Below are 45,210 nucleotides of genomic sequence, written 5' to 3'. Positions count from 1 at the left end.
AAACGGGACATTCCAAAATCTTAGAAAAAGGTAAAACGACCTGTCGCTTAATTATCGAAAGTGGATTAGGCGATTACTGTGGACACATCAGTATTAAAAATCTAAGCCTTCTTTCACATCTAAAAGAATATCCCGCCCATAGTCTTTTCTACGAGCGGGAACCTCCCTTACCTATTATCAAAACCTACTATTCAATACTAAGTCAAAAAGAACGTACATAAAGACTGTCATAATTGTAGCAATTCCCGAAGCCTTTAAAGGACCTTCTTTTCCTATAAAACAGACAACAATAAACAAAAAGGCAAATACAGCAATTAAATAATTCGTAAAATACAGGATTAAGATAAAACCAACAATACTTATAACAATCACTAACACGGGTAACCATGACTCATTTTCACTATCAGCTGGTTTCTCACCTTTTGTATCGTCTTTGTTCGAAGGGGTAGAAAACATTCCCTGCTGAGTAAGGAACGGAAATCGTTTTCCAAAAGAGGTAACTGTCTCGCCGAAAAATTGAATAAGAAGCATAATCAACGTAACACTACCTACCACTATAGGAAATAATCTAGCTTGTGAATTATAATTAAACCCGACTATAACAAAAACTAACATTGCTACAATCAGAATTAAGCTGAATATACTACGCTCCGTAATTTTCATCGGTTTTCCCCCGCTTTCTCTTAATTATTGGTAATATAAGGATGAAAACGGTAATAATGATAAAGGAGAGTGAGATTGGACGAATGAAAAATCCTGCATATCCAAGCGAGTCAATGGTTTGATGGAAGCTCTGTTGTAAAAGCTCACCAAGTACCACAGCAATAACTAAAGCGACTCTAGAATACTGGTAACGAATCATAGCATATCCAATGAGGCCAAATACCAAAGCTGTAATAACATCTTGAATTCGTCCATCTGCAGCGTACGAACCAATTAATCCGAAAACTAAAATAACGGGCGCAATATATACCGTTTTAATCATCGTCAAACGTGTAAGCGGCGAGGCTAAAAGAATCCCGACAATCCCTACTATAAAATTAGCAAGAACAAGTGTATAAATTAAAGTTAACGCAATTCCTGGATTATCCAACATTAAACGCGGACCTGGTTGAATACCATGAATGGTTAGTGCACCAAGCAGTACTGCCATCTCCAAGCTACCTGGAATTCCAAAGATTAAGGTAGGTACGAGTGCACCACCATCTTTAGCATTATTAGAAGATTCAGGAGCAATGACCCCTCTAACATCACCTTTTCCAAAAGATGCTGGGTTCTTTGATGTAGAGACTGCTTGTCCATAAGCGATGAAGTTAGCAACTGCTCCTCCGACCCCAGGAATGATCCCAATAATAGTACCAATTATCGAGCTTCTCATAAATAATCCAAAATTTTTAAAGACTGAACCGATTCCTTCATAGACACCTTTCATAGAGGTGTTAACCTTCTTTGAAGAGATAGCACCTTTTTTAGTCCATAATGAAATCGCCTCTGCAATAGCAAATAAACCAATTAACATTGTAACAAGTGAGATTCCATCCCATAAATAGTCTGTTCCAAAAGTATAACGAACGGCACCTGTAACTGGGTCATATCCTATAAAAGCAATCATTAGACCAACGCCACCAGCAATAATACCTTTCCATAATGAACCTTGTGAAAGCACAACAATCATCGCAAGCCCCATTACAGCCATCATGAAATATTCTGGATACGAGAACGCAAGAACAAGATACTTTCCTATTGGTAAGATGGCTGTTAGTATAAGTGCCCCGACAACGGCACCGAGGACAGAGGCTGCCGCTGCAGCCCCTAGTGCTTGCCCAGCCCTTCCTTGTTTCGTCATTTCAAATCCGTCGTACACAGTAGCCGCATTTTGGGCAGTTCCTGGTGTATTGATCAATATAGCGGTAATGGAACCACCAAAAGCCGTCGCACCTGCCGCACCAATAAGCAATGTTAATGCAGTCGTAGCGTCCATAGCAAAGGTAATTGGTAGCAGTAGCGCTAATACTTGTGGACCACCAAGTCCTGGCAGCATACCGAATAACAAGCCCAGCAATGCACCAATAAATAAATATAGTATACCTGGCCATGAAACTAGTTCTAGTAGTGCCGGTAGAGCTGACTCTAGCATAACCTACTCTCCTCTCATCCTGAAACTAAAATCTACTCACTTTTTAGTAAGTCTACATACGGTACCAACATTTCCAATGAATCTTCAGCCGTTTGTGCTGCATCTGCATAATCACTTGGGTTATGGAAAGCCCCTGCTTCTAAAACTTGTTCAATATATTCTTCATCATTAACAGCTTTCTCAAAGGCTTCACGTAAAATAGTAAGTGTTTCTTCAGGTGTTCCTGGCGTTGTCGCAATAGCTCGGTACAACGAAACAAGATTAATAAGGTTTTCATGACCTAATTCGGTAATTGTAGGTAAATCAGGATACTGTTCAAGCCTTTCCGTTGTATAAGACCAAAGAGGTACTAAATCACCAGATTCAAAGTAAGTACTTAAACTTTCAACAGGGAGCTGAACGATATCTACATCACCTCTAATAGCTGCTAAAATAGCTTCTGTACTACCTGGATGGTTGATCGTTCTTACATTAATCCCAAGTTCATCCGCTGAAACAACTAGTCCCAATCCATCTGTAGATGAAATATTTGTAATACCAGCTCTTACTTCATCAGCATCTTGAAGCTGTGAAAGTTCAGTGAAATTTGAACTTGGAGAGGCTGCTGCGATGTACTCTGTTTTCGTAATATTACCAATGTACTCGTATTCAGTTAAGTCATAACTTGCTACTTCTAATATTTGTTGTACAAAGTGTCCTGGCAGGTTAACAACACCTAACGTGTGTCCATCTGGCTTAGCACGTGTTAATTCCCCAAGTCCAATATTTCCATTTCCCCCTGAGATATTTTCGACAATAACCGTCGCATCATTAGGCAAATATTTTGCAAGATATGGTGCTAGCATTCTGGCTGCTAAATCAAACCCACCACCTGCACTATACGGAACGATTATTTTAATTTCTTCTTCTGGAAAATTTGCAGTAGCTTGTCCATTTTCGTTGTTACCGCTTTCATTTGTCTCATTGCCTTGAGATCCTGTTTCACTGCTACAGGCTATCAACGATAACAATAATATAGAAACTAAGCCTAATAAAATAATGTTACGTTTTTTAATGTAATGAATGATTTTCATTTTGACCTCCTAATATGTATATGGATTTTTTAATATAATATAGAGATTAATAGAAAAAAGACTATTGAAAAACCTATCTTCCCTTTATACGGAACGAAAATTTCAAATTTTAAGATAATTATTGCAATTAAATAATAATGTTATAGACTTTTAAAATTCTTTGCATTTTTGTCAAGCGTCTAAATTGTTGCTTTTTTTTACGTTTTTTCAAGAGCTATTTCCCTACTCCTACAAACTATTTCTAACGTAATAATAGTGGAAATACTTCATAACAGCCCTCCTTAACTAGAATAATAATTTTATTTTATAAAAAAAAACCCCTAAAAAACATCTGTTTTCCTGTATACAGAACACGAATATACCCGATATATGCTTCTTTAATAAAAATAATGTTTATCCTCTAATATACTGTGAAAATAACAATTAGGAGTTAGAATCAATTTCTTGATTCACAACTCCTATTTTAATTTATTATAACATTGATCAATCAAATTTGTTTGCGTCTCCATCAAACGACTCTTCAGAAACCTTGATAGATTCTGTTGGACAGCCTTCAAGTGCATCTTCCATATCTTCTAGAAATTCTTCTTCTACTGCTACGATCCCTTTGTTATCGTCTAACGTTACATAAGCAATTCCCTCATCATCATAGTCATAAATATCTGGAGCGGCAGCACCACAAGCCCCACATGCAATGCAAGTATTTTTGTCGACAATTGTAAATTTAGCCATTACGATAACCTCCTTAAATATACATATTTTTATTACTAGTATAGAAGTTTGAATTCACCTAAATAAACTTCCACATAATTAATGGCTTTTAAAAAAGTTTATTTTACTTTGACTTTACATCCAAGATGCCGTTCTCTTATAAGAAACATCACCTTCAAATCAACGAACCAGCTTAAAAATTATAAGTAATTTAATTTTTAATGATATGATTAAAATTTAAAATTGTATATTTCTTTAATACTATTTAGAATTATAAGTATCTACTTTTTTCTTCTAAAGGGAGTAAAATAAATTCATATGACTAGAAAAGGGGTGGCAGGAATTGCAAATTTTTCAAATAGTTGATATAGAAAATAAAGTAAAAGAGTACTTAGAGGAAGAAGAAGATTATAACCTTTGCCCCTATGGAATAAAGGCAAATAATAAATTGTACTTTTATGGGCATATTGAAGAAAAAGGGTTCTTCGTGATTGATAAAGAGGGTATATTTATGTCTAGGAATGAAATAATTCCTGTATTCAAGGACTTTGTCCAGTCATGGACTATACTGACTGATAACTATAAACATTTTGAATACTGCGCCACCAAACGTTCTCTTTCCTCTTTTGAAAAGTTAAAATTTAACATGGAGAATTTTCAATATAAATTTAAATGGAAAATAAGAGAGTTAGAAGATGAGATTAGCAATGTTAATCATATGTTATCGGCGATCTTCAATGGACAAAATCAATTAAAAGAAAAGATTAAAGATGTTCAAACCTTTAAGAGTGAAAAGTTTGAAGAAAAACTGTACCTAGAAGAAGAAGAAATTAACCAATTAATTTCTTTAAATAGTGAAATGAACTGGATTCTATATCAACAAGCCCAAAGTATTGATAACGCTTTCGATTCATTGGGACAAATTTATTCTTTCATTACGAAAGAATTTACATTTCGAGAGAAGTACTTAAATTTTACGATCATCGCTTTAACAAAACTAATTGAACACTTCACCTCAGCAAAAACAATCCAACAAAACAAAGAATCTCTAAAAACGTTTGAAGAAAATCATAATGGGAATTATATAGGATTTCCTCAAGGAGAGACTGGTTTTCATATGTTCAATAAGAATATGCAAAATAAATTTAATGCAGATTTTACTTCTATATATATACCTAAGTTGATCAACAAATAATATGAACCAAACCCTATTACTAAAGTGGGGTTTGTTCATATTATTTGTCTTCTCTTTTCTCTACTACTTCTTCCTACTTTAGCCATCCTAACCCTTGTTAAGTGGGACATTTTGTATGATTCAACCGACAATCCGTCCATATATTCCCTCTTAGTTGTTCTACTCTGCTTATTTACTCTAGGATAATTTCAAATTACAAATAGCTGTTGAGAAAACTCCCAACAGCCAAAGGTTTGATATATAGACAATTAAAAAATACCTATTGCTTAAACAAGCTTATTTAGTGTTATGATTAAAGTAATAAAAAGGAGGGATTTTTTTATGAAGTTATTAAAAATTTTAAAGTTTACTTTCGCTATTAACCAAATTAATGAATCAGACTTAAAAGAATTGGGCATCCCTAAAGAACTTTGTAAAGACGTTTGTCAGTTATTATCCTATCGTGAAAATTAGTATAGCTTACTTAAATGATTATCCCATACCTTTTGAATATTTTTAGGCTGCCAAATAAACTCTTTCATATGGTTTATTTCATCGTCTTCTAACGAGTGTGCATACCCAATCTGGCCAGCCATGTACTGACGGTAAGCATTCTCTTCTAAAAATACGCTTCTTGCAAACACTTCTGTCAAGTTTTGACCTACTATTGCTGCACCATGCGCCTTCATAAGCACAACATAATTATCATCTAATGTTTCAGCTAGTTCCTTTGCAATCTCAGTATTGCTAATAGAATATGACTTTGGAAAGATTGGAGCATCACCTATAACTGCACCTTGAATAATAACTGGTCGCAAAGGTACTTTTGCAATGGTAAATAATGTCGACCATTTCGGATGAGTATGTGCGACGGCATCCACATCTTCTCGGGATCGATAAATTTCAGTATGCAGCGGGAATTCATTTGGGGGCTGACCTTCATCAGTAATTACATTTCCATCGAGATCCATCTGTATAATGTCATCAGAGGTTAACGCACTTCTGCTAGCTCTGCGGTCATTTATGAGGATTTGATCAGTCCCAGGAATTCTGGCACTAACATGCCCATTAAAGTCAATATGTTCCGCTCGCTCCAACATTCGGATCGTATTCACAATATCTTGTTTTAATTTTTCAATTCCCATAGTTTTATACACTCCTAACAATCGTTTTCATTTAATCAGCTGCTGTTTTAGGAACAAAAGCTAATACAACATTTCCTAGTAAAATAATTAGTGCTATAAAATAAAAGGTGAACATGATACCAAAAGTATCAGCAATAATACCACCAATTAATGGAATTAATGATGCCAATACCCCTTGTGTTGTAAACAATAAGCTTGTTGTCGTCCCTGACATACTTTCTTTTGTACTGCCCATAATCCAAGCTTGCATAACTGGCCGCAGTGAATATAAGAAGAAACCTAGTAAAGCTAAAGTACTAATAAGCAGCCAATCGATCTTAATAAATACAACAGCTACGATAAGAATAGATGTCACAATCGTACCTGAAAAAATAATTTTTCTTCTACCTACGTTATCTGATAATTTCCCCATTAAAGGGGCTGCGATTAATCCTCCTCCTTGCATAATCGTTATAAACAAACCAACCAAAAATGGAGAATAACCTAACTCAAGTAAAAGGAAAATAGGTAAGAAAGTCATTAAACCAAGTTGGGTCATTGAACGTGTTCCACTAGCAAGAGCTATAAGTAAGACTGCACGATTTTTTATTAAATCTTTAAATCCAGCTATATATTCTGTAAATGTTAATTTCTCGTTGTTTTCCTTTTTCAGCCCTTTATTTGATGTAACATTCGTTTTCCTCAACATAAATGCAATAACAAGCCCAACGACAACTGCGGGGATGATATTAAAATGAATGACCTCCTGCCAGCTCACAACTGCCAAGATACTCCCAATAACTAATGGGGCCAATAAATCACCTAAATTTGCCGACATTCCATGCACACCAAAGACATAGCCACGTTGCTTTGGATACAAGCTTGATAATGTAGAAAAGGAAGCAGGATGCCACATTTCATTACCTATCCCCATAATAATGACCAATATAACAATCATCCAGTAAGCGTTTGCAAATCCAAGGAACAAAAATGGCAGTCCAGCAAGTGTTAATGACATTAGCATAAGTAAATTTTTCTTATTTGTCATATCTGTAATGGCTCCAATCAGAATTCCTGCAATTGCTTTTACTACGTACATAATTGTGACTAATAACCCAGCCTGACTGACACTTAACCCATACTGTAACGTGATAAAAGGTAACAAGATATAAAAAGTTGCTGGATACCAATGTGTAAAGGTATGCCCTAAACAAATCCCCCAAAATGAAGCTTCCTTGTTTGGATTTCTATCTACGACAGTGCTTTGTTCAACGGCCTCTGCTTTCAAAATATATTCCCCCTTGCTTCTAATACTATCCTACTGCAAGAACCATTGCGCCAGCCATCCCCAAAAGAGCAGCAAAAATGACAACACGGCTATGTTTTTCAACCTTTCTTAGCAAAACCATTGACAATAAAATCGTAAAGATTACTTCTGTGGAAGCGATAAGAGCTACCCTGGAAACTTCAATTTTACTTAGAGCTAAAAAATAACAAATTTGACCTAATGAAGAAAATAACCCAGCTAGAATCAAGAAAATCTCAAACTTTGTAAAAGTCGTTATAACTGAAACACGATATCTTTCTCTGAATAGCGCTGTTATTACAAATAAAATAGCTCCAACACCAGCCCCTAACATTGCACCAAAAAAAGGTTCCGGAATCTCAGCCAACCCTATTTTTCTAGCAACATATCCAAACGCATAACACACAGCAGACAAGATCCCATACATATAACTTAGACTTATTAGTTTTTTTAAGTTAAATCTTCTCCAGCCTTTATTTACAACTGTACTATTTCCCGCATCTAAGCTAGCTGCCGTTTCCTTTTTAGATAAATTTGAATTGCTCGCTTTGTAGTTATCGTAAATTAATATTCCAAAACTACTAAAAATGAGAGACATCCCTATAAATAATGTCAGAGTAAATGGCTCATTAAGTAGTAGTACACCCAAAATAACTGCGAAAAAGGGGTTTAATCGTTTGATTGCTGTTGCTTTAACTGATCCTAAATATTGGATTGAATTATATAGAAGGGTTCTTCCAAGAAAGGTCGTTAATACACCTGCAATAATAAACCAGATTACCCCTTTGGTATTGAGGTTCGGAAAACCATTTGATAGGCCAACAAAAATAAAGATAATTCCAGAGAGCAAAGCCGTTATTAATATAGAAACAAATGCTCCATTATTTTTAGATGCTTTTGTCGTGCCTTTTTTTATCATCACATTTGATAAGGAAAATCCCAATGCTGCCATTAACGCAAACAAACTACCCATATTCGTTTTCCTCTCAATCTCACCATTTCTGGTTAACATTTTAAAAGATATTATTACACTAGTTTAGGAGGTATACTAAAAAGTACCCTCCAGAAAAGATGCTAGTTAAGTTACCTACCATACTTGAATAATCTCGCTTATTTCAACAGCCTCTTCTAATGTTTTTACAACAAATCCATCCTCTTCAACTTTACTCCATTGGTCATCTACTCTACGGAGTCCAACAACTACTTCTACACCATTATCTAATAAAAAATCAATTTCTTCTCGAGCAGCCTCATCATAGCCTAAAATAGCCACTTTCTTGCCTTTTAAATAACTGTAATAGTCTGACTTTCTTTCTAAATTCTCAATCACTGTTAATCACTCCCATTAGATCATCATTTCAGTTATACAGAATTTTCAGTCTTAGGATAGTATGGTAGTAGGATGAATTTATTTGTCATAGTCCCTTCTGTTATTACCATAAATGAAATAAAAATACTTTACGTAAGACCGTTCCCTCATATGAAACCCTTTTTAAAGATTTTTATCGATTGCCAACTGAATTGTGTTACCATCTTGAAATATGGGAGCCGATTAGTACATTAAATCATTACATTTCAAATATTAATGATTTAATTGTGACAGGTATAGTTCCTGATGGATAGAGAACCTTACCGATATCGATAAATTCAAAATCTTTAAGTGTTATTCCATCAACCACAATTACGTCACTTTCAATAAACTCTAACTCTTCCTTAAGGATATAACCAAGAGTATTTGCAATATCACCATCTAATACAATATAGATTGGCTTTTCTGTTTTAATTGTTTCAGAAAGTCCAAGTTTTATCCCTTCTGCCAATTGACGAACTCTTTGATATTCTGGATTTCCGTTCCATGAAAACGCAAGAACTACTTCTTTCTCACCCTCTTCTATATCAAAGCGTTTAAAATGATCTTTTATGGACTTGGCCAGCTTTTGGGGATTAATTATTTCTCCAATGAAATAATCAGGACGCAACACTTGAAGGTTCCGTTTTGGAAGAAGATCCATATCTGTAACAAATATCGTGTTGCCGCTCACTTGAACACTATGTTCAGAGGCACCAATAACTGTAGCACGGATGCATTCTTTTGCAGTGTATACTGGATATGGGAACTTGTTTTGGTTAAAAATAGCTCTAATTTCCTGTCCTAACCTTCTGCCTAAGTCCCCAAAATCTCTCGTTTCATTATTGTAAATATACTCGCCTACGCCTCCAGAAAAGATCACTCCATCAATATTCCTAAGTTGTGACAGCTTCAGAGTTAAATAAAGTGTTTCAAGCTCTTTAGGAAGTTGCTCCCCACTTACTACCTTAACGATTGCACCGGCCATCCAATTCGTCATTTTCTGTAACTCTTTTTCCGTTACAGAATCCCCAACTTTTAAATTTAAGCCAACTCTTTTAGCAATCTCAGCCCCACCTGGATCTAACCTTGATACTTTTTGGTTATCATCTATTACGACTAAACGGCCCCCTATATAAATTGCACCCGTTTCTAACACTTTCCCATTTTCAACGATGGCAAGCTTTGTTGTTCCACCACCTATGTCTATATTTAATAAACGGCTTTTATCATTATAAGATTGTTTGGCAGCACCCGAGCCGAAAGCTGCAAGAAGAGCCTCCATATTATGACCTGCCGTTGCACAAACAAAACCTCCTCCTTTATCTGACAAAACATCAGCAATGGCTCTTGAATTTTCCCGTCTCATTGCTTCACCTGTTAAGATAACAGCCCCTGTATCAATATCATTCGGTTCTATCCCTGATTCTTTATAAGCATCTTCAATATATTCACTAATTTTATTCTCATCAATTCGCTTATCATCTATATAGGGAGTCAACCGGACTGGTGACCGATAAAAAGATTCTCTCGAAGTAACAACGTAACGACTTGATAGATCTTCTCCAATTCTCCTTAACAATAGGTCAGAGAAAATAACTTGGGTTCCAGAAGAACCTACATCAATCCCTACAGAGGTTAATTCGATATTATCAACGAGCCAAAGACCATTTTTCCGTGGATTCAATTCAACCCCTTCAAATTCATCATCATGATGATGGTGGTGGTGTTCATGGTTGTGTTCATGGTTATGAGCATGGTCATGAGCGTGGCTATGGTGATTATGGTGATCGTGATCACCATCATGGTCGTGGTCGTCATGATGATGATGATGGTGGTGGTGTCCATCATAATAATTAATTTTCTGAAAATCTTTTTCCTTAACTTGAATGACCCTCTGTGAATTTCCTTCTTTCCCCATATATTCAACCCCCTTAGCAAATTAAAAAGTTAGAGCCGGATACAAATATGTAATATATTTGTACTCCGGCATACTAGGCTATTAAAGTTTTACTTTTTTTCTGGCAATGGTGGTAAATCTTCTAACTCTTTTTCATAAGCATCATCCATTCGTGGCTGCAAACCATTCCTAGCCAATTCATTAACAAACGTATCACGAACAATTTGTGACTCATCTGCATAATCAATTTGGTCTCCACCAAGTCTTTGACTGATCCACGCTTTAGGAACACCTTGCTCATTTCTAAATGCAACACCTTCGTATTTTAGAGCTAAGTAACGCGCTGGTGTTTTCCCTGTATTAAAATGTTGGTGATACCACATATTTGGTGGAACAACCATACTTCCTTCTTTCCAATCATACTTCTTAGGGTCAGAACCTTCTGGCCACATCAAGCTGTATCCTTCCCCACTTAAAATAATGACGTGTGCTCCAGGTCCGTGACGGTGACCCTTCTTGTAAGTTGCTACTGGGAACTCAGAGATGTGGCTATTCATTGAACCTTTAGCTAAGTTAAAGCGAATGTGTCCGCCCCCTGCTCCACGTTCTTTCGCATGAATAAGCTGAAGTTTAATAGCATCTGCAACAAAGTTTGTTTCTAATAATAATCCTTTTTGTTCACCTTCATTACTGAAATAATCAGGCTCTCCATTAAAACGGTCTTTAAAATCATATGGCGTATTGAAAATGAATTCAGGATCATCGAAAGTATTTACAATAATCGGGGCATTTGTAACAGCTAAGAATCTAGCTCTCTCTAAACCTGATCCATTAAAATGTTGGTGCCATGCATTAATTGGAATTGCAAATAATGCTCCTTTTGACCATTCAAATGTAATCTTTTTCCCATCATCATTCCACACCGTTGTTGAACCCTTGCCATTTAATACATAAATCATTTCTTCATATAATTGACGTTGAGGAGCTAACTTTCCTCCTTCAGGAATTTCACAAACATAGCAATCGTTTGATGTTCTAGAGGCTTCATGGTTAATGTAAACACCATACCCTTCACGTCTTGCCCACGGCTTCAACTCTACAGTGTGAAGATTCGGAATATAATGACCAGCAATGATATCTAACCCTTCTCTTTTTACCCACTTTTCATAAGCAGATACTTTTTCGGTTGAGAACTTTTTTGCCAATGATTCAGCTACTTTTGCATTTGCCATATAGAACATACCTCCATTTTTAAAATATTCTTTCTATTGTTATGGTAACTCTATTTTTATTTTAAAAAAACATTACATATTCAATTGTTTGATTAATAATTTCGTACTGAAAATGCTAGATTACGATTCATAACTATTTTTCATTTATTACTTATAACTCATTTTTTCCGTGACTATATCAAGTAGAAATGGCTTTTTCTCTGTTTTTATATAGGTGATCGCTTTTTTTAAAGCTACGTCTATCTCGTAAGGATTCTCAAGAGGCCCGACCGCTTCTACACCCATTGACTTGGCCAGAGTGGCAAAATCAACAAATGGATCCTCTAATTTAGTTCCAGTTACTCCTATTTCAACGTTACGGTTTCTAAATCGGGCAATACTAGCTTGGTGCTCCTCAGAATTATAATAGGACCGATTGTTATTCATTATTATTAATGCTGGTAGTTTATAATGGGCTAGTGTCCAAAGCCCGCCTGGAGTAAACAAAAGGTCTCCATCAGACTGTATATTAACAATTAATTTTTCTTCATTTCGGAAAGCTAGACAAGCACCTATCGTAGCACCAATCCCATAACCTAAGCCCCCTCCACCGCTTCTACCAAGATGTTGCCTTGGTTGATCCAGAGAAAAGATACGATGAGTCCAGCCTTGTAAATGCCCATTGGCAACCACAAAATCTTCATCCTTAATGACCTTCCATAATTTACTGGCTAGTCCGGGGGGGTAATCGGCTTAAGAGTTTCCTCTTTTCGTGCACGTGTCATCCAATTGTCTCTTAATCTTTTATGCCAGTGAGAGACTTCTATATACCTTAATTCAATATATTTGGAGTACGATGGAGATTCGACATTACTATGTCCTAAACGACTTATTAACATTTTTAAAGCACTAGCTGAGTCAGCTAAAATGTTAGCTTCAGTTGGGAACATTTTTTGAAAATCATTTGACCAAGAACGAACAAGATAATCATTTAAAGATATTGAAAACACTCTAGCATTTGACTTGAGAATAGATTCTGTAGTTCTTTGAACACGATTTATCTTTGATGTAACTCCAAACAAGTCCATTACATCTAATGCAATAACAACATCAGCCTGAGCAAGAACCTTTTGTGTATCATAAGAAAGATTCATTGGATGATCAGTTGGTATGTTTAAGCGACTTCCCCGGTCAATCACCGGAATAGCCCACTCTTTAGATAGTTTGGATAACAGTTCAAATGCGTAAGCTGAACGACCAGTTAAATCAGCTATGATAACTGGCCAGCTCGCTGATTTAATTGCTTCAGCAATAAGGTCAATCATTTCTGTTGAAGGGGCTGGTGCCTCAGCTTGTACGAATCCAGCAGTGCTTGTTGGCATACCAAACGATAATATATCCTTATTCTCCTCATTAACTGGAATGGGTTCTTCTTGTAAATCTGCATCGAAACATACATATACCGGACCCGCTGGCTCTGTTTTAGTGAGTTTATAAGCACGATAAATTGAATCTTGTAAACTATGGAGCGAGGCAGGCTGATCATCCCATTTAACAAAGTCTCGAACCAAGTTTCCCTGTACAAAAGCAGTATGGATCCAATCAATCCATGGTCTTCTTTTTTCCACTTTCATTGGACCCGTACCACCAAATAACATGATTGGTGTCCGATCACACCAGGCATTAAAAATCGCCATAGAAGCATGCTGCAATCCGACAATATTATGAATTGCAGCAGCCATCGGCTCACCGGTAGCCTTAGCGTACCCGTGAGCGATACTTACTGATATTTCTTCATGAGTACATTCGATTAACTGAGGCATCTCGACAGATGGATGATTCACCAATGAATCATGAAGTCCCCTAAATGAAGCACCAGGATTTAAGGCAATATAGGGTATATTCAATGATGCAATGTATTCTGCCATTAGGTCAGAACCATACTTCATTTACTTCACCTCTTAACTTATTAGAAAACGTCGTATCCCATAAAGTACCTATAAATTAGCCCACGATACAGTTCAATCGAGAACACCATCTCAAATAAACAATAAAGCACTATCGTTGCAATTATAGATAACAATAGAGACGTTTTAAGTTTCTCTTTTCCATAAAAATATAGAAGGATAAACATGAACAAAGCTGAGCCAATATAGTGGCCTCCCACATAAATCAATCCACATAAAATCAACATCCACCCAACAAATAACAGAATTTTCACCTGTTCTGTGTTTTTCCTTTTTATAATCCCGTCAAAGAAGTCTTTGAAATACGCTTTATCGGTAGCACGAAATAATCTAAATCCGTGTACCGCCATTAATAGTATAAGTGGGGCCATAACAACTAGTGGAGCACGTGCTGAAACTGGGTGATAGCCCAATGCCGAAATAAAAGCAATGAAAACCGCTATTCCTACAATTAATAGAAATACTAATTCGTATACAGGATTTTTTTGTACAAGAGATGGATCAACATCACTTTCATTGGACATATTTTGAGCTACTTCTTTATTATCCGCCAAAGTTATGACCTCCCCCAACTCTATTCTTTTTATCTTTCATGTACTGCCAAATATTATAAGCAAGTACGATCATTGTGATTACTAATAACGTTAAAGGAATTGGCTGTAAGAAAAATGTCGGTCCACCAATATTTAATGCTAAATATAGATTTCTCTCTACAGTAAATCCTAATACAAAGCCAATTAGCAACGCAGCACGGGACCATCCAAATTCTTTCATTGCATATCCTAAAATACCAAATACTAGTGCAACTCCAATATCAAACCAAGAATTATAAGCTGCATAAGCACCGGTGAAAATGACAACAACTAAGACAGGAACAAGCAATGATCCTCTTAAGAATGTGACTCGAGCTAATGGATTGACCATGAACATTCCAAAGATAGTTCCTGTTAAGTTACCAAGGATAATTGTAATAACCATTAAAAATACGATATCTACTGAATTCGTTATCATACTTGGGCCTGTTTGATAGCCTAGTATAAACAAACCGCCTAACAAAATAGCCATTGATGAACTTCCCGGAATCCCAAATGCGAGTGTTGAAGCTAGTGCTCCACCTTCAACTGCATCGTTTGCTGCTTCTGCACCAATGACACCTTCAACATTCCCTTGACCAAATGAATCTGGATCTTTCGATGATTGTTTGGCATGACCGTATGCTACGAATGCTGCTGGTGCACTACCTAAACCAGGAATTAAGCCCATAATCGCACCAATGGAGCCACAACGTAAAACGAGCCACCACCTTTTAAAGGTTTCGCCAATCCCGCTAAAGATCTGTTTCTGCATTTCTTTCGCACCGACCGTCTTTCCACCCGTTTCAGATAGCGAGCCTCCTCGAATCCAAAGATCAATCATTTCTGATACCGCAAATAAACCTAAAATGACCGGAACAAGCTTCAAACCATCAATTAAATCAACACTTCCAAAAGTAAATCTTGCTTGGTTTGTAACGTTGTCCATCCCAACCATCGCTAACAGCAAACCTAAAAATGCCGCTATTAAACTACGTGACATATCTTCCTTACCAAGGATCGCTACAAATGTAAGAGCAAGGAACGCTAACATAAAAATCTCCGCAGGTCCGAAGAAAAGAACAACTTTTTGTAAAACTGGGATCATTAATGCCAACGCAATAGCGCCAAATGTTGCTCCTAAGAAACACGCAGACATAGCAGCACCAACTGCTCGACCCGCTTGCCCTTTCCTTGTCATAGGAGGACCATCTAAAAGCGTCGCGGCATTTTGTCCTGTCCCTGGAGTATTAAACAAAATTGCGGTAAGTCCTCCACCTTGTGCAACAGTAGCATGTGCTGCTAATAGAAAAGCAATTCCTGCTGATGGTTCCATCGTATACAGAAAGGGGATTAACATCGCCATTGCAAAATGGCCACTTAGTCCTGGAATAACCCCAATGATTAAACCAAATATGGCACCTATAATTAGGTAAGGAAGCACGTCAAAACTAATAGCTTGTGAAAAACCACTGGCGATTCCTTCAAGTAAACCCACATTGACTACTCCTTTACAATGGTATTTTAATAAAAAAGCTCCGGACTAGTGTAATTTCTACTAGATTTATTGTCTTCCGGAGCATATTACTTGTTATAGTTCCCCTCTAATAGCTGCTAGTAAAATATCTTTTACCTCATCAGACATCTCTGTTGCATTTTGAAGAATTTCATCCATTTCTTCACCTGACACGTAATTCAAGTCTCTTTGTGCAGATTCAGCTTTTTCAATAAATTCAGGATCATTCATCGCTTTTTCAAACGCATCTCTTAAAAAGGCCAAACGTTCTTCCGGTACTCCTGGTGGAGCAGCAACAGGCCTACCAACTGCTGCTAATGACTCCTGAACTTCAAGTAATTCAATTGATGTTGCAGATGCATTATTTTTTTCTGCCATTTCTAGTATTGTTGGAATATCAGGAAGTACATCAGAACGATCGAACCCACTTTGGAGAATGACCTTTACAACTCCGTCCTCAATTCGGTCAACAGCACTTCCATAGGAGCCCCACATTCCGTCAACATCACCGCGAATAATCGCTGTTTCAACCACACTCGAACTATCATATCCATGTAACACTTCTTGATTTAGTTCAAGTGCTTCCCCAACAACAACTGCATCAACATACGTACTTCCTCCAAGTCCTGTAGCACCTAGTTTAATACTTCTTTCCGTTGTGAAAAGATCATCAGCAGTATCAAAATCTCCATCAGGTTTCACGGATAATACACGCAGGTCGTCAACCACTCTTCCAAGATAACCAAACTCTTCAACTTTGTATTCGGCACCTTCCATACCGGCTAACTGATTTGTGACCATTGCACTTCCATTCATATGCGCAATAGTTAGTCCATCTTTTGGAGAACGCCATAATTCGTTAACCCCTCTCATACCGCCAGCACCTGGTAAATTAGCAATCTCAATTCTAGCCCCAGTATATTTTTCTAGATAAGGAGTCAACATACGCGCATACTCATCATACCCACCGCCCGGATCATAAGGGACGATAAACCTAATTCTTTTCCCTTCATAGAAAGCTGCTACATCTTCTCCTTCTTCAACTTCAACAGCTTCTGATTCTCCTTCCGAAGTATTTGAAGAATTAGAGGATCCCTCATTAGTAGTTTCTGATGTTGAACAGGCTGCTAAAAATAAAGAAATAGACATTACAATGGACATGAGAAGAAACCAATTTTTCCTTATTTTCATCAAAGTCTTTACACCCCTTATAATCGATATTTAAACATCTTAAATAAAACAAAATTATATTACTTCCTTCCTCCTTTCTATCAAGTCGAAAGACATAGCAGGTACAAATGGTCCTATGCTATACCCTGTTTGCCCCTCTCATTAGAGAGGTGAAAAGAAGCACCTATCGAGCAGATTAGTAAGCGCTTCCATTTCTTGTAGCTTATCAACTTGGTTGCTTAATTGAATTTTATATAATGAGTATTTAAAAAACGACCTCATCTATTAAATTGCCTAATTAATATTTTCGAACTATTTCAAATCTTCAGGTTAAAAGAGGCCTTTTTTTCTGTCTAATAATTACTTAAAAACTAAAGCAATCGTTTTATGTTTACTTTTTGATAAACGAATGATTAAAAGAACTGTATATACTAATATCATAGAAATAGAAAAAGAAACTCTGAATTTTACAGAGTTTCTTCTATAAGTCATTTTAATGAGGAGTAAGTAGTTCTACTATTTCTCTAGTTGATCGAACTCGACTCATTCTAGGAAAAATTCTTCTCATAAACTGATCGTGATTATCCTGTTCTTTTGAAGTACAGGCATCACTTGCAATAACTACGTTGTAATCTCTATCTCTTGCTGAATATGCTGTACTTGCAACACCAACATCGGTTGATCCTCCTGCGATAATGATGGTGTCTATTCCTCTTGTTTTTAAAAATAATTCAAGTGATGTTTGATAAAATGCATTCCACCTATATTTAAACACCATATAGTCTTCTGGACCAGGCTTAATTTCTTCTATTACCTCTGCCCCCCAAGTCCCCCCAATAATTGGAGGTTTATCTCTTGTCGCCTTATTCGAATCAATTTGCTGCAAACGGTTATTCGTATCTCTTATCGTACTTGCAGAAGTTGCATAATCAAAGCGGTGATTAGCACAAGCATAGACGACCATCATGTCATTTCCTCTTGCCATTTCTAAAAGATTAATAGCATTTTTAATAACTGGTATATATTGCGATTTCGTATTTTTTTCATCTATTTTCACATGACCATTTAACATATCAAAAAATAATAAAGCTGTACGTTTTGGACTTAGCTTTCCATCTGTCATCCTATCACCTTACCTATTGCTTTAATTTAATCTCCTTCAATCCTTTTATCACTTCATTCACGTTCATTACATCTGCATACTTGTGATGAAGATCAAACAAGTTAATTTTGTGAGACAATTCACTACGGTCAAAACAACATTCCTCAACGACTACCGTATGAAAACCATATGAATAAGCGTCTACCACTGAAGCTCTGACACATCCACTCGTACTCTCTCCCACTACAATTAAAGAGTCAACTCCCATTTTCCTTAAACGCGAAACTAGTGGCGTACCAAAAAAACAGCTAGCTCTTTCTTTAAAAATTATGACATCATCCTCTTTGGGTTTAACTTCTTCCTTAATTTCAAAGGAATCTTCTTTCACATTCCTCATTTTACGAAACGTTGAGTTCACTTTAACTTGAGTTCGAGTCGAATAAATAACAGCTATGCCCTGTTCTCTAACTTCTTGTATTAGCTCTTGAGTTGGTTTTAGTGCATTCCAAGCATGAATACCACAAGAACTTGGATAATCTTCTACTAGCTCGTGAACAGGATAAGCGCCTCCTTCGTAAGCTAAATTATATAGATCAATAACAAGTAACGCTGGATTTTTTCCGACATAGGTTTCTCTATGATAAGCTTTATAAATATTTAAGATTTCATTTGGAATAAGGTCTTTCCAACAATGGTCCTCAAACGCTGAAGTACTCAAATTGATTCCTCCATCTTCATTAGTCATTAATAATTAACCCATGAGTCATATTTACATCCATTTTTCGTATTAGATCATCTGTTCTTTCATGAAGTGGAATAGACAAATTAGCCTCTTTTGCTAGAGTCATTACTGTATCCATATCTTTATGCGGCCAAGTTAATCGATGACTCATCCATCGTTGTAAAGTTCCACTTGAGGACGGGCATTCTAATAAGACCTCCCTCATTTTTGCTGGATGAATTCCATACTCTTTAGATAATTGCAAAGCTTCATAATTAGCAACGATAAAAGACCAATGAAGCATGTTGTTAACGGTTTTGGCTACTTGACCATTTCCAACTTCTCCAATATGAATCACTTTTTCACAATAACATTGTAAAACTGGCTCGATCGTCTGTACAATCGATTGTCCCCCCCCAACTAATGACATCAACGTTCCATCAATGGCGCCAGCAAGACCAAAAACCACAGGTGCGTCGACTACATGAACGTTTTTTTCCTTAGCCAATTTAGAAAGCTCAATGCAAGTGTTAGGATGTACTGTACTAGCAATAACAATAATATGATCTTTATTTGCCCCTTCTATTAAACCTTCAACCACTTCGTTGACTTGTTCATCTGTATTCACCATAATGACAGAGCAATCCGTAACTTCGGCTAATTCTGCTGTACTTTTTGCTTTAGAAGCCCCTATTCTCGAACACTTCTCCATATTTTCTTCTTCAATGTCAAAAACTGTAACATCATATTCATTGTCTAAAAGATGGCGAACCATTTCATGACCCATTCTTCCTACACCAATAAAACCAATTTTTTTCATTATTAAGACTCCTTTTATTAATAATCTTGTTACCGATTAAGACGAATATTTTTTCTTGCAAATGTTATTTTTGGAATTACCATATTTACTAAAGCTTAAATCTCGCCTTGAATGGCTTTTGTAAAGATATCTGCAATATGTTCTTCCATAATTGTTGCATCTTGAATAATCTGCAGTATTTCTTCTCCTGAAGCATAATCTAACAACCTATTCTCACTAGCTGCTTTTTCCAAGAACTCTGGATCTTCCATTGTTTTTCTGAATACATCTTGGAGAAACTCGAGTCGCTCTTGAGGTACTCCAGGTGAAGTAGCAAGCGGTCTTCCTGTATCACTTAAAGCATTTAATACAGTCAAAATCTCATTAGCAAGCTCAGGATCTTCAGCATTATCTAAAAAGTCAAAGTAAGTAGGAACATCCGCTAATTCTGGAATATTGTCATTCTTACGTTGCAAGACAAACTGTCCATACCCACTATCCGCAAAATCTGCCCGACTATCAAATGACCCCCAAGTACCATCTAACTCTCCACGTAACATAGATTGCTCAATTTCTCCCGCTCCTTCAAAACCATGGACAATTTCCCAATTTAAATTCAGTGCTTCACTTACAATGACTGCATCGACATAAGTAGTTCCGCCAAGTCCAGTGGCTCCGATTAATACAGGTCTATCTCCATCTAACGATTCTTCAAATGTTTGGAAGCTATTTTTTGAAAACATTAAGACGCGGGGATCATTCACAATTCTACCAAGATAGCTAAACTGATCCAGTTCATAGTCAGCCCCCTCAACATCGGCAATTTTATTCGTGACCATTGCTCCACCGTTCATAATTCCAATCGTTAACCCATCAGGCGGTGAGATAAATAACTCGTTCACTCCTCTCATTCCACCGGCTCCTGGAAGGTTGTGTACTTCAACTCGTGCTCCTGAATGTTTTTCTAAAAACGGAGCTAATAGTCTTGCGTATTCATCGTACCCTCCCCCAGGAGTATACGGTATGATAAACTTAATCGTCTTACCTTCATAAAATTCTGCTGCGGCTTCGCTTGAAGGTTGTGTTGGCTCTACTTCTGTCCCTTCGACATTAACCTGTTCTTTTGTCTCACTGCTGGACCCGGAACTAGCATCAGAACAACCTACCAACAGCAAACCTACTGATACACAAAAAACCATAAGCATAAATAATACCTTTGAGTTTTTTTTCATAAATTTACCTCCATTTATATTTATTAAATAATCAAACGGTCCCCCTTTCTAATAGATACGTTGTATCTCTAATAAAGTAATAACTAAAAAATGTTGTACCCTTGCCAAATTCGGTAAATAATTCCTCGATATAACTCAATATTGAAAATTTGTTCAAATACCAGATAAATTGCTAATACTGTACAAATAGTTAGTAGAATTGAAGTGCGAAGTTTTTCTTTTGAAATGAAATAGAACAATGTGAATAGGAAGAGGATCATCCCGAAATAGTGGCCAATTGTATAGATTAAGAGCGATAGAATAATCATCCATAAGATGATTGAGAACATCTTTACATTTTTCCAGTTAAATAGTTCCGTAATAGATTTGGAAACATCTTTTAAGCTCACCACTCTAAATATTCGAACAGATTGAATGAGGATCAGGATCATCAATGGTGTTAACACAATGTATGGAGCAAGTGCTGCGGCCATACTATAGCTTAACGCCTGTATGAAAGCGATAAAAATGATAAGCCCAAGTACAGCAACAAACAGAATTTCCTTAGAAGCTATTGCTTTTGTAATAGTATGAAGTGAATTTTCTGTTGTAATTTTGCCCTTGACACTATTAGATGAGCTTTCTTTCTTCATTTTCCTTTTATTACGATATATAGTGAAAAGGGTGTACGCCAAGAAAAGGAAAGTTATGGCTATTAATGCCAATGGTATAGGCTCAAGGTAAAATTGATTACCTTTTAGTCGCAAAGCAAGATATAAATTTTTTTCAACAGCGTGTGCTAATACAAAGCCAATTAATAAAGCTGCCCTTGAATAATTTAGTTCTTTCATAATAAATCCAATTAGACCAAAAACAAGGACTACACCGATATCAAACCAAGAATAGTTTACTGTGAAAGCGCCTGTAAAAATGATCGCAGTTAAGATAGGGACAAGTAATGAACCTCTTAGGAAAGTGACTCTTGCTAAAGGGTTTACCAAAAACATACCAACTATCGTTCCCACAAGATTAGCCAAAATAATAGTTAAGATCATGACGAAAACGATGTTTAAATTTGTGGTCAACATTGGAGTGCCAGTTTCAAGACCCAGTATAAAAAGACCGCCTAAAAAGATTGCCATAGAAGAGCTACCCGGAATTCCAAATGCCACTGTAGATGCTAGAGAACCACCTTCTACCGCATCATTGGCTGCTTCCGATCCGATAACTCCTTCAATGTTCCCCTTTCCAAAACTATCAGGATCATTCGAAGTTTGTTTCGCGTGAGCATAAGCTAGAAACGCAGCAGGAGTACTACCCAATCCAGGTATAATACCTAATATAGACCCGATCCCACTACAACGTATTACAAGCCATTTTCTCTTTAATGTTTCTCCCATTCCTTTAAATATTTGTTTCTGTGTATCTTTTGCAGATAAAGGTTTTCTACCACTCGCTAGAGAACCGCCTTTCATCCATAGTTCAATAATCTCAGATAAAGCAAAAAGTCCTAAAATGACTGGAACTAAACTTAATCCATCTCGGAGAGACATAGAACCAAAAGTAAAACGGGCCACATTCGTAACACCATCTAAACCAACTAATGCAATTAGCAGACCAAGAAAGGCTGCAATAAAACTTCGAACTAAGTCTTCCTTACCTAACACAGCAATAAAAGTTAAAGCTAGAAAAGCCAGTGCAAAGATTTCTGGAGGACCAAATAATAAAACGATATGTTGAAGTAATGGAATCATCCCAGCAAGAACCAATGCTCCGAACACCGCACCTAAAAAGCATGCAAGTAAAGCAGCACCTGACGCTTCACCAGCAAGACCTTTTTTAGTCAACGCAGGTCCATCTAGTAGTGTCGCTGCATTCTGCCCAGTACCGGGAGTACTGAACAAAATAGCTGTAAGCCCTCCTCCTTGAGTAACTGTCGTATGCGCTCCTAACAAAAAAGCAATACCTGCAATAGGATCCATCGAGTACAAAAAAGGAATAAGCATAGCTAAAGCAAAATGTCCATTTAACCCCGGAATTACTCCCATTAGTAAACCTACAGTTGCCCCAATGATTAAATAAAGCAGGACACCTGGTTCAAATATTTGTGAAAATGCAGTTAGTATCGCCTCAAAAAAACCCATATCAACTCTCCCTTACATTTTTTGAGTGATTAATCAAACACCTCATTCTACCTAAATTTTGTTTTTCCCCCTTCCATAATGGAATTGAACGGACAATAGAACTATTTATCAATCTCGCTCGATAAAAACTAAGAATAAACTAAACTACTTACTAGAAATTTATAAAAAATAATTCAAAAAATGATCATGTATATTTAATAGCCAATTAAAAATTCCAAACAATTGTATCCTTCAAATAAGCTAGAATAACAATAGATACTTCTATAAACTGAAAAAAAACAAAAAAAATAGAGTCTATTAATCGACTCTTTTTTTCTCACTATTGTTGAATTAATTTTTATTAATGCTCCGTTCTTTTTTAATTAATATAAGGCTTATGATAGTATATGTAAAAATTATCGTTAACGTCTTTACTCATAAGCCTTACACAAAAATGAAGGTTATAAGCTCAATCTGGCCTCTCTCTTATCTTCCTCTAAGGTACTTTGAACCCAATAATAAAATTCATCAACAATTGAACGATTTTGTCCTCTTTCAAACACACAATAAGCATCTCTTTTAATATGAAAATCCTTTATCTCCTTAAAAGTTACTGTAGCTAAATCCTTCTTACGTATACAATATTCGGGTAGCATAGTCACTCCCAGATTATATTTAACAAACTTTTTAGCAGTTATTTCACTATCCACGACCATTTTTGGTTTAAAGTCCCCTCCTAATTCTAAGACTTTACTTGAAAAAATTGACCAAAACCTTCTTCTATATGTGATAATGTTTTCACTTAAGATATCTTTTATATAAATGTCTTCTTGTTCCGTTAATGGGTGGTTAATAGGGAGTGTTAAATACACTTTTTCACTATACAAAAGCTTACTTTCTATTTGATCAGTCTGTTTGACCGGGCCTCTCATAATCCCAAAGTCTATTGCCCGATCAGAAAGCAACTGAAATATTTTTGCTGATGAGGCACTTTGTACATTGTATTGAGACTGGCCCTGAGAATATCTTGGCTGCAATATTCTTGGAAATACATAAGTGCTAAATGAGGGAATAACTGCAATTGAGTAGCGATCTTTTGAGACAGGAATACTTGATAAATGATCTTTCACTTCTTGTAAAACATAAAGCATCTTACTAGCATACTTCATCACCATTTCACCACTTGGGGTAAGGGTCAATTGATTTCCATGTCGCTTAAGTAGCTCAGAACCAACCATTTGTTCAAGAGCCTTTATCCGCATAGTAACAGTTGGTTGAGAAACATTTAGAACCTTTGCAGCTCTTCTGAAATTTTGTTCACGAACAACCGTTATAAATGTTTTTAATTGCTGGATATCTAAGTTCATGATATCAACCTTCCTCCACGATCTAAAAGAGTCTCTTTCGTTTCTTCCAAGGAAAACTCAATAAATTCACTATAAATAGGTGATAACTTTTCTTTAATATTAGTAATAAAGAATGTATTTCTCTTCCACTGTGGTGAATTAGCTAATTTAACCTCAACTAAGCTGCCATCTTCTAACTCTTTTTCAATACAGCTGCTCGGAATAAAAGAATACCCATATTGGTTTAATAAAATTTCTTTAATTGTCTCAATATGAATTAGTTCCATCCCAATCCACGGATTAACACCTTGCTTTTTAATCCATTTTATTCTATTTTTCCAAATGGCTGTATGTCGTTGAAAAGCTAATAAAGGCTGTGTTATTAGATCTTCTAACTGTATTTGTTTACGTTCAGCCCACGGGTGCTGACCAGATACAACCATAATATCAATATCCGAAAACCAATGTTGATAGTTTATAGACTCATAGAAATCACTGCTTTGAATGATTCCTAAGTCTACTTCATCATTAAGTATGTGTTCTCTAACTTCATAGCCTTTACAAGAATAAATATCCATCTCTAAATCGGGATATTTTTGCGTAAATTTATTAATTAATTTTGGAAGAATAAACGTTGAAATTACTGGTGTCGCAGCTATTCTGAATTTCTTACTAGTGTATTGAGACGTTGAAATTTCATTATCAAGATCCAATCCCATTGTCATAAATTGTTTTGCATAGGTTAAAAAGACTTTTCCTGCTGGAGATAAAGTTAATGTCCTTCCCTTCAAAACAAATAGAGGCTCACCAAGTTCTTTCTCTATTTTTTTGATACGACCAGTTAACGAAGAAGGATTTAAATATAATCGGTTTGCAGCCTCTGTCAAACTTCCTGCTTCTGCCATAACGATAAAAGATTTGATAGAATCTAAATCCAATCGAAACACCCTCCTTCACGTTTGGTTTCCTTATTAATGCCTATTTATTATTAGACCCAGATGCTGAAAATAACAGCTTCGTTCCTTAATTAGAACGAAGCTGTTATACCGGTGATTAATAATTATTTGTTAACGCTTTCTTTTTTAGCAGCTTCAATATATTCTTTTACCTTCTCTGCAGTTAGCTTAACACTTGGGTCATACTCAGGAGCATCTTCTATTTGTTCAAGGTCGTTCAATCCTGAATTCTTGTAAATTCGATTAATGGCTGAGATCATACGTACTGGCTTATCAGGGTTAGCATTAAAATGCTGATGAATTGTGTTTGGTGGAATGTAAATCAAATCTCCTGCTTCCCACTCAAATTTCTTAACTTCATCCTGTGGAACAAATTCATATTGATCGACAATTTTCACATCACAATCTTGATGCAAGTCATATCCTTTCCCTTCTAGCACATACAAACACTCTTCTGCTAAATGACGGTGCTTACCTGATTTGCTGTTAGGCGGAATAATTTGCATATAGGCATCAACGGTTTCCATTCTTGTATTCATTTGCTCATTAAGTAAATGTTTAAGAAGACCTTGACGAGACATTTCCCATGGCATTTCTTCAGATTTAACCACTTTCTTGCGCTGAGCATCTCGTGCAGGCTTAATAGTCGCATCATCTAATAAATCTTGATAATATTTTTCCGATAAGTCACCTTGTCTCCACACATTTGATTCATCAAAAGCCATTAATTATCATCTCCCTATTAATAGATTTATTATTCCTCGTGCTCTCTTGCTTGGAAACCTACTCCTTCAGGTGTTGGCTCTGTCGGTCTTGGTTCAACTTGCTGTTGGAAGAGCATATTCATGAACATATACATAGGTTTCGTTTTAATAACCAATGCTCTAGCTGGTTTCGTTTTGCTAGCATTGAAATGTTGATGTACACAGTTATTGTGAACAATCGCTACATCGCCAGCTACCCAATCATATTTAATTTCATCATGAATTTCGTAACCTTTTCCATCAAGGATATAGAAAGCTGCTTCATTAACATGACCATGCTTTTGTGATTTACCACCTGGTCCATATTCTTCTAAATGAATATGGAATGTCTGTGTCATTTCATCAACAGGTTCCATATAATGTTTACTAAAAGTTTGTGGTCCATCATTAAACTTAATATCCTTGCCCTTTCTTACCCTTGGCACTGAACGTAATCTGTCTAATTCCTCTTGGAGATTATATTTCCCTTGAATACCACGAACGAAAATACGGTCTTTTTTACTATGATAATGCGACTCATTACCCATTAATTACCAATCTCCCTTCTTACATTTACTATATATTTCTAAGGCAATTAAAATTTTGCCGTTAGATCTTCTTTTAATGCTACCCGCCAATCAATGTTTCCAGGAGGTAACAGTTTGTCGCACCCACGAACATTTCCATGAGTTTCAGGGTCTTGACCTCTAAGAGTTTTTTCACCTTTTTCCAGTTCTTTTGCTGCTTCAAGAAGGAGTTGACGAGCAGCAATAATCGCTGAATCAGCAGTTCCTAACTTTTCTAGTGATCTATCTGTAAATGGTAATTCTGAAGTTTCTTGTAAAGCAAAATCTTGGGTATTAATTCCTGTAATACCAGTAAATGTTTTATTACGTTGTAAATCTCGATCTATTAAATAATCATTAGAAGGGTTACGTTTTAATTTATAGCCTGGTAATACGTCTTCTGGACCTCTTCCAAATTGGCTCTCATGTTCCATTACAAATTCCTCAGTGAATGGTACATCTGGAGACCCACTATAAATAAAGTTATAAACCCATGTCTTTTCATCATCAATTGGAACCCAAATATGCCCTGCAATACTTGGAAACTCTTCCATTTCACCCGTTTTCCATTTCACCATTGCCCCTCTCATTTGCTGTGCGGGCATAATGAATTGGTAACCTCTTATATACACACCATCCTCTTTTAAATCACGGATACCTACATAAGTAAATCCAGATGGACCCTTTTCAACTTCTAGTTTTGGATTTTTCACTCTAGTTCTCAGTGCATTTTTATCATGAATGTTTTCATTATGTGCAAAGGATGAATGTGATGTATCAATACCACCCTCGAGACCTTGAACCCAGTTACAGCTTTCAAATGTTTTTGAAACATGAACAAAACTATCAGGTGCTCTTAACCATTCGTAGTTAGGTTTAGGAGGCATGTCTTCTTCAGGTCCCATATAGGTCCAGACAACTCCAGCAGCTTCCCAAGTAGGATAAGACTTAATTTTCACTTTATTTTTAAAATTACTTTCATCTGGTTCGTTAGGCATATCTACGCAATTTCCTTCAGCATCGAATTTCCAACCATGATATACACAACGGAGCCCACATTCTTCGTTTCTCCCCCAGAATAATTCAACTCGACGATGTGGACAATATCGATCAATCAAAGCTACTTTTCCATTCGAATCTCGAAAGGCTACTAGCTTCTCACCTAGTAATTGCACACGTACAGGATCGCAATCTGGCTCTGGAACTTCTTCTGACAATAAAGCTGGAAACCAATATCTTCTCCATACCTCTCCCATTGGTGTCCCTTCACCAACACGACATAATCTTTCATTTACTTCTGCTTTTAATACCATTACAACCACTCCCCTAGTTTGTTTAAAAGTTTAATCATTCTATTATTAATTATAAATGGCACAATTAGGGTGAGAAATCGTTAGTTCCGTTATATAGAACCTTATTTTTCGGAAGATTTCGATTTTTAATTAGAAAGCTATATTAACACTATATAAATCGTAACAAACGATTCCAATCGTTCCCATTCCTAAGTTTTAATCAACTGATAAAATTATTCGTAGCGAATATTAATATTTTTAATTTGTGTATAACTTATTAATTCATCAAGAGAGTGCTCTCTGCCGATCCCGCTATTTTTGTATCCACCAAATGGAGCCCCTTTAAAGCGTTTGCCCCCATGTCCGTTTACCCAAACGTAGCCAGCTTCAACTCGCTCAGACACTCTTAATGCACGTGAAACATCATTTGTCCAAATATTAGCGCAAAGTCCGTATTCAACGTCATTTACTTCATACAACATCTTCTCTTCATCATTCCATGAAAGAACACTCATAACAGGTCCGAAAATCTCTTCTTGTTCGATCTTCATTCCATGTTTCACTTCAGAAAAAACAGTTGGTTCAATAAAGTTTCCATCTTCTAACTCTGGATTTAGTGGATGCCGCCCGCCAATTATTAATTCAGCGCCTTCTTCTTTTGCAGATTCTATATAGGACATAACACGGTTATAATGTTCTTTTGAAATGACTGGTCCCATATCAATCATTGGATTGGTTGGCATTCCACATTTTATTTTTTTCACTAAGCTTATTACTTCTTTCAAAAACTCACCTTTTTGAGTCTCATGCACAAATACTCTTGAATTTGATCCGCAAGATTGGCCCTGAGACCTAGAAAAATTCATTCCCGCAACAGTTGCAGCTGCAACCTTCTTTACATCCGCATCAGGATAAATAATTAACGGGTTCTTTCCACCTAACTCTAACGAAACCGTTTTGATTCCTGCATCCTGTATAATTCGTCTTCCGGTTTCGACTCCTCCTGTAAAAGCAATTCGATAAACATGAGGGTGCCTTACGAGTGCTGAACCACAATTCGGACCATCACCAGTTACTATATTTAAAACCCCAGGCGGTAAACATTCTTCTGCAAGCTTCCCTAATAAAAGAGCACTTAATGGTGTTTGTTCCGCTGGTTTTAGTACAACTGTATTTCCGGCAACAAGTGGCGCTGCTATCTTTCCTGCTGCAAATGATATTGGATGATTGAATGGTAAGATCCTACCTACCACCCCGAAAGCTTCCATTCTTGTATAGTTTAGTCCCCCACCTGGAGTCTGGATCGTCTGTCCCTTAATTTCCATTCCTAATCCCGAGAAAAAGTCTAGTAATCCTGCTCCTTTTTTGGCATCTGCGACCATAGCTTCATATGGATTTCCACTATCAAGAGCATCTAGCATGCCAAACGTCTCAGCCCAATTACGGATTTTGTCAGCAAACCTTCTTAAAATTACACCTCTTTCATCGATATGAAGTTTATTCCAACTAGGAAATGCATCCTTTGCTACTTCGACAGCTTTAGAGACATCTTCTGCATTACCTTCTGGCACTTCAGCTAATGGTTGGTTCGTGGAAGGGTCATATGAAACAAAACGCTTACCAGAAGTACTGTCTACCCATTTTCCACCAATAAACATCTTCCAACCATCTGTTTTTTCTTGAGCAAAATTCAATAAATCAGATGCTTGTTCAAAAGGTAAATTCATTACTACCTCCCCCCATAAAGAAAGCACTTACATTTTTTGTACCCTACTATAATTTAAAAGACTACTAGATATTATTGAAGTCTCTACTTTATGACCATGGGGAAACAGTTACAAGTAATGGGTTCGGTTCTCCTTCTCCACCAGCAGTTTTTAAAGCTTGATCGGTTTCAGCTAATGGGTAATTATGAGAGTTCATTATTCGAATTGGAAACTTACCAGACGCAATACAATCGATTGCCATCTCGACTGATTGATAACTATGGCCTCTAACCCCTTTTATTGTTAAAGTCTTTTTAATCACCTCATCAATATTCCAATCTGGTATCAATTGATATTTATAAGCTCCGAGTATAATACAACCACCTTTTTTAGCAACATCAATCGATGAAGTGACAGGGCCTGCTCCCCCAGAGGTCACATCAAGAACAACATCCACCATGTTCCCATTTGTTATATCTTTCACCCGTTCAACTATGTCCTCGCTACTAATATTTATAATGTGATCGACACCTAATTGTTTTGCTAGTTCCAATCTTTTAATACTAGTATTTCTTCCAGTTACAATTACTTCTGCTCCAGCATACTTTGCAGCTAAAGCACAAGCTAGTCCTTGCTGACCAGGTCCTTGAATTAATACTACTTGTTTTGGACCAACTTTCCCCTCAATGCACATCCATTCGAATCCATTTGATAAGGGCAATGCAAATGATGCTTCAACTGGATTAATATCATTTGAGATTTTATGGAGTACTGCATTTGGGTGTAAATAAATATATTGAGCAAACCCTCCGTACAAGGCAGGTTTTGTATCTAAAGAAGTTGCCCCATAGCGAATTCCACTTTTTCTAGGATCGGTTTCTTCGCAAGCACGAAATGATCCCGTTCTGCAATGCTTACACTGGCCGCAAGGAATATACTCTTCCATTACAACCCGGTCTCCCGGAACAACTCCCCATTTCTTAGCTGCCTTTTCACCAATCTCCTCAACTTCTCCAACAATGTGATGCCCAAGAATTCTTGGCGATTGTTTTTTTCTGTAATAGTCTACATCTGTCCCACAAACACCTACCACTTCTACTTTTAACAGCCCTTCATCTTCTCCAATCTCAGGTAAATCAAACTTACGAATTTCAGTTTCTCTCACGTTTACCGCAACCGCTGCGACTGCCTTTTTAGACATGAGTTAACCTCCTTTCAAATCAACAACATAATAAATTCTCTACATTTTTAGGATAATTGAAATTAATTTTTTATAAAATTCTCCGTTCTTTCATATGGTACATAAATTTAAGGAACATCCTCATTCTTTTCCTTTTGCGTTCGTCGTGTTAGCATGGTGCCCATTAAGAGACATCCACCTGTTGCCCAAAATATTGGTGATATTCCGGCAAAAGAACCAATCATTCCAAAAAGGATTGGAGCAATAAATTGTGCTCCTCGATTAATTGTGATTCGCATCCCTAAAACCTCACCTTGACGACCTTCTGGGCTGTTATTAATAGCATATACTAGACTTAATGGCTGTCCGAGTCCGAGTCCGGCACCTAAAAAAACAGCTAAAATAATAAGTGGTATAGGGTCTTGATACAATGGAACAAGGGCGTAGCTTAACCCACTAACAACCATAGTCGTAAATAAAATATGATTTCTTCCAAATTTGTGCACTAGATGATGTTGAATGATCCTAACAACCATAGAAGCTCCCGCTAAAATGGAAAGAATAATCCCTATCAAGCTAGCACTAACCCCCACACCACTTGCATAAATGGGGAAATATGCAGTAAACAATTCTTTTGAATACAAGACCATTCCACCGATTAACAGCGCATTTCGCAACTTAGTATTCATTAACAACTTAAAAGAAGACTCACTTGTATTATTTAATGATTGTTTAAAATTAGGAAATTGCTCTTTTCTCAACAGTAAAATTAGGAACCAACCAATACTAACAAGACAAACGATAGTTACAAAAGCAGCTTTCACACCGAATAAGTCATACGTAAACCCTGCAATTAATGGGCCAACTAGCGATCCTCCAGAACCTACAAAAGTTAATGTAGCAATTAACTTATCTCTCGACCCACTTAAATTCCCAACAGTTTTTTGAATGGAGACAACAATAAATATTTGCGAAAAACCTAGTAACATTTGGGTAATAAATATACTCGGGATACTTACATTGAATACAGGGATGGAGACAGCCAACAGCGTAAGACTCGAACCTATAAACATCATCGTTTTTGCACCGAAGCGGTCTAACCACTTACCGACATATAACGCTGTCAGCATGGGTGTGAATGCATAAACAGATACAAGGGCTCCAATTGTTAAAGCAGAGGCTCCCTGTGAATTTGCATACAAAGACACAACTGGCTTTAATGCAAATAAAGAAGTATGAAATAGGAAATGGATAACTAGAAGAATGATATACACGGTTATCCCCCTCCGTAATTAGTTGAGGTTACTCTTAAATAGAAAATAATTTCTTGAAATATGAATTGTTATCAAAAATCCCAGTCCATGGTTCACAGTAAATTAACTCTTGTTTGATATTCTTTTTAATTATTCTTAAATTAACTCCACCTAAATTTATAATATCCTGATTACAAAAAACTCTATAAAACGTACACTTAATTACAAACTAATTTTTCCGGTATTAATAGCTTACTTTCTATTGAGCGGAACACGGTTCTTTGTAAGCAGAAGTTCAAATATAAAAAAAGGACATTCTCCAAAAGAGAATGCCGACCATGTATAGTTCAACCTTTCAAGTTTCCTATGTGATTCAAACCATATTTATATACGATTATTTTTAAATAATTCTTCCTTTACTTCATGCACATGCATAACGTCAGCATATTTGTGGTGCATATCAAATAGATTGACTTTGTGTGAAAGCATGCTCCTATCAAAACAACACTCTTCAACAACGACTGGATGAAAGCCATTTGAATATGCATCAACTACAGTAGCCCGTACACATCCACTTGTACTTTCTCCAAAAATAATTATTGTATTTATACCTTTGCTTCTTAAATAATCAGCTAGTTCTGTCCCAAAAAAGCAGCTCGCTCTTTCTTTTTCAATGACTAAATCCTGCTTACTAGGCGTAAACTCTGTTTTAATTTCATATGAATGACCACTTTCATTATTCCTTCTTCTAAACGTTGAATTGTTGCCAGTCCCTGTTTTCTTCGTTGAGTAAATGATTGGTAATTCTAATGAACGTGCTGTTTCAATTAATTCCACAGTCGGTTTAATGGCACTCCAAGCATGTATACCACATGAGCTTGGGTATTCTTTGTATAAATCAATGACAGGTTTAGGACCCCCATCATATACTAGGTTATATAAGTCTACTGCTAATAGTGCTACCTTAGAGCCAACATAAGTCTCTCTTTCATATGATTTATATATTTGAAGAATATCTTCATGCATTATATCTCTCCAACAATGGTTCTCAAACTCTGAAATTTTTGCCATTTATTCTCTCCTCCAATTATAATTCACCTTCGATAGCATTAATTATGATTTGCTTTACTTCTTCATCCTCAATTTTTGTTGCAGCAATTGCAATCTCTAGCATCTCTTCACCAGATGCATACAAAAGATCTCGATCAGATTGCTTGGCTTCAACAATAAACCTTTCATCAGCCATAACTTTATCAAAGACTTCTTGAAGAAATTCAAGGCGCTCCCTCGGAACCCCAGGTGGCACCGCTAGCGGCCGTCCAACTGAATTTAACGAATTCCACACTTCGATAATGGCTGAAGCTCGTTCTAGGTTATCTGCTTTCTCTAACACTTCAGACACCGTTGGTACATTTAGTAACTCATCATTACGCTTATTTCCACTTTGTAAAATAGGGATTGTAATTCCTTCATCAATAGAAACTTTACGACTTCCATACGATCCCCAAGTACCATCAACCTCTCCTCTTAAAATAGCTGGTTCAACTACACTATCGTATCCATGTAATACTTCAGTGTTTAATCCCAATGCTTCACTGATAACTACTGCATCAACATAAGTACTTCCTCCCAATCCCGTTGCTCCTAACTTTACGGCGCCCCCTGCATCTAAGATATCTTCAAATGTTTGATATGGGCCATCTGCTGCCATAGTTAATACTCGAGTGTCTGCAACAATACGGCCTAAATAGCCAAATTCACTTAAGTTGTATCTAGCACCGGCAATCTCCGCTATTTGATTAGTCACCATCGCACTCCCATTCATGATTCCGATCGTTAATCCATCCGAAGGTGCTCCGTAAAGTTCATTTACCCCTCTCATTCCACCAGCACCCGGTAAATTATTAACGACAACGTTTGCTCCTGTGTACTCTTCAATATATGGAGCCATCATTCTAGCATACATGTCATAACCAGCCCCTGGATCATACGGAACGATAAAGGAAATTCTTTTCCCTTCATAGAATGATTTCAAATCCTCATTTTGTTCTTCTTTAGGTAATTTGTTTTGTATCGCAACACTCTCCGTCACTTCTTCAGTTGCCTTCTCTGTTGAACATCCAATGAGCATTAGACTAAACAACATCACAAAACTGATTAATAACAAATTACTTCTCGACATTATTTACCCCCCTAAATAGTTTCGAGTGCCAGTACATCACCCCTCCTTTTTAGACCCTCTTATTTATCCTTATTAAGATAATTAAGATAAAGATTTCGAAACTTTTTATCAAACCGTTTTAAATATAAATAATTAATAATCTAATTATTATTTCTTCTGCATACACAAAAAAGCTTACTCCAATTACGAGAGTAAACTTCAAATAAAAATCTTTATCATTCTTCATCTTCACTATTATCAATAAACGTAACAGATAATTCTGAATATGTTACACCTTTTTGCGCTTCCACTATTTCATGTAAGTCAACCAATCTTTTCTTCTTCCCTCTTACAACAAGAACTTCCAAACATTCTGCATGCGTGAGGTGAATATGCATTGTTGATATGATTTCTTCATGATAATCGTGTTGTAAATTCATTATCTTAGAAACTACATTATTCTGATGATGATCATAGATAATAACGATTGTTCCTGCTACAACTTTATTTAAATCTGATTGTTCACTCTCTAACACAACTCTTCTCGCTAAATCCCTTAAAGCCTCTGAGCGATTGCTGTACCCTTTTTTTGTTAAGTACTTATCAAACTTTTTCACCAAATCTTGTGGCATCGCAACACCAAAACGAGATAAATTATTACTCATAACTCATTCCACCATTTCCTCCTGTACAACTGTATATCAAACGGTCTAGTTCAAGATCTATGACATTTATATAACATACATTTAGTATCAATTAGTATACTCTTTGGGGTTTATAGTAGAGCAATAAATTGATATTATAATTGCATTTCCATGTGAACGATCTCTGTTTCTATGTTTTCGTCTAAGACAATAGAAAATCCTTTTGACTTCCAAAATGGAAAACCTCCGGGTAAAAACTTATGAGTGTGCAAATATAAGGTTTCATATAGAGCCTCTGTTTGACAAAATCTCACAGCTTCTTGAAACAGTGATGTACCAATCCCGTATCTGCGATAGTTTTTATCGATGTAGCATTTACTAATTTCACACGTCTTACTCAAATCATAGCGATTGTGTAAAGTATTTATTCGATTATCGTAACGGTGTACTGAAATAGTTCCGATAACTTCACCAGATTGATTAAAAGCTGCGACAAAGAGAGCATCTTTTTGGTTGAGGTATTTCTCTTCCATTTTTAACAATTGTTTTTTTGAAGCTTCCCCTAATTGAAAAGGATACACTTCATGAAAAACTCTTAGAACAAAATCTATTACTTGTGGAACTTCTTCTTTTTTTACTTCTCTGATAAGCACTCTTTCTTCTGTTAACATATCTTTCACTCCTCAAATGTTTATAATTAGACTAGTGATAATAACCCTTTTGAAACTGGGTGTATTAACTCTTCCATCTGATCTAATTCACATAACTCGTCAATGATTTTACCTTGATCCATCACTACAAATTTATCTGAAACATATTTAGCTGCATCAAGATCATGAGAAATAAACAAATATGAAAGTCGAAACTGCTCTTTTAAATCAAGTAATAAATCTAACACCTGAACTTGAGCAAAAATGTCCAAACTACTAACTACTTCATCAAGAACAATCAATTCTGGTTTAAGAGCAATTGCTCTAGCAATATTAACTCTTTGTAATTGCCCTCCGCTAAACTGGTGAGGATATTTAGTAGCATCGGAAGGTTGTAGCCCGACTGCTTCTAAAAGCTCCTCTACTTTTTCAGATAGCTCAGATGAAGAAGACATTTTATAATTCATTAAAGGTTCAGCAATGCTTTTAGCAATTGTCATTTTTGGACTAAGCGCATTAAACGGGTCTTGAAATACCATTTGAAAATGACCTCTTAGCTTTTTTAGCTCTTTTTTCTTTAGCTGGTTAATCATTTCACCTTTAAATAAAACCTGACCTTTATCTGCATTTTCAAGCCCCATAATAATTCGTGATAACGTACTCTTTCCAGAACCACTTTTTCCGATTAGACTTGTACAAGTTGCTTGATCCAATGTAAGTGAAACATTTTTAAGCACATCTATTTTTTTTGATTTCTCCCAAATGAAACTTTTAGATTGATAGCTTTTTGAGATGTCTTTCAATTCAAGGAGACTCATTTTATCCCTCTTTTCAGACGCATACTTGCATTTATTAGTGCTTTTGTATAGACATGCGATGGTTGATGAAAAACTTTGAGTAACTGACCTCTTTCAACAATTCTCCCCTCATACATAACAGCAACTTCATCTGCTAATTTTGAAATAACATCAAGATCGTGAGAAACGAGTAAAATGCTTGTATTCCTCTCACGTTTAATTTTCTCAAGTTGTTCCAAAATTTGATTTTGTGTAACCTTATCAAGTGCTGTAGTTGGCTCATCTGCTATGATAACGTCGGGACGCAATAATAGTGCTATAGCAATTAATACACGTTGAAGCATTCCTCCACTTAATTGATATGGAAATTGTTTTAACACATGTAGTGGAGATGAGAAATCCATTTTTTCTAAATAATACATTGCCATTTCTTTCGCTTCTTTACGGGTCACTTTTTTATGAGTTCTTACAGTTTCAATCATGTGTTCTCCAATTGTGATCACAGGGTTAAAAGAAGACATTGGATTTTGGGTTATCACGGCAATCTCACTGCCACGTATTTTTCTTGCTTTCTTATTTGAAAGATTTAAAATTTCCTTCCCCTTCAATTGGATACTACCTGTCGCATCAATGCCATCTTGTAATAAGTTCAAAATCGAATGACAAGTAAGTGTTTTACCCGATCCACTTCCACCTACAAGTCCGAATACTTTCCCAGGAGATAAAGAAAAATTCGCTTGATGAACGACTTGAATTGTTGTTTCTAATCTTGGATTTGGAATATAAATATTTAAATTATTTACGGACAGCACAGGTTCTTTTGACATCTCCAGCAACTCCTAACTTCTATGTTCCATTTTATCTCTTAAGGCATCTCCAAATAGGTTAAATGCCATTACCACAAGAAAGATCATAAGACCTGGATAGAACATCATTGATGGATGACTTCTCAAAAATTGTCTACTATCATTAAGCATCGCACCCCATTCTGCTGTAGGCGGCTGAATACCTAAGCCTAGAAATGAAAAACCTGCAATGTGTAATAGAATCGTACCCATATCAAGAGATGCTAATACAATCATTTGAGGCAGTATACCAGGTAATATATGTCGGATAATTATCTTCGAATTTGATGTTCCTGACATTTTAGCTGCCTTAATAAATAATTGCTCTTTATAGCTCAAAACCATCCCCCTAATTATTCGTGCATAACTAACCCATTGAATAAGTATCATAGCAATAATAAGGTTAAACAATCCTGGTCCAATAATTCCAACAAACGCCAGAATTAAGATTAACCCTGGAAAAGCTAGAATAATATCGCAAAACCTCATAAAAACATAATCGACCTTTCCACCCTGATACCCTGAAAATGTACCGATAATAATACTAATTAACATCGTTATGACAACAACGAGAAGTGTACTTCCTAATGAATAACGTGCACCATACATTAATCGTGAGAGGATGCACCTTCCCTGATGATCTGTTCCCAATAGAAATTCTTTAGATGGACCTAAAAGTCGTAGCTCTATACGTGCTAAGTTAGGATCATGTGGTGCAAGGTAAGGGGCAAATATAGCTACAAATGCTATAAATACAATAATTGCCCCACTAAAGAACAATAGCTTATGATGAAAAACGACTCTTCTAATCATCTCAATCATTTGCATGATCCCCTTTCCACCTAATTCGAGGATCCAGATATGCATATATAATGTCTACTAATAAATTCACGAATACAAAAATGATCGTCAATAGCAATACGCTGAATTGAATGACAGGATAATCACGATTTAAAATAGCCGACACGAAGTATCTACCAATTCCCGGCCAAGAAAAGACACTTTCAACGATGACAGTCCCAGCTAGCATATGGCCTATACTCATTCCTAAGGCTGTTATAAATGGTAGAGCAGCCAATTTTAACACATGCTTTCCAATGACAATATTTTCTTTCAATCCTCGACTTCTTGCATATAAAATAAAAGGCTGTTTCATTTGCTCTAACATGCTAGACCTTAATAGCCGGGTGAACGTAAAAGTATATAAGAAACAAAGAGTAACCGTGGGTAACACCAAGTGTGCTAGTGTTCCCCTCGAACCTGTAGGAAAAATCCCTAATTTATAGGAAAAAAAGTAAATTAGGAGAAAACCAAGCCAAAAGGACGGCATTGAAGCCCCTATATAGGCAAACAGTCGACTAATTTGATCGAAAACACCATCTTTATATACAGCTGAGAATACTCCTACTGGAACACTGATTATAATGGTTGCAACAAATGCTACAAAAGTTAACTGTACCGTCGGAAGTAAGTAATAAATGGTTTCTTCAAAAACTGGGTCACCTGAAACAAATGAAGTACCAAAATCGAATTGAAAAGCATTCCCCAGCCAAGTGAAGTATTGTACAAACAAAGGTTGATTTAAACCTAATTCATGACGAATATATTCGATTGCTTCGTCTGTCGGTGGAATTTGCGACAGACGAAGATAAGCCTCAGCTGGGTCCCCTGGTACTAAATGAATGAGCAAAAACGTAATAAATGATGTACCAAATAGTATAGGAATAAGGCTAAGCAGCCTCTTCAAGATAAATCCTAACATTATTCAACATCAATCGTTTCCAACGGTAGAACATAGTTCATATGTGGAAACTCAACACCACTTACATAATCATGATAGACAGCAATATTTGTACTATAGGAAATTGGTAAGTAGACTGCTTGTTCATGTAATGTACTCAAAATATTTTCATACTTTTCTTTCCTAACTTCTTCATCTGAGCTTATCAAAACTTCACTTATCTCATGATCAATTTCTGCTTTCATAGATAATCCAATTTGAGCTTGATAGTCAGCATGTGCTACAACTCTCATCGAAGAAGCAAACGTATGCGGTTCGTATGGGGCTCCCCATGTATTGTTGAAAATAAGATTAAAATCTCCATCTTTTTGTCTTTGTTGATAAGATTGATCCTCTTCGCCAATGAGCTTAAGTGAGATACCAACTTGACGTAGATCTCCTTGTAGAGTCTCTGCAATTGCTTTTTGTATATTATCTGTGGAACTAAATGCTAACTCTAACTCTAAAATTTCTCCATCCTTTTCTCTGAAGGTCTCTCCTTCAGCTAATTCCCAGCCCGCTTTATTTAACAGTTGATCAGCACGCTCAAGATCATATTCGTATGGAGTTAATCCAAGGTCGCTGTATGGTACATTGGATGCGAATAGAGTATCAGCCTTTTGATCTGTTCCATAAAACAAACGATCAATAAGAGCTTGTTTGTTAAAACTATGCTGAATAGCTTGGCGTACTTTCAGTTCTTTCGTAGGACCTTTATTTGAATTAACTGCTAACGTTCTACTAGAGAGAGGTCCTGAAATTCCTGTTTCATACTGGTCTGATTCCTTTAGAAAATTAAATGAGTCTAGACTAATCAAACCAGTACCAAAAATAAGGTCGATTTCTTTATTTTCAAACGCAAGTACTCTAGACTCTCCATCTGGAATGACTCGAATCATTACTTCTTGAACATTAGGAAGTTCTCCCCAGTAATTTTCGTTGACTTTAAAGAGAGCATACTCATCTTTTTTATATTCATTCAGTACCCAAGGTCCTGTACCAATAGGCTCTTCTATACCTTCTGCAGTATTTCCGTCTTGTGGAAAGCCGTTTTCACCAAGAAAACGAAACGGTCGAATAAGTGTTAAATCTTGGAGTAAAGGATAATATGCATTTGCTAAAGTAATTTTAAAAGTAGTATCATCAATTACACTTGTTTCTTCAATTTGATTCACCACTTCAATCCAGTTATGCCTGTCAGCATTATTTAACACAGCATCAAAGTTCATTTTTACATTTTCTGCACTTAACTTTGAGCCGTCTGAATATGTAACGTTTTCCCTTAAATAAAACGTATATTCTTTCCCATCTTTAGAGATTTCCCAATCCTCTGCTAACCAAGGTTCTATTGTTCCGTTTTCACCATACTTTACGAGTGGCTCATATACCATATTTTGAGCAAACATTTCATTTGGTGAATACATATGAGGGTTTAAGGGGCCAATGTCTTTATCCCATGATAACGTTAACATTTTTGTATTTTCTGAGGTTTCCCCTTGAATTTGCTTAGAATCTGTTACAGTCTTTTCATTACATGCAGCTAAAATGGTACCTGCAACTAAAACTAATATTATAAATATAAAATTATAAACTGGCTTCACTTTATCCAACTCCTCTTGAATAATCTTAATCGTCTTTAATATATTAATGACCTAGTTTCTCTCCAATTACAATATACCGTTGGTAAGGTTCTATAAAGGACAGCCTATACTTTAACGGAAAACTTTTCGAATCAACTTTTAGGAGATGCTCCATCGAAGCGGTACTAATATTAGAAAGACCGGCTGCTTCCATTAATGACATCACCTTTCCTTCATCTGCTCCTTCAAAAGGGAGTTTCTCGTTGTTAATCCTAGTTTTATATCTTTTTCTCCAATTGAGTGTATATCGTTTTTCACTAATCATAACTAAGTAGTTACCGAGTAATTGCTTATACTTTCGTCTTTTGTCCATATTGTGGGTCGTCCAGTCACCATCGAAAATTACTAGTTTTCCTCCTGGCCTTAGAACACGTACCCATTCTCTTAATGCAACTCCAGGGTGTGGTAAGGTCCAGAGTAAGTGCCTGTTAATGACCACATCAAACGAATGATCTTCAAAGTCTAGCTTCTCTGCATCCCCATGTAGGAATCGGCATTGCAAATCATTAGCATTCGCTTTCCTTTGTGCAATTTTTAGCATTTTAGTTGATAAATCAACTCCTGTACAGTTGTGTCCCATTTCAGCTAGTAACAGTGCTAAAAAACCAGGTCCAGTTCCCACATCTAGCATATCTAAGGAGGATTTATTATCAATGATTTTATCTAGTGTCCCTTTCCACTCGGCTTTTTGTTCTTCTGATTTTAAGTGATATTCACTTCTTTGCGTATATTGTTCAGCTCTTTTATCCCAATCTTGCATGACACCTTGCTTTTCAATTCTCACTAAAAACACCGCCCTCAATTTTTATAAAAGTCAAATAAATCAAATCATTTATAATATTCCTTCTATTTGTTTTAATCATAAGATCGTGACACTAATTTGTAAATAAATAACACGATATTTCTCTTTTGGGCGTTTTAATTGCTTGATTAATAATTTCATTCAACTCTAAAAGCATTGTCTATATTAGACTAACTTGTTATTTTTCCTGAAAAATACCACAGCTGTTTTAGCTGTGGTAGCTTAATCATTTTCTTATCTTCATACTAGGTTGTTTTAAATTTAAATTACTTCTATTAAATCACATATTCTTCTTGAGTAGATTTCACAAATAGATCTTCTACTTTTAACTTATTTTTTATAAGTCCTTGTTCATACGAATATGTTACAAATGCTTCTAATGTCGCTTTGTTATTTTCCAATCCATATGGCCAGAAGTCCTCGCCCATAATTTCTTTTGTTCTTTCGATCTCAGAAACCAACCAAGGTAATGTCACCTTTAAGGCTGCTGTTTGGTTGAACCCTTCATAGACTTTTTGCTTCGATTTTACAAATGCTTGATAAAGGTTAGCCGCAACCCATGGATTCTTCTCCAATATTTCATTTTTAATCGCTACTACATGCATAATAGGAAAGATACCCGTTTTTCTAAAATATTGCTCTTCCTCGGAAACAAAATCTGTGAAAAGGCGGGTTACATTCGGTGAGCCATTTAAAAAACAAGAAGGTGCTCTAGGAGCGATAAATGCATCAATTTCACCAGACTCGAGCATTTCATTTAATGTTTGATCCTCATTAATTGGTTGAATGTTAATTTCTGGCGGGAGTTCTAGCTTGATTTTCTCAATTCTTCCTGCTTTTTCCTGACCTCCTGTATACCAGAATACACTTGATGGGGAAACCCCATACTCATGGTGAAGAATTCCTCTAATCCAAACACATGCCGATAATTGATATTCAGGAATTCCTATCCTCTTTCCTATTAAATCAGCTGGTTCTTTAATTCCTGAATGTTTATTAATATAGATCCCTGAATGTCTAAAAGATCTGGACATAAATACTGGGATCGCGGAAAAGTTAGGAAAGCCTCGATCACGTGCAATTAAATAGGAAGAAAAAGATAGTTCAGCAACATCAAATTCATGATGTCTCATCATTCTCCAGAAGGTTTCTTCAACTGGCATATTGAGCCAATTTAGCTCAATTCCTTCAGGCTTTACCGTGCCATCTGTTAACGCACTAATACGATCATAGTCCCAACAACCAAAAGAGAGCTGCAATTTACTCATTTCATCTCCTCCAAATAAATAAATATCTTTCAATCTACTCTTACAATAAATTTTATTAATTGATTTACAAAGGTTTTGTTCTCATATATAGCACAATTTTTATAGACTCATCCTTTCTTTTTTACTCTCTTGTTGTTCTTCTTCTTTTAAACGTGTAAAATACGCGCCAACTAAGAGAATACCACCACTCACTAAAAATATAGAAGACAGGCCTGCAAGACTCCCTATTCCTCCAAAGAGAAAAGGAGCAATAAATTGAGAACCACGGTTAAACATAAGTCTCATTCCTAACACTTCTCCCTGTCGGTTAATTGGACTAACATTTAAAGCAAAAACAAGGCTAAGTGGCTGCCCTAATCCCAGGCCCCCTCCTAGTATAATGGCAATGGCAATTAATAATAATGGGATATCTGTGAATGGTAATGTCATGTAGGCTACTCCACTGATAAGAAGAGTAGTTGTAAGAATAATACTTCTACCAAACTTTCTTACTAAATGAAATTGTAATAAGCGAATAACCATCGCCATCGCCGCCATAAAAGATAGAGTTATCCCAATCTGACTTGCATTCATGCCAATTCCCTTTCCATAGATAGGAAAGTATGCCACAAACACATCTTTTGAAAATAAAACTAAACCACTTACTATAAGCGCTTTCCGTAAATTAATATTATCTTTTAGTAATACCAACGAAGGACTTTGCTTTTTAGGAGATTGACTTGTTGTCCCCCATGCTTTCTTTTTTGTGAAAATAGTAAATCCGAGGGAAATCAATACTAAAGCAGCAGCTAAAAAATAAGTATATTGAAACCCGAAATATTCATAACTAAATCCAGAAATAAGAGGTCCTAATAATTCTCCTAGTGAACCAGCGAGGCTAAATGTCGCAATTAGTTTATCTCTATTCCCAGGCAAATTGCCAACTGTTTTTTGAAGCGACACTAAAACAAATAAATGAGATAACCCAAAAAGAAACTGAGAGATAAATAACGTTGCAATATTAGGGATTATACCTGGTATACATAGTGCCAATAACATTCCAAATGCACCGATACTTGATATTCTTTTTGCCCCAAAAAGGTCTAACCACTTTCCAATTGAAACTGCCAGTAACATTGGGATTAATGCAAAACTAGAAACTAAAATACCAATTGTAATTATAGAGATTCCAAGTGAATCAGCATATAGTGATACTATCGGCCTTGTTCCATGCAGGGCTATACTATACAAAGCTTGGATAAATAAAATCAAATAAAAGAATTTCATAACTGTTCATTTCCTCTCTTTAAATTGTAATTAATATCGTTATTACCAAATCACTAAGTCTTTTAACACAAACACACATCGACAAAGAATTCAAAATTTTATGATTAAACAATTGAAAATCCCTATTAGAAATGTTACATTATATGTATATTTTTTTGAAAGCCTTTACACACATTAACATTATTAAGTGGGGGTTTAGTAATGAAAGAGAATAAAGAAGTATTATCATCCGTTCACAATGCGATACGTATTCTTAAAGAGTTCTCACCAGACAATAGAGAACTAGGAATTACACAGCTTAGTAATAAGTTAAACCTTGCTAAAAGTACTGTTTTCCGCTTAATTAACACTTTATGTGAAACTAATTTGGTTCAAAAAAATCCAAAGAGCCAAAAGTATAAATTAGGTATTGGAGCTTTTGAGCTTGGTTTTCTTTTTTATCACACCGTCGAGATACGCCATGCTGCTACCCCTATCATTGAGAGACTGGTAGAATCGACACGAAAAGTTGCTAGGTTAGGTGTATATGATCGTGGTGGGGTTGTTTATCTTTCTAAAAAAATTCCTCGAGATGATTATGGAACGATTTCAGATACAGGGAATAGAGTTCCATGTTATTGTACGGCTGTAGGAAAGATGCTCTTAGCCTATCAAGGTGATGAAGAAATTGATCGTGTTTTAGATAGACCTCGTAAAAAATATACAACAAATACCATTACAGAAAAGCAAGAGTTGATAACGGAACTAGAAGTAATAAGGCAACGTGGCTACGCATTGACTAATGAAGAACTACGGTTAGGTATTTGTTCAGTAGCTGTGCCAGTATTTGATGATTTTAATCAACTGATTGCTTCATTAAGTGTAACTGGATTAAAGAACCAGTTTTTATCCGGACAATTACAATACTTGGTAAAAGAGCTTAAACATCATAGTGAGTTAATAACTGAGAATCTAATTATGGAATAATGGGCGATATGTACCAATAGGGTTGATAACTTCATTATAAAATTCCCGAAATATAATTACAGCTATATATTCCCGTATATGGGAACACATTTATTAATAATACTCAACTCAAATTAGGTTTGTTTACACCAATTGCCAATTTCATCAACATTCAAGAAAAGAACCTCTCTTATTAGAGAGGTTC

General features: G+C 36.1%; 43 protein-coding genes. 3 read left to right on the top strand and 40 right to left on the bottom strand.

Annotated features, from left to right (window positions below; genetic code table 11):
- Positions 1-177 precede the first annotated feature (177 nt).
- The 4 genes from LQ50_RS18985 to LQ50_RS18970 form a co-directional block, all read right to left on the bottom strand.
- On the bottom strand, positions 178-663 hold the full coding sequence (locus tag LQ50_RS18985; protein WP_034632279.1) for a tripartite tricarboxylate transporter TctB family protein: 486 nt from the start codon (positions 661-663) through the stop codon (positions 178-180).
- On the bottom strand, positions 644-2,137 hold the full coding sequence (locus LQ50_RS18980) for a tripartite tricarboxylate transporter permease (RefSeq protein ID WP_034632277.1): 1,494 nt from the start codon (positions 2,135-2,137) through the stop codon (positions 644-646). Before LQ50_RS18980 ends, LQ50_RS18985 begins: the two co-directional genes overlap by 20 nt.
- A 32-nt stretch (positions 2,138-2,169) precedes the next feature.
- Complete coding sequence (locus LQ50_RS18975; protein WP_034632275.1) at positions 2,170-3,210, bottom strand: tripartite tricarboxylate transporter substrate binding protein; 1,041 nt, start codon at positions 3,208-3,210, stop codon at positions 2,170-2,172.
- Positions 3,211-3,693: 483 nt separating this feature from the next.
- Positions 3,694-3,942, bottom strand: coding sequence for a ferredoxin (locus LQ50_RS18970; RefSeq protein WP_034632273.1), 249 nt, complete (start codon positions 3,940-3,942; stop codon positions 3,694-3,696).
- A gap of 322 nt (positions 3,943-4,264) precedes the next feature.
- On the opposite strand from LQ50_RS18970, the gene LQ50_RS18965 reads away from it, so the two are divergent.
- Positions 4,265-5,116: a hypothetical protein gene (locus LQ50_RS18965; RefSeq protein ID WP_034632270.1), complete on the top strand. Its 852-nt coding sequence runs from the start codon at positions 4,265-4,267 to the stop codon at positions 5,114-5,116.
- Positions 5,117-5,437: 321 nt separating this feature from the next.
- Positions 5,438-5,569 (top strand): hypothetical protein, encoded by a 132-nt coding sequence (locus LQ50_RS26330; RefSeq protein ID WP_272913735.1) that lies wholly within the window; start codon positions 5,438-5,440, stop codon positions 5,567-5,569.
- On the opposite strand, the gene LQ50_RS18960 is transcribed toward LQ50_RS26330, so the two are convergent.
- From LQ50_RS18960 to LQ50_RS18790, 36 genes are all read right to left on the bottom strand, one after another.
- Complete coding sequence (locus tag LQ50_RS18960; protein ID WP_034632269.1) at positions 5,566-6,240, bottom strand: class II aldolase/adducin family protein; 675 nt, start codon at positions 6,238-6,240, stop codon at positions 5,566-5,568. The genes LQ50_RS26330 and LQ50_RS18960 overlap by 4 nt on opposite strands.
- A gap of 31 nt (positions 6,241-6,271) precedes the next feature.
- Positions 6,272-7,507, bottom strand: coding sequence for an MFS transporter (locus LQ50_RS18955; RefSeq protein ID WP_052144867.1), 1,236 nt, complete (start codon positions 7,505-7,507; stop codon positions 6,272-6,274).
- A 25-nt stretch (positions 7,508-7,532) separates the two neighbouring features.
- On the bottom strand, positions 7,533-8,498 hold the full coding sequence (locus LQ50_RS18950; RefSeq protein ID WP_034632267.1) for a DMT family transporter: 966 nt from the start codon (positions 8,496-8,498) through the stop codon (positions 7,533-7,535).
- A gap of 114 nt (positions 8,499-8,612) precedes the next feature.
- The gene (locus LQ50_RS18945) at positions 8,613-8,855 is read right to left on the bottom strand and encodes a Rossmann-fold NAD(P)-binding domain-containing protein (RefSeq protein ID WP_034632265.1); all 243 of its coding nucleotides are present in this window, start codon (positions 8,853-8,855) and stop codon (positions 8,613-8,615) included.
- 238 nt (positions 8,856-9,093) lie between these two features.
- Complete coding sequence (locus LQ50_RS18940) at positions 9,094-10,794, bottom strand: ethanolamine ammonia-lyase reactivating factor EutA (RefSeq protein ID WP_034632263.1); 1,701 nt, start codon at positions 10,792-10,794, stop codon at positions 9,094-9,096.
- Between the two features lie 89 nt (positions 10,795-10,883).
- A complete protein-coding gene (locus tag LQ50_RS18935) occupies positions 10,884-12,005 on the bottom strand; it encodes a cupin domain-containing protein (RefSeq protein WP_034632260.1) in 1,122 nt (373 codons plus the stop codon).
- 147 nt (positions 12,006-12,152) lie between these two features.
- Complete coding sequence (locus tag LQ50_RS25830) at positions 12,153-12,677, bottom strand: thiamine pyrophosphate-dependent enzyme (RefSeq protein WP_202595395.1); 525 nt, start codon at positions 12,675-12,677, stop codon at positions 12,153-12,155.
- Between the two features lie 38 nt (positions 12,678-12,715).
- Positions 12,716-13,933, bottom strand: a complete 1,218-nt coding sequence (locus LQ50_RS18930; protein ID WP_202595394.1) for a thiamine pyrophosphate-binding protein — start codon at positions 13,931-13,933, stop codon at positions 12,716-12,718.
- Positions 13,934-13,953: 20 nt separating this feature from the next.
- Positions 13,954-14,505, bottom strand: a complete 552-nt coding sequence (locus tag LQ50_RS18925; RefSeq protein WP_034632258.1) for a tripartite tricarboxylate transporter TctB family protein — start codon at positions 14,503-14,505, stop codon at positions 13,954-13,956.
- Positions 14,495-16,021, bottom strand: a complete 1,527-nt coding sequence (locus LQ50_RS18920) for a tripartite tricarboxylate transporter permease (protein WP_052144866.1) — start codon at positions 16,019-16,021, stop codon at positions 14,495-14,497. The genes LQ50_RS18925 and LQ50_RS18920 overlap by 11 nt, the downstream gene beginning before the upstream one ends.
- Before the next feature lie 93 nt (positions 16,022-16,114).
- Positions 16,115-17,230, bottom strand: coding sequence for a Bug family tripartite tricarboxylate transporter substrate binding protein (locus LQ50_RS18915; protein WP_152608257.1), 1,116 nt, complete (start codon positions 17,228-17,230; stop codon positions 16,115-16,117).
- Positions 17,231-17,702: 472 nt separating this feature from the next.
- Positions 17,703-18,332, bottom strand: coding sequence for a cysteine hydrolase family protein (locus LQ50_RS18910; RefSeq protein WP_034632254.1), 630 nt, complete (start codon positions 18,330-18,332; stop codon positions 17,703-17,705).
- A gap of 13 nt (positions 18,333-18,345) precedes the next feature.
- Positions 18,346-19,029 carry an isochorismatase family protein gene (locus LQ50_RS18905; protein ID WP_070808160.1) on the bottom strand — a complete coding sequence of 228 codons (684 nt, stop codon included), beginning with the start codon at positions 19,027-19,029 and terminating at the stop codon, positions 18,346-18,348.
- 19 nt (positions 19,030-19,048) lie between these two features.
- Positions 19,049-19,852: an NAD(P)-dependent oxidoreductase gene (locus LQ50_RS18900; RefSeq protein ID WP_052144864.1), complete on the bottom strand. Its 804-nt coding sequence runs from the start codon at positions 19,850-19,852 to the stop codon at positions 19,049-19,051.
- A gap of 95 nt (positions 19,853-19,947) precedes the next feature.
- Positions 19,948-21,063, bottom strand: coding sequence for a Bug family tripartite tricarboxylate transporter substrate binding protein (locus LQ50_RS18895; RefSeq protein ID WP_034632253.1), 1,116 nt, complete (start codon positions 21,061-21,063; stop codon positions 19,948-19,950).
- Positions 21,064-21,146: 83 nt separating this feature from the next.
- Positions 21,147-23,186, bottom strand: coding sequence for a tripartite tricarboxylate transporter permease (locus LQ50_RS18890; RefSeq protein ID WP_052144863.1), 2,040 nt, complete (start codon positions 23,184-23,186; stop codon positions 21,147-21,149).
- A gap of 440 nt (positions 23,187-23,626) precedes the next feature.
- A complete protein-coding gene (locus LQ50_RS18885; protein WP_034632252.1) occupies positions 23,627-24,532 on the bottom strand; it encodes a LysR family transcriptional regulator in 906 nt (301 codons plus the stop codon).
- Positions 24,529-25,449 (bottom strand): LysR family transcriptional regulator, encoded by a 921-nt coding sequence (locus LQ50_RS18880; protein ID WP_034632251.1) that lies wholly within the window; start codon positions 25,447-25,449, stop codon positions 24,529-24,531. Before LQ50_RS18880 ends, LQ50_RS18885 begins: the two co-directional genes overlap by 4 nt.
- A 122-nt stretch (positions 25,450-25,571) precedes the next feature.
- Entirely contained in the window at positions 25,572-26,192 is a 621-nt protein-coding gene (locus tag LQ50_RS18875) for a cupin domain-containing protein (RefSeq protein WP_034632250.1), read from the bottom strand.
- A 29-nt stretch (positions 26,193-26,221) separates the two neighbouring features.
- Positions 26,222-26,758 carry a cupin domain-containing protein gene (locus tag LQ50_RS18870; protein WP_034632248.1) on the bottom strand — a complete coding sequence of 179 codons (537 nt, stop codon included), beginning with the start codon at positions 26,756-26,758 and terminating at the stop codon, positions 26,222-26,224.
- Between the two features lie 47 nt (positions 26,759-26,805).
- A complete protein-coding gene (locus LQ50_RS18865) occupies positions 26,806-28,089 on the bottom strand; it encodes a Rieske 2Fe-2S domain-containing protein (protein WP_034632247.1) in 1,284 nt (427 codons plus the stop codon).
- A 212-nt stretch (positions 28,090-28,301) separates the two neighbouring features.
- Positions 28,302-29,795, bottom strand: a complete 1,494-nt coding sequence (locus tag LQ50_RS18860; RefSeq protein ID WP_034632245.1) for an aldehyde dehydrogenase family protein — start codon at positions 29,793-29,795, stop codon at positions 28,302-28,304.
- A gap of 88 nt (positions 29,796-29,883) precedes the next feature.
- A complete protein-coding gene (locus tag LQ50_RS18855) occupies positions 29,884-30,975 on the bottom strand; it encodes a zinc-dependent alcohol dehydrogenase (RefSeq protein ID WP_034632244.1) in 1,092 nt (363 codons plus the stop codon).
- Positions 30,976-31,082: 107 nt separating this feature from the next.
- On the bottom strand, positions 31,083-32,228 hold the full coding sequence (locus tag LQ50_RS18850) for an MFS transporter (RefSeq protein ID WP_052144862.1): 1,146 nt from the start codon (positions 32,226-32,228) through the stop codon (positions 31,083-31,085).
- Between the two features lie 363 nt (positions 32,229-32,591).
- The gene (locus LQ50_RS24480) at positions 32,592-33,278 is read right to left on the bottom strand and encodes an isochorismatase family protein (RefSeq protein ID WP_052144861.1); all 687 of its coding nucleotides are present in this window, start codon (positions 33,276-33,278) and stop codon (positions 32,592-32,594) included.
- A 16-nt stretch (positions 33,279-33,294) separates the two neighbouring features.
- The gene (locus tag LQ50_RS18840; protein ID WP_034632241.1) at positions 33,295-34,389 is read right to left on the bottom strand and encodes a Bug family tripartite tricarboxylate transporter substrate binding protein; all 1,095 of its coding nucleotides are present in this window, start codon (positions 34,387-34,389) and stop codon (positions 33,295-33,297) included.
- Positions 34,390-34,604: 215 nt separating this feature from the next.
- Positions 34,605-35,033 (bottom strand): nickel-responsive transcriptional regulator NikR, encoded by a 429-nt coding sequence (gene nikR, locus LQ50_RS18835; RefSeq protein ID WP_034632239.1) that lies wholly within the window; start codon positions 35,031-35,033, stop codon positions 34,605-34,607.
- 134 nt (positions 35,034-35,167) lie between these two features.
- Positions 35,168-35,683 carry a GNAT family N-acetyltransferase gene (locus LQ50_RS18830; protein WP_034632235.1) on the bottom strand — a complete coding sequence of 172 codons (516 nt, stop codon included), beginning with the start codon at positions 35,681-35,683 and terminating at the stop codon, positions 35,168-35,170.
- Between the two features lie 26 nt (positions 35,684-35,709).
- On the bottom strand, positions 35,710-36,480 hold the full coding sequence (locus LQ50_RS18825; protein ID WP_034632233.1) for an ABC transporter ATP-binding protein: 771 nt from the start codon (positions 36,478-36,480) through the stop codon (positions 35,710-35,712).
- Positions 36,477-37,286, bottom strand: a complete 810-nt coding sequence (locus LQ50_RS18820; RefSeq protein ID WP_034632230.1) for an ABC transporter ATP-binding protein — start codon at positions 37,284-37,286, stop codon at positions 36,477-36,479. The genes LQ50_RS18825 and LQ50_RS18820 overlap by 4 nt, the downstream gene beginning before the upstream one ends.
- Positions 37,287-37,298: 12 nt before the next feature.
- On the bottom strand, positions 37,299-38,126 hold the full coding sequence (gene nikC / locus LQ50_RS18815) for a nickel ABC transporter permease subunit NikC (protein ID WP_034632285.1): 828 nt from the start codon (positions 38,124-38,126) through the stop codon (positions 37,299-37,301).
- Positions 38,119-39,066, bottom strand: a complete 948-nt coding sequence (gene nikB, locus LQ50_RS18810) for a nickel ABC transporter permease (protein WP_034632228.1) — start codon at positions 39,064-39,066, stop codon at positions 38,119-38,121. Before nikB ends, nikC begins: the two co-directional genes overlap by 8 nt.
- Positions 39,066-40,685 carry a nickel ABC transporter substrate-binding protein gene (gene nikA, locus LQ50_RS18805; protein ID WP_034632225.1) on the bottom strand — a complete coding sequence of 540 codons (1,620 nt, stop codon included), beginning with the start codon at positions 40,683-40,685 and terminating at the stop codon, positions 39,066-39,068. Before nikA ends, nikB begins: the two co-directional genes overlap by 1 nt.
- A 43-nt stretch (positions 40,686-40,728) precedes the next feature.
- Positions 40,729-41,508 (bottom strand): class I SAM-dependent methyltransferase, encoded by a 780-nt coding sequence (locus LQ50_RS18800; protein WP_052144860.1) that lies wholly within the window; start codon positions 41,506-41,508, stop codon positions 40,729-40,731.
- 293 nt (positions 41,509-41,801) lie between these two features.
- A complete protein-coding gene (locus tag LQ50_RS18795) occupies positions 41,802-42,794 on the bottom strand; it encodes an ABC transporter substrate-binding protein (protein ID WP_034632223.1) in 993 nt (330 codons plus the stop codon).
- 99 nt (positions 42,795-42,893) lie between these two features.
- Positions 42,894-44,060: an MFS transporter gene (locus LQ50_RS18790; RefSeq protein ID WP_034632221.1), complete on the bottom strand. Its 1,167-nt coding sequence runs from the start codon at positions 44,058-44,060 to the stop codon at positions 42,894-42,896.
- A gap of 201 nt (positions 44,061-44,261) precedes the next feature.
- Here LQ50_RS18790 and LQ50_RS18785 point away from each other — a divergent pair, with 201 nt between their 5' ends.
- Complete coding sequence (locus tag LQ50_RS18785; RefSeq protein ID WP_052144859.1) at positions 44,262-45,026, top strand: IclR family transcriptional regulator; 765 nt, start codon at positions 44,262-44,264, stop codon at positions 45,024-45,026.
- Positions 45,027-45,210 lie beyond the last annotated feature (184 nt).

It is taken from the genome of Halalkalibacter okhensis (assembly GCF_000787375.1).
GTDB lineage: Bacteria > Bacillota > Bacilli > Bacillales > Bacillaceae_D > Halalkalibacter > Halalkalibacter okhensis.
Note: the sequence above shows the minus strand (reverse complement) of the source record. Positions and strands in the feature narration are given on the sequence as shown.

Bases quoted from the DNA above. Each gene is read 5' to 3' on its own strand.
- LQ50_RS18985 (WP_034632279.1), bottom strand. From the start codon at position 663: ATGAAAATTACGGAGCGTAGTATATTCAGCTTAATTCTGATTGTAGCA.
- LQ50_RS18980 (WP_034632277.1), bottom strand. From the start codon at position 2,137: ATGCTAGAGTCAGCTCTACCGGCACTACTAGAACTAGTTTCATGGCCA.
- LQ50_RS18975 (WP_034632275.1), bottom strand. From the start codon at position 3,210: ATGAAAATCATTCATTACATTAAAAAACGTAACATTATTTTATTAGGC.
- LQ50_RS18970 (WP_034632273.1), bottom strand. From the start codon at position 3,942: ATGGCTAAATTTACAATTGTCGACAAAAATACTTGCATTGCATGTGGG.
- LQ50_RS26330 (WP_272913735.1), top strand. From the start codon at position 5,438: ATGAAGTTATTAAAAATTTTAAAGTTTACTTTCGCTATTAACCAAATT.
- LQ50_RS18960 (WP_034632269.1), bottom strand. From the start codon at position 6,240: ATGGGAATTGAAAAATTAAAACAAGATATTGTGAATACGATCCGAATG.
- LQ50_RS18950 (WP_034632267.1), bottom strand. From the start codon at position 8,498: ATGGGTAGTTTGTTTGCGTTAATGGCAGCATTGGGATTTTCCTTATCA.
- LQ50_RS18940 (WP_034632263.1), bottom strand. From the start codon at position 10,794: ATGGGGAAAGAAGGAAATTCACAGAGGGTCATTCAAGTTAAGGAAAAA.
- LQ50_RS18935 (WP_034632260.1), bottom strand. From the start codon at position 12,005: ATGGCAAATGCAAAAGTAGCTGAATCATTGGCAAAAAAGTTCTCAACC.
- LQ50_RS18930 (WP_202595394.1), bottom strand. From the start codon at position 13,933: ATGAAGTATGGTTCTGACCTAATGGCAGAATACATTGCATCATTGAAT.
- LQ50_RS18915 (WP_152608257.1), bottom strand. From the start codon at position 17,230: ATGAAAATAAGGAAAAATTGGTTTCTTCTCATGTCCATTGTAATGTCT.
- LQ50_RS18910 (WP_034632254.1), bottom strand. From the start codon at position 18,332: ATGACAGATGGAAAGCTAAGTCCAAAACGTACAGCTTTATTATTTTTT.
- LQ50_RS18900 (WP_052144864.1), bottom strand. From the start codon at position 19,852: ATGAAAAAAATTGGTTTTATTGGTGTAGGAAGAATGGGTCATGAAATG.
- LQ50_RS18895 (WP_034632253.1), bottom strand. From the start codon at position 21,063: ATGAAAAAAAACTCAAAGGTATTATTTATGCTTATGGTTTTTTGTGTA.
- LQ50_RS18890 (WP_052144863.1), bottom strand. From the start codon at position 23,186: ATGGGTTTTTTTGAGGCGATACTAACTGCATTTTCACAAATATTTGAA.
- LQ50_RS18885 (WP_034632252.1), bottom strand. From the start codon at position 24,532: ATGAACTTAGATATCCAGCAATTAAAAACATTTATAACGGTTGTTCGT.
- LQ50_RS18875 (WP_034632250.1), bottom strand. From the start codon at position 26,192: ATGGCTTTTGATGAATCAAATGTGTGGAGACAAGGTGACTTATCGGAA.
- LQ50_RS18870 (WP_034632248.1), bottom strand. From the start codon at position 26,758: ATGGGTAATGAGTCGCATTATCATAGTAAAAAAGACCGTATTTTCGTT.
- LQ50_RS18865 (WP_034632247.1), bottom strand. From the start codon at position 28,089: ATGGTATTAAAAGCAGAAGTAAATGAAAGATTATGTCGTGTTGGTGAA.
- LQ50_RS18860 (WP_034632245.1), bottom strand. From the start codon at position 29,795: ATGAATTTACCTTTTGAACAAGCATCTGATTTATTGAATTTTGCTCAA.
- LQ50_RS18855 (WP_034632244.1), bottom strand. From the start codon at position 30,975: ATGTCTAAAAAGGCAGTCGCAGCGGTTGCGGTAAACGTGAGAGAAACT.
- LQ50_RS24480 (WP_052144861.1), bottom strand. From the start codon at position 33,278: ATGGCAAAAATTTCAGAGTTTGAGAACCATTGTTGGAGAGATATAATG.
- LQ50_RS18840 (WP_034632241.1), bottom strand. From the start codon at position 34,389: ATGTCGAGAAGTAATTTGTTATTAATCAGTTTTGTGATGTTGTTTAGT.
- nikR (WP_034632239.1), bottom strand. From the start codon at position 35,033: ATGAGTAATAATTTATCTCGTTTTGGTGTTGCGATGCCACAAGATTTG.
- LQ50_RS18830 (WP_034632235.1), bottom strand. From the start codon at position 35,683: ATGTTAACAGAAGAAAGAGTGCTTATCAGAGAAGTAAAAAAAGAAGAA.
- LQ50_RS18825 (WP_034632233.1), bottom strand. From the start codon at position 36,480: ATGAGTCTCCTTGAATTGAAAGACATCTCAAAAAGCTATCAATCTAAA.
- LQ50_RS18820 (WP_034632230.1), bottom strand. From the start codon at position 37,286: ATGTCAAAAGAACCTGTGCTGTCCGTAAATAATTTAAATATTTATATT.
- nikC (WP_034632285.1), bottom strand. From the start codon at position 38,126: ATGATTGAGATGATTAGAAGAGTCGTTTTTCATCATAAGCTATTGTTC.
- nikB (WP_034632228.1), bottom strand. From the start codon at position 39,066: ATGTTAGGATTTATCTTGAAGAGGCTGCTTAGCCTTATTCCTATACTA.
- LQ50_RS18795 (WP_034632223.1), bottom strand. From the start codon at position 42,794: ATGAGTAAATTGCAGCTCTCTTTTGGTTGTTGGGACTATGATCGTATT.
- LQ50_RS18790 (WP_034632221.1), bottom strand. From the start codon at position 44,060: ATGAAATTCTTTTATTTGATTTTATTTATCCAAGCTTTGTATAGTATA.
- LQ50_RS18785 (WP_052144859.1), top strand. From the start codon at position 44,262: ATGAAAGAGAATAAAGAAGTATTATCATCCGTTCACAATGCGATACGT.